This is a genomic window from Opitutia bacterium, from assembly GCA_016217545.1.
Taxonomy (GTDB): domain Bacteria; phylum Verrucomicrobiota; class Verrucomicrobiia; order Opitutales; family Opitutaceae; genus Didemnitutus.
The window spans coordinates 55,353-112,640 of record JACRHT010000011.1 but is presented as its reverse complement, the minus strand read 5'-3'; the positions used below and the strand labels follow the sequence as shown (position 1 = coordinate 112,640).

Annotated in this window: 47 protein-coding genes (1 of these 47 cut by a window edge); 17 read left to right on the top strand and 30 right to left on the bottom strand. The window is 66.8% G+C overall.

The genetic code is table 11. The features are described 5' to 3' along the window. Nucleotides 1-47: 47 nt before the first annotated feature. The 3 genes from HZA32_06220 to HZA32_06210 all read right to left on the bottom strand — a co-directional run bounded on the left by HZA32_06220 (nt 48) and on the right by HZA32_06210 (nt 5,005). A complete protein-coding gene (locus tag HZA32_06220) occupies nt 48-1,034 on the bottom strand; it encodes a redoxin family protein (GenBank protein ID MBI5423665.1) in 987 nt (328 codons plus the stop codon). Between the two features lie 90 nt (nt 1,035-1,124). After that, nucleotides 1,125-1,925, bottom strand: a complete 801-nt coding sequence (locus HZA32_06215; GenBank protein ID MBI5423664.1) for a hypothetical protein — start codon at nt 1,923-1,925, stop codon at nt 1,125-1,127. Nucleotides 1,926-2,191: 266 nt separating this feature from the next. Next, nucleotides 2,192-5,005 carry a pyruvate, phosphate dikinase gene (locus HZA32_06210; protein MBI5423663.1) on the bottom strand — a complete coding sequence of 938 codons (2,814 nt, stop codon included), beginning with the start codon at nt 5,003-5,005 and terminating at the stop codon, nt 2,192-2,194. 288 nt (nt 5,006-5,293) lie between these two features. Here HZA32_06210 and tatC point away from each other — a divergent pair, with 288 nt between their 5' ends. Next, entirely contained in the window at nt 5,294-6,118 is an 825-nt protein-coding gene (gene tatC / locus HZA32_06205) for a twin-arginine translocase subunit TatC (protein MBI5423662.1), read from the top strand. Nucleotides 6,119-6,250: 132 nt separating this feature from the next. Here tatC and mntR read toward each other — a convergent pair whose 3' ends face one another. Further along, nucleotides 6,251-6,685, bottom strand: a complete 435-nt coding sequence (mntR, locus tag HZA32_06200) for a transcriptional regulator MntR (protein ID MBI5423661.1) — start codon at nt 6,683-6,685, stop codon at nt 6,251-6,253. Nucleotides 6,686-6,710: 25 nt separating this feature from the next. After that, on the bottom strand, nt 6,711-7,547 hold the full coding sequence (locus HZA32_06195; protein ID MBI5423660.1) for a GNAT family N-acetyltransferase: 837 nt from the start codon (nt 7,545-7,547) through the stop codon (nt 6,711-6,713). Nucleotides 7,548-7,687: 140 nt separating this feature from the next. Here HZA32_06195 and HZA32_06190 point away from each other — a divergent pair, with 140 nt between their 5' ends. Further along, a complete protein-coding gene (locus HZA32_06190; protein ID MBI5423659.1) occupies nt 7,688-8,395 on the top strand; it encodes an MCP four helix bundle domain-containing protein in 708 nt (235 codons plus the stop codon). A gap of 17 nt (nt 8,396-8,412) precedes the next feature. On the opposite strand, the gene HZA32_06185 is transcribed toward HZA32_06190, so the two are convergent. From HZA32_06185 to HZA32_06160, 6 genes are all read right to left on the bottom strand, one after another. Continuing rightward, the gene (locus tag HZA32_06185; protein MBI5423658.1) at nt 8,413-9,693 is read right to left on the bottom strand and encodes an aminopeptidase P N-terminal domain-containing protein; all 1,281 of its coding nucleotides are present in this window, start codon (nt 9,691-9,693) and stop codon (nt 8,413-8,415) included. A gap of 116 nt (nt 9,694-9,809) precedes the next feature. Next, nucleotides 9,810-10,586: a tetratricopeptide repeat protein gene (locus HZA32_06180; protein MBI5423657.1), complete on the bottom strand. Its 777-nt coding sequence runs from the start codon at nt 10,584-10,586 to the stop codon at nt 9,810-9,812. Nucleotides 10,587-10,665: 79 nt separating this feature from the next. Beyond that, nucleotides 10,666-11,436, bottom strand: coding sequence for a tetratricopeptide repeat protein (locus tag HZA32_06175; protein ID MBI5423656.1), 771 nt, complete (start codon nt 11,434-11,436; stop codon nt 10,666-10,668). Between the two features lie 52 nt (nt 11,437-11,488). Further along, nucleotides 11,489-13,900: an ABC transporter permease gene (locus HZA32_06170; GenBank protein MBI5423655.1), complete on the bottom strand. Its 2,412-nt coding sequence runs from the start codon at nt 13,898-13,900 to the stop codon at nt 11,489-11,491. An 85-nt stretch (nt 13,901-13,985) separates the two neighbouring features. Continuing rightward, nucleotides 13,986-14,642, bottom strand: coding sequence for a response regulator transcription factor (locus tag HZA32_06165; protein MBI5423654.1), 657 nt, complete (start codon nt 14,640-14,642; stop codon nt 13,986-13,988). Then, entirely contained in the window at nt 14,639-15,823 is a 1,185-nt protein-coding gene (locus HZA32_06160; GenBank protein MBI5423653.1) for a sensor histidine kinase, read from the bottom strand. Before HZA32_06160 ends, HZA32_06165 begins: the two co-directional genes overlap by 4 nt. A 415-nt stretch (nt 15,824-16,238) precedes the next feature. Here HZA32_06160 and HZA32_06155 point away from each other — a divergent pair, with 415 nt between their 5' ends. Beyond that, on the top strand, nt 16,239-16,787 hold the full coding sequence (locus HZA32_06155) for an inclusion body family protein (GenBank protein MBI5423652.1): 549 nt from the start codon (nt 16,239-16,241) through the stop codon (nt 16,785-16,787). Nucleotides 16,788-16,868: 81 nt separating this feature from the next. On the opposite strand, the gene HZA32_06150 is transcribed toward HZA32_06155, so the two are convergent. After that, on the bottom strand, nt 16,869-19,829 hold the full coding sequence (locus HZA32_06150; protein MBI5423651.1) for an FAD-binding protein: 2,961 nt from the start codon (nt 19,827-19,829) through the stop codon (nt 16,869-16,871). Nucleotides 19,830-20,134: 305 nt separating this feature from the next. On the opposite strand from HZA32_06150, the gene HZA32_06145 reads away from it, so the two are divergent. Beyond that, a complete protein-coding gene (locus HZA32_06145; protein MBI5423650.1) occupies nt 20,135-21,208 on the top strand; it encodes a saccharopine dehydrogenase NADP-binding domain-containing protein in 1,074 nt (357 codons plus the stop codon). A gap of 129 nt (nt 21,209-21,337) precedes the next feature. Then, nucleotides 21,338-22,897, top strand: coding sequence for an aldehyde dehydrogenase family protein (locus HZA32_06140; protein ID MBI5423649.1), 1,560 nt, complete (start codon nt 21,338-21,340; stop codon nt 22,895-22,897). Between the two features lie 271 nt (nt 22,898-23,168). Here the strand turns inward: HZA32_06140 and HZA32_06135 are convergent, their stop codons facing one another. The 3 genes from HZA32_06135 to HZA32_06125 all read right to left on the bottom strand — a co-directional run bounded on the left by HZA32_06135 (nt 23,169) and on the right by HZA32_06125 (nt 24,971). Beyond that, nucleotides 23,169-23,663 (bottom strand): hypothetical protein, encoded by a 495-nt coding sequence (locus HZA32_06135; protein ID MBI5423648.1) that lies wholly within the window; start codon nt 23,661-23,663, stop codon nt 23,169-23,171. Nucleotides 23,664-23,665: 2 nt separating this feature from the next. After that, entirely contained in the window at nt 23,666-24,397 is a 732-nt protein-coding gene (locus HZA32_06130; GenBank protein ID MBI5423647.1) for an esterase family protein, read from the bottom strand. 136 nt (nt 24,398-24,533) lie between these two features. Next, nucleotides 24,534-24,971: a universal stress protein gene (locus tag HZA32_06125; protein ID MBI5423646.1), complete on the bottom strand. Its 438-nt coding sequence runs from the start codon at nt 24,969-24,971 to the stop codon at nt 24,534-24,536. Between the two features lie 171 nt (nt 24,972-25,142). Between HZA32_06125 and HZA32_06120 the strand changes: the two genes are divergently transcribed. Beyond that, a complete protein-coding gene (locus HZA32_06120) occupies nt 25,143-27,368 on the top strand; it encodes a hypothetical protein (GenBank protein MBI5423645.1) in 2,226 nt (741 codons plus the stop codon). Between the two features lie 36 nt (nt 27,369-27,404). Here HZA32_06120 and HZA32_06115 read toward each other — a convergent pair whose 3' ends face one another. Next, nucleotides 27,405-29,711 carry a fused MFS/spermidine synthase gene (locus HZA32_06115; protein ID MBI5423644.1) on the bottom strand — a complete coding sequence of 769 codons (2,307 nt, stop codon included), beginning with the start codon at nt 29,709-29,711 and terminating at the stop codon, nt 27,405-27,407. 73 nt (nt 29,712-29,784) lie between these two features. After that, entirely contained in the window at nt 29,785-30,519 is a 735-nt protein-coding gene (locus HZA32_06110; GenBank protein ID MBI5423643.1) for an HAD family acid phosphatase, read from the bottom strand. A gap of 121 nt (nt 30,520-30,640) precedes the next feature. Between HZA32_06110 and HZA32_06105 the strand changes: the two genes are divergently transcribed. The 3 genes from HZA32_06105 (at nt 30,641) to HZA32_06095 (ending at nt 33,833) form a co-directional block, all read left to right on the top strand. Further along, complete coding sequence (locus tag HZA32_06105) at nt 30,641-30,961, top strand: hypothetical protein (protein ID MBI5423642.1); 321 nt, start codon at nt 30,641-30,643, stop codon at nt 30,959-30,961. Nucleotides 30,962-31,071: 110 nt separating this feature from the next. Then, nucleotides 31,072-33,102, top strand: coding sequence for a TonB-dependent receptor (locus tag HZA32_06100; protein MBI5423641.1), 2,031 nt, complete (start codon nt 31,072-31,074; stop codon nt 33,100-33,102). A 257-nt stretch (nt 33,103-33,359) separates the two neighbouring features. Continuing rightward, nucleotides 33,360-33,833 carry a hypothetical protein gene (locus HZA32_06095; protein ID MBI5423640.1) on the top strand — a complete coding sequence of 158 codons (474 nt, stop codon included), beginning with the start codon at nt 33,360-33,362 and terminating at the stop codon, nt 33,831-33,833. A gap of 219 nt (nt 33,834-34,052) precedes the next feature. Here HZA32_06095 and HZA32_06090 read toward each other — a convergent pair whose 3' ends face one another. After that, a complete protein-coding gene (locus HZA32_06090; protein ID MBI5423639.1) occupies nt 34,053-35,057 on the bottom strand; it encodes a WYL domain-containing transcriptional regulator in 1,005 nt (334 codons plus the stop codon). A gap of 95 nt (nt 35,058-35,152) precedes the next feature. Here HZA32_06090 and HZA32_06085 point away from each other — a divergent pair, with 95 nt between their 5' ends. Beyond that, nucleotides 35,153-35,755, top strand: a complete 603-nt coding sequence (locus tag HZA32_06085; protein MBI5423638.1) for a class I SAM-dependent methyltransferase — start codon at nt 35,153-35,155, stop codon at nt 35,753-35,755. Nucleotides 35,756-35,914: 159 nt separating this feature from the next. Here the strand turns inward: HZA32_06085 and HZA32_06080 are convergent, their stop codons facing one another. The 3 genes from HZA32_06080 to HZA32_06070 all read right to left on the bottom strand — a co-directional run bounded on the left by HZA32_06080 (nt 35,915) and on the right by HZA32_06070 (nt 38,959). Beyond that, nucleotides 35,915-36,442 carry a hypothetical protein gene (locus HZA32_06080; GenBank protein MBI5423637.1) on the bottom strand — a complete coding sequence of 176 codons (528 nt, stop codon included), beginning with the start codon at nt 36,440-36,442 and terminating at the stop codon, nt 35,915-35,917. A gap of 446 nt (nt 36,443-36,888) precedes the next feature. Next, a complete protein-coding gene (locus HZA32_06075) occupies nt 36,889-37,893 on the bottom strand; it encodes a hypothetical protein (GenBank protein MBI5423636.1) in 1,005 nt (334 codons plus the stop codon). Between the two features lie 13 nt (nt 37,894-37,906). Further along, complete coding sequence (locus tag HZA32_06070; GenBank protein MBI5423635.1) at nt 37,907-38,959, bottom strand: hypothetical protein; 1,053 nt, start codon at nt 38,957-38,959, stop codon at nt 37,907-37,909. A 233-nt stretch (nt 38,960-39,192) separates the two neighbouring features. Here HZA32_06070 and HZA32_06065 point away from each other — a divergent pair, with 233 nt between their 5' ends. Then, the gene (locus tag HZA32_06065) at nt 39,193-39,798 is read left to right on the top strand and encodes an antibiotic biosynthesis monooxygenase (GenBank protein MBI5423634.1); all 606 of its coding nucleotides are present in this window, start codon (nt 39,193-39,195) and stop codon (nt 39,796-39,798) included. 304 nt (nt 39,799-40,102) lie between these two features. On the opposite strand, the gene HZA32_06060 is transcribed toward HZA32_06065, so the two are convergent. After that, nucleotides 40,103-40,330 carry a hypothetical protein gene (locus HZA32_06060; protein ID MBI5423633.1) on the bottom strand — a complete coding sequence of 76 codons (228 nt, stop codon included), beginning with the start codon at nt 40,328-40,330 and terminating at the stop codon, nt 40,103-40,105. A 128-nt stretch (nt 40,331-40,458) separates the two neighbouring features. Between HZA32_06060 and HZA32_06055 the strand changes: the two genes are divergently transcribed. Then, nucleotides 40,459-40,704, top strand: a complete 246-nt coding sequence (locus HZA32_06055) for a helix-turn-helix transcriptional regulator (GenBank protein ID MBI5423632.1) — start codon at nt 40,459-40,461, stop codon at nt 40,702-40,704. A 1-nt stretch (nt 40,705) separates the two neighbouring features. Beyond that, on the top strand, nt 40,706-41,395 hold the full coding sequence (locus HZA32_06050) for an HNH endonuclease (protein ID MBI5423631.1): 690 nt from the start codon (nt 40,706-40,708) through the stop codon (nt 41,393-41,395). 9 nt (nt 41,396-41,404) lie between these two features. On the opposite strand, the gene HZA32_06045 is transcribed toward HZA32_06050, so the two are convergent. The 4 genes from HZA32_06045 to HZA32_06030 form a co-directional block, all read right to left on the bottom strand. After that, nucleotides 41,405-41,620, bottom strand: coding sequence for a hypothetical protein (locus HZA32_06045; protein ID MBI5423630.1), 216 nt, complete (start codon nt 41,618-41,620; stop codon nt 41,405-41,407). 42 nt (nt 41,621-41,662) lie between these two features. After that, nucleotides 41,663-43,882 (bottom strand): DNA gyrase/topoisomerase IV subunit A, encoded by a 2,220-nt coding sequence (locus HZA32_06040; protein ID MBI5423629.1) that lies wholly within the window; start codon nt 43,880-43,882, stop codon nt 41,663-41,665. Between the two features lie 210 nt (nt 43,883-44,092). Continuing rightward, nucleotides 44,093-45,616 (bottom strand): response regulator, encoded by a 1,524-nt coding sequence (locus tag HZA32_06035; protein ID MBI5423628.1) that lies wholly within the window; start codon nt 45,614-45,616, stop codon nt 44,093-44,095. Beyond that, the gene (locus HZA32_06030; GenBank protein MBI5423627.1) at nt 45,613-46,734 is read right to left on the bottom strand and encodes an FIST C-terminal domain-containing protein; all 1,122 of its coding nucleotides are present in this window, start codon (nt 46,732-46,734) and stop codon (nt 45,613-45,615) included. The genes HZA32_06035 and HZA32_06030 overlap by 4 nt, the downstream gene beginning before the upstream one ends. Nucleotides 46,735-46,918: 184 nt before the next feature. On the opposite strand from HZA32_06030, the gene HZA32_06025 reads away from it, so the two are divergent. The 3 genes from HZA32_06025 to HZA32_06015 all read left to right on the top strand — a co-directional run bounded on the left by HZA32_06025 (nt 46,919) and on the right by HZA32_06015 (nt 52,067). After that, nucleotides 46,919-47,947: a hypothetical protein gene (locus HZA32_06025; GenBank protein MBI5423626.1), complete on the top strand. Its 1,029-nt coding sequence runs from the start codon at nt 46,919-46,921 to the stop codon at nt 47,945-47,947. A 77-nt stretch (nt 47,948-48,024) separates the two neighbouring features. Further along, nucleotides 48,025-51,159 (top strand): histidine kinase, encoded by a 3,135-nt coding sequence (locus HZA32_06020; GenBank protein ID MBI5423625.1) that lies wholly within the window; start codon nt 48,025-48,027, stop codon nt 51,157-51,159. Nucleotides 51,160-51,281: 122 nt separating this feature from the next. Beyond that, nucleotides 51,282-52,067: a response regulator transcription factor gene (locus HZA32_06015; protein MBI5423624.1), complete on the top strand. Its 786-nt coding sequence runs from the start codon at nt 51,282-51,284 to the stop codon at nt 52,065-52,067. 131 nt (nt 52,068-52,198) lie between these two features. Here HZA32_06015 and HZA32_06010 read toward each other — a convergent pair whose 3' ends face one another. The 4 genes from HZA32_06010 to HZA32_05995 all read right to left on the bottom strand — a co-directional run bounded on the left by HZA32_06010 (nt 52,199) and on the right by HZA32_05995 (nt 56,681). Further along, the gene (locus tag HZA32_06010) at nt 52,199-54,046 is read right to left on the bottom strand and encodes a type IIA DNA topoisomerase subunit B (protein ID MBI5423623.1); all 1,848 of its coding nucleotides are present in this window, start codon (nt 54,044-54,046) and stop codon (nt 52,199-52,201) included. A 198-nt stretch (nt 54,047-54,244) separates the two neighbouring features. Beyond that, nucleotides 54,245-54,463 carry a hypothetical protein gene (locus HZA32_06005; protein ID MBI5423622.1) on the bottom strand — a complete coding sequence of 73 codons (219 nt, stop codon included), beginning with the start codon at nt 54,461-54,463 and terminating at the stop codon, nt 54,245-54,247. Nucleotides 54,464-54,533: 70 nt separating this feature from the next. After that, nucleotides 54,534-55,604, bottom strand: coding sequence for a hypothetical protein (locus tag HZA32_06000; protein ID MBI5423621.1), 1,071 nt, complete (start codon nt 55,602-55,604; stop codon nt 54,534-54,536). Nucleotides 55,605-56,459: 855 nt separating this feature from the next. Beyond that, nucleotides 56,460-56,681, bottom strand: coding sequence for a hypothetical protein (locus HZA32_05995; protein ID MBI5423620.1), 222 nt, complete (start codon nt 56,679-56,681; stop codon nt 56,460-56,462). Between the two features lie 158 nt (nt 56,682-56,839). On the opposite strand from HZA32_05995, the gene HZA32_05990 reads away from it, so the two are divergent. After that, nucleotides 56,840-57,288, top strand: partial view of a response regulator transcription factor gene (locus HZA32_05990; GenBank protein MBI5423619.1) — the 5' portion only. Its footprint extends 247 nt past the window's final position; only the first 449 of its 696 coding nucleotides appear in the window; the start codon lies at nt 56,840-56,842; its stop codon lies beyond the right edge, outside the window.

Sequence of the window (57,288 nt, the reverse complement as noted above, 5' to 3'; positions counted from 1 at the left end):
AGCCCCGGCGCGATGGCCGGGGCGGTGAGGGGACGGTGCGGAGATCGTTATTCGGATTTTTCCGGTTGGGCGGCGGGCACCGGGAGATTGAATTCCTGGAGGAGCGCCGTGACCTTGCCCTCGATGTCGGCCTCGGGATCGAGCGGGTTAAGCCCGGCGTGGCGGACGACGCCCTTCGGGTCGATGATGGCGACGTAGGGGATGCCGCGGATCGCGTAGTCGGGGTTGAAGACGTTGGCTTCGCTGAAGGCGACGTCCCAAGTCATTTCCTTGAGCTTCATGAACTGGGGCATGAGGTCGTATTCCTTCTGCGGATCGCCCCGCGTGTTGATCGGCTTGGGCTCGATGCCATTGACGCGGCCTTGGAGGCTGGTGACGCCGAGGAACTTCACGGGCGAATCCTTGAAGTGCGCGACTTCCGCGCGAACCTTCGGGAAGGAGCGGATGCACGGACCGCACCACGTCGCCCAGAAGTCGAGGACGACGACCTGACCCTTGAGGTCGGAGAGTTTCTTGAGGTCGCCCTTCGACGACCACGTGAAATTGATCTCGGGCGCGGGTTGGCCGACGAGGGCGGAGATCTTTGCTTCTTCGGCGGCCTCTTCGGCGGCGGCCTGCTTTTTGCCCTCGTCGGACAGCGCGAAGAGCATGCGGTCGGCGGCGGCCGCGGCCTGCGTGCCAGGGAAATCGGACTTCAGGCTGGCGAAGAGTTTCTTGGCGGTTTCCTCGTCGCCGAAGACCTGGGCGAAGAGCGAGGCCTTCATCATCACGATGTTCGCGCTGGCGTCGTCCTTGGCCGGGTATTTGGCGAGGAGCGCGTCGAACTCGGCGATCTCGGCCTTGAGCGCTTCGGGTGTGCGCTGGCCGGCGCGGAGTTTTTCGCCGATCTTGCCGACCAGGGCTTGGAGATCGGCTTGGACGGACGAGGCAGGTGCTACGGCAGGTGCGGCGGCGGGCGCCGCGTCTTGCGCATGGATCGAGGAGAGGAAGAATCCACCGAGCGCGAGCGCGGCGAGGAATGGGCGTAGTTTCATGGGGAAACCCGGAGGGAATCCATGCCCGGCGTTTCGCGCAAAAAGAAAAGCGCTGTCCCGTGACGGCGCACTAATCGACGGACACATCGCTCAAGCGCGGCGGCGTGTGACGCGCCAGCCGACGAACGCGAGGCCGAGCACGAGGCAGGCGCAGGTGGATGGCTCGGGCACGCCCTGCGCGGTCCACGCGACGGAGTTGACGAACAGGCGTGCGTAGTCGGCATTGGCCAATTCGTTCGGACCCGCGGTGGTCGAAAACTGCATGACGCGGCCGGAGCCGTTGGCCCAGCCGACGACGCCGGCGCCACCCGCGCCACCGAGGGTGGTGTAGAAGACGGTCGCGCCGGCTTTGGCGGTGAGCTTCGATTCCACGCCGCTGTAGTTGTCGGTGGAGAACACGAAGTGGTTGCCGAGGCCGGCGTTCAGCGCGCTGTCGGCGGTCGCCTGCACGTAGAAGAGCCCGGAGATGTTTCTGTATTGGCTGGCTGAGGTGGCCGGGAGGATGGGGGAGAGCGTGGCGAAGTCGCCTTGGCTGACTTTCCAGTCGGTCCATTCGCTGGTGACGAGGCCGCCGCCGTTTTGGACGAAGGAGACGAGGGCGGCTTGGGACGCGAGCGGCATGTCGCCGGTGTTCCAGTTGTGGTTCGGCAGCAACAGGACGACGTTGATGCCGATGAGTTCCGCGGGCGCGAGCGAGGTGTAGGCGTTGCCGACGGTCACGGAGTAGCCGGCGCCTTGGAGGACGTTGCGCGTCTGGAGATCGAGCGCCGAATCTCCCGTGGAGAGCAGCAGCACCGTCTGCGCGAAGGCGAGAGGCGGCAGCACGAGAAGACCCGCGAGAAGGAATGCGGCGCGGTGAAGAAGGATGTCGAGTTGGCGAAAGCGGAGCATGGGAGGAAGGCGCGAACGCTCAGCGCAGGCACGAGCGTCACCCCTTTTCTCAACGAGAAAACGCCGCGCGCAGGGCCAGCTCCCGGAGGGCAGATGGCTGACTGTTGTTGGCAAACTGTCGCGCACGACTCGGTCGTGGCCGGCCGCGCAGCGAGCAGCCTTCGCCGAGGCTGCGGTCGGAAGGAGCGCGAAAAGAAAAGCCCCGGCGGTGAGGCCGGGGCTCGAGAGTGAGAGGGCGGTTGAGGGCAACCGCCCCTACCGAAGGCTTACTTCTTCGCGGCCTTGAGGTCCGCGATCGCGGCCTGGGCGGCGGCGAGGCGGGCGACGGGCACGCGATAGGGCGAGCACGAGACGTAGGTGAGGCCGATCTTGTGGCAGAACTTCACCGAGTCCGGATCGCCACCGTGTTCGCCGCAGATGCCGAGCTTGATGCCGGGGCGGGTCTTGGAGCCCTTCTCGATCGCGATCTTCATGAGCTGGCCCGTGCCGTTCTGGTCGACGGACGCGAACGGGTTCTTCTTGAAGATTTCGGCTTCCTGGTAGGCGCCGAGGAACGAGCCGGAGTCGTCGCGCGACATGCCGAGGCAGGTCTGCGTGAGGTCGTTGGTGCCGAAGCTGAAGAACTCGGCGGTCTGCGCGATCTCGTCGGCGGTGAGGGCGCCGCGGGGGACTTCGATCATGGTGCCGACGGAGTAGTCGACCTTCGTCTTCTGCTCGGCGAACACCTTGGCGGCGACCTCGTGGACGATCGCGACCTGCAGATCGAGCTCCTTCTTGAAGCCGACCAGCGGGATCATGATCTCGGGCTTGGTCTTGATGCCTTCCTTCTTGGCCTGCACGGCGGCCTCGATGACGGCACGGGCCTGCATGGCGGTGATCTCGGGATACTTGATGCCGAGGCGGCAGCCGCGGAAGCCGAGCATCGGGTTGAACTCGTGGAGTTCGTGCACGCGGTGCTCGATCTTCTCGACCGCGATGCCGAGCTTCTTCGCGAGGTCGGCCTGCTGCTCCTTCGAGTTCGGGAGGAACTCGTGCAGCGGCGGGTCGAGGAAGCGGATGGTGGCGGGGAAGCCCTTCAGCGCTTTGAAGATGCCGTAGAAGTCGCCGCGCTGATACGGGAGCAGCTTGGCGAGGGCGGCCTCGCGGCCTTCGACGGTGTCGGCGAGGATCATCTCGCGCATGGCGTCGATGCGGTCGCCTTCGAAGAACATGTGCTCGGTGCGGGTGAGGCCGATGCCGACCGCGCCGAACGCGACGGCGATGCGCGCCTGCTCGGGCGTATCGGCGTTGGTGCGGACGGACAGCTTGGTGGCCTGCGCGCACCACTTCATGAGCTGGGTGTAGTTCTTGAACTTCTCCGTGGCCATCGCGGCGGCGTCACCGTTGACGAGGCCGGCGATGATTTCCGACGGGGCGGTCTTGATCTGGCCGGCGTAAACCGTGCCGGAGGTGCCGTCGATGGAGAGGTAATCGCCTTCGGCGAACGTCTGGCCGGCGATCGTGGCGGTCTTGGCGTCGTAGTTGATGTTGACGGCGGAAGCGCCGCAAACGCAGACCTTGCCCATCTGGCGGGCGACGAGCGCGGCGTGCGAGGAGACGCCACCGCGGGCGGTGAGGATGCCTTCGGCGGCGATCATGCCGCGGAGGTCTTCCGGCGAGGTCTCGACGCGGACGAGGAGGACCTTGTCGCCCTTCTCGGCGGCGACGACAGCGCGGTCGGCGTTGAAGTAGATCTTGCCGGTGGCGGCGCCGGGGCCGGCCGGGAGACCGGTGGCGATGACGGCGGCCTTCTTGACCTCGGCGAGGTCGAAGATCGGGGCGAGGAGCTGCTCGAGCTGGTCGGCCGGGTTGCGGAGCACCGCGGTCTGCCAGTCGATGAGCTTTTCCTTCACCATGTCGGCGGCGAACTTCAGCGCGGCGGCGGCGGTGCGCTTGCCGTTGCGCGTCTGGAGCATGAACAGCTTGCCGTCCTGGATGGTGAACTCGACGTCCTGCACGTCCTTGAAGTGCGCCTCGAGGGTCTTGCGGACCTTGAGGAGCTCGGCGTAGGCCTGCGGGAGGTGGTTCTTGAGCTGGGCAACGGGCTCGGGCGTGCGGACGCCGGCGACGACGTCTTCACCCTGCGCGTTGATCAGGAACTCGCCGTAGAATTCGTTGGTGCCGTTGGCCGGGTTGCGGGTGAACGCGACGCCGGAGCCGGAGTTTTCGCCGGTGTTGCCGAACACCATGGCCTGCACGTTGACGGCGGTGCCCCACTCGGTGGGGATGTTGTATTTGCGGCGATAGACGATCGCGCGGTCGTTCATCCAGGAGCCGAACACGGCACCGGCGGCGCCGCGGAGCTGGTCCCAGGCGCTGTTCGGGAAGGACTTGCCCGTGCGCTCGAGGACGAGGGCCTTGAAGCGCTTGACGAGCTCGGCCTGATCTTCGGCGGTGAGCTCGGAGTCGACGATGTCCTTGTGGTATTTCTCGTGCTTGAAGTTGTGGATGACCGTCTCGAACGGCTCGTGGTCTTCGTCGGGGCGCTTCTGCACGCCGAGCACGACGTCGCCATACATCTGGATGAAGCGGCGGTAGCAGTCCCAGGCGAAGCGGGCGTTGTTGGTCGCCTTCTCGAGCGCGATGACCGTCTGGTCGTTGAGGCCGAGGTTGAGGATCGTGTCCATCATGCCCGGCATCGAGTCGCGGGCGCCGGAGCGGACGGCGACGAGGAGCGGCATGCCTTCGGTGGCGCCGAACTTCGTGCCCATGATCTTCTCCATGTTGGCGACGCCGGCTTCCATCTGGGCCTGGAGCGAGGCCGGATAGGTCTTCTTGTTCGCGTAGTAGTAAGTGCAGACCTCGGTGGTGATCGTGAATCCCGGAGGAACCGGCAGGCCGATGCGCGTCATCTCGGCGAGATTGGCGCCCTTGCCGCCGAGGAGGGCCTTCATGGAGCCATCACCGTCGGCTTTGCCGGCACCCCAAGTATACACATACTTCGGGCCCTTCGCGGATTTCGGAGCCGCTTTTTTGGCGGCGGGTTTCTTGGCAGGAGCCGTTTTCTTAACGGCCTTCTTGGCGGGAGTTTTCTTGGCCATGTGAGTTGAAATTTAGGGTGATAACAGACGGCTGAACAGAGGGAGCTATCGCAGTCATAAGCGCGAAATGTGTCAACGGCGCACGCTTGCCAAATACGTGTCATTTCTTGCGCGGACACCGGAGGAGCGCCCCGTCCGGCCGATACGGTAAAACTCCCGGGACGCAGGTCGGGTCGGGGCCGTTCGCAGCCATGTCCCGCCGAAGTCCCGCGCGTGCGCTGCTTTCGGCAAGGCCCACCGCGAAGCCGGGATTGCGCCGCAGCGGAAAACCCCCTCTGTTGAACCGGCTTGAGCGATACGCCGCCCAATTCTCCCTACGATGACGAAGGCCAGCTGACGGCCGGCGCGGAGCCTGCGCCGAGCCCGCGCGAGAAGCCGATGGGATTTCTCGATCACTTGGAGGAGTTGCGCGTCACCTTGATCAAGTGCGCCGTCGTTTTTGCGATCTTCGTCACCGTAATCGCCTACCGGCTCGACGACGCGTCGACCCTGCTCAACTGGCCGCTGGAGCAGATCAAGGCGGAGTTCCCGCGGATGAAGACCGACCTCGTGACGAACAGCCCGATGGGCGTGTTCACGGTCATCATCGATATCTGCCTCATCGGCGGCATCGTGATGTCGCTGCCGTTCTGGATCTACTTTCTTGGTCGTTTCATTTCGCCGGCGCTGAACGACAAGGAGCTGCGCGTGATCGTGCCGACGGGACTTTCGGCGTTCGCGCTCTTTCTCGGCGGTGCGTCGTTTGGGTATTATTTTCTCACGCCGAACACCATCCGCGTGGCCTTCGAGCTGAACGAAATGCTCGGCTACACCGTGATGTGGACGGCGGACAAATACTACTCGCTGCTCATGTGGATGGTGCTGGGCATGGGCGCGGCGTTCGAGTTCCCGCTGCTCGTCGTGCTCGCCGTCTACATGGGGCTCATCGAGGTCGCGACGCTGCGCAAATACCGGCGTCACGCGATCGTGGTGATCTTCATCCTCGCGGCCGTCATCACGCCGACGCCCGATCCGTTCAATCAGGCGCTCTTCGCGCTGCCGCTGATCGTGCTCTACGAGATCGCCATCCTCGTGGCCTCACGCATCACCTCGCGGCGGAAGATTCGCGGGTAACCGACCGATCGCCTGTGGGCGCCGTCGTCCCGGCGGCGCCAATCGAGGAGGGTATCGCGGCTGATGCCGTGCTTCTGTCGCCGCCCGGGACCGCGGCGAATATCCGATTCGTCTGCGTGAATCGCGGCGACGCTATTTCTTCGCTGCCGTCGCCTTCGCCATCACGCTCGGATTCTTCTCGAGGTGACGCGTGAGCGCTTCGATTGCCGCGAAGGTTTCGGGCGAGATGTGATGCTCCATGCCCTCGACGTCGTCGTAGATCACTTGCTCGTCAGCGACGCCGATCGCGCGGAGAAACTCGGTCAGCAGCTGGTGGCGATGGGCGATGCGGCGCGCGACTTCGAGGCCCGTGCTGGTCAGGACCATGCCGCGGTATTTCTCGTATTTGACGAAGCCTTCGCCATCGAGCTTCTGCACCATGGCGGTGACGCTGGCCTGCGAGATCTTCAGTTCTGCGGCGATGTCGACCACGCGCGCGTAACCCTTGCGCGAGATTAGTTGCTCGATTTTTTCGAGGTAATCCTCCGCGGCGACGGAAGTGCGGGGGCGGGAAGCGGAGGTGGCCACAGGCGGCGGGCCGGAACGGTCGGCGTTACTTGCGACTGGCGCGTTGGAAGGCGAACACCGTCTTGAGCATCTGCAACGCCAGCCAGAACACGCCGCTCATGCACGCGGCGGCCATCGTCGACCAGAAGCGGATCATCGTCGGGTCGTTCGACGGCACGTGCGATTGCAGCACGTAGTAGAAGAAGGTGAAAAACGCGGCGACGAGCACGAGGTCGACCACGAGTGCGACGAGCGAAAAACCTTTTTTCTCCGGCGAGGACATCCGGGAAATCGAAGGAGCGGGCGCGGCTTTGTCGAATAGAATCTTCGGCAGCCGCAGGGGGATGTCGATTTCCACCACGTCGCTGTCGGCGGAGAAATGCAGCCGGGCGCCGTTCTGGATGAACGTGTTCAGCATCGCCTTGTTTTCGCGCCGCACCTGGGCGAACAGCCGCGGCAGGCCGCGCCGGCGACCGAGGATGCGGAGATATTTCAACAGCGTCGACGCCATGCCGAGCCGTCGCTGGCTGTCGTGCACGAGGAAGGCGCATTCGGCCGAGGAATTGTCCGGTGCGTGCACGAGCCGCCCCATCGCCCATAGGCGTCCTTCGCGGCCGTCGGGTCCCTGCTCAAAAATTCCCAGCGGCGCCTCGCGTGCCGGGTCCACGCTCACCAGACGCGCGGCACGCTCCGCCGTCATGTCGTGGATCAGATAGCCGTAGCGCGCGCGGATCGTCTCGCTCGAGAGGGTGGCGAACATCTCGACGACGCGCGCGGCATCCGCGGCGCCGAGCATGCGCAGCCGGTAGTCGCGTCCGTCGCGCAGGCGCACGAGGCGCGGCGGCAGGGTCGCAACGAGAGCGGAAGTCGCGGGAGCGTTCACGGGGGGCGGATATTCTCTAGCGCGCGCCGGGCGCTGGGAAAAGACATTTGGCGCGCCGACCTGCACGCGCGCCTCGGGATTTCCCCGGGGCCTTTTTTCGTGCAACTGGAGTCGTTTTCCCCTACGCGTCGGGGCACTCCATGCTAAGTCGCCTCAAGTTCTGGCTGATGATCGGCCTCTTGGTCTCGAATCTCGCCGTCGGTCTCCTGAGCCTCTACGTGCTCCGCAGCGTCAACCAAGGTTATGCGAACCTGCTCGACCGCAGCGTGCCCACGCTCAACGCCCTGCGCACGCTCACACGCGAGCTGAGCGGCGTGCAGCGCCTCGCCCGGCGCATCGTCGATCCCGACAACGAGCGCGCCTGGGCCGAATTGCTGCCGCAGATGCGCGATTCGAGCAACCTCGCCAAGGCGCATGCCCTCGATCTTTCCACCGCCGAATCGCTCGCCGGCTCGCCCTTGCGCGGCACGATCGAGCGACTGAGCAAAGACTACGACCAGCGCGTCGATGCGTTTCTCGCGCTGGCGCAGGAGAAGAAACTGGACGAAGCGAACCGCTACAATAACGACGCGCTGCGCCCCATCTACGACGCTTATCTCAATGCGCTCGATGACGCCGCGGACCTCGTGCAGGAGCAAGGCCGCAACCTGCGCGACCGCTACGCCGAGGACTCGCGTTTCTTCGGCAGCCTGCTGCTCGCCTTTGCCGGCTGGCCGCTGCTCGCCGGTCTCGCCGCGGTTTTCATCATGGCGGTCCTGATCGTGGGCCTGCTGGTCTCGGTCTTCGCGCCGGGCTTGATGTCCCGCCGGCCCGACCAGCCCGCCAACGGCAACAGCAACGGCTCCTGACCGCCGGGCCGCGGCGGTTAAAACGCCTGCGGGATCGCCGCCGTGAGATTCACCGGCGCGCTGTCGGTCACCAGCATGTTGTCCTCGATGCGCACGCCACCGAGATCGAGGTGCTGCTCGGCCAGCGACCAGTTCACGCAGTCGCGGTATTTCTCGCGCCGCGCGGGGTCGTTGAGCAGCGCTGGGATGAAATACAGGCCGGGCTCGACCGTCACGATGTAGCCGGGACGCAGCGGCAGATCGATGCGCAGGCTGCGCAGGCACGGGCGCGGATCCTTGGTGCGACCGGGCTCGAGGCCGCCCGCGTCGCGCACGCCGAGGCCGAGCATGTGGCCGATGCCGTGCGGGAAAAACAGCATGTGCGCCTCCTGCTCCACGAGGGAGGTGGCATTGCCCTTCATCACGCCCATGTCCACGAGGCTGCCGATCATGTCGACGGCTGCGCCGAAGTGGATGTCCTTCCACTCCGCGCCCGGCACGCATTTCGCGCAGGCGCGCGCTTGCGCGTTCTTCACCGCGGCGTAGAGGTCGCGCTGGAACGCGCTCGGCTTGCCGCCGGCGACGTAGGTGCGCGTGACGTCGATCACGTAGCGGTCCAACTCGCCGCCCGCGTCGATCAGGATGAAATCTCCCTCGCGCGCGATGCGGTCCGGCGACGGCGAGCCGTGGAAAACGGCCGCCTGCTTGCCGACGCCGATGATCGTATCGTAGCCCGTGCGCTCGGCGCCTCCGCGAAAAAAGCCCGCCTCCAACTCGATCTGCATGCGGCGCTCGCTCACGCCGGGGCGGAGGAAAGGCTGCACGGCCGCGTAGCCTTCGGCGGTCGCGACGGCGCAGCGCTTCATCAACTCGACCTCGGCCGCGTCCTTGGGACGACGGGCGTGGCGCAGCGCATCGCGCACGCGCGCCGTCAACGCCTCATCGGCGGCAACGCCGTCGACCGGCGCGCCGAGCATTGCGATGCGACGGTTCTGACGCGCGGCCAGCCACGCGCCGAAACGGCTCAGGAATTCTCCGGGCAATTGCACCGTGCCGTCCCACACGCGCTCCATCTCCGTCACCTCGGGCACGAACGACGTCCACGCGTTTGCCTGCGGGTCGTAGGCGACGATGCCGCCCGGCGCGTCCGCGTGGCCCGCGAGGTAATAGTATTCCTGGTGCGCGATGAACGGCAGGTGCTGCTCGCTCAGTTCGGGCTTTGGGATCGGGTGGCCGGCGCCGACGAGCAGGAGCTCGTCCGGTTTCAGGCCGAGGGCGGAGACGATACGGGCACGGCGGGCGGAGTAGTCGACGCTCATGGAGGATGGGGTTGCCGCACAAAGAGACACAATTTGCGCGGCAGGGAAAGCGCGGAGGCGCGTCGGTCCGCCGCAGGTGTCCAGGTCGTGTCGCGGCACAGTGGCCGCGCGGGCGCTCAACGTTTCTTCGCGTCGAGCTCTTCGGCCTTGTCGAGGATCTGCAGCGAGTCGCGCGCCATCTCGGCGGCCGGCGAAAGTTTCAGCGCGGTCTGGAATCGCTCGCGCGCCTCGGCGCGGCGGCCGAGACGGAGCAGCGCGAGTCCGCAGGCCGTCTGCGCCTCGATGCTGTCGGGCTTCGCCGCGACCGCCGCCTCGAAATGCGTGAGCGCGGTGGGCATGTCGTTTCGCCGCACGGCGACCGAGCCGAGCTCGAACTCGCCGGCGTAGGCGTCGATCTTGCGCGCGGCTTCGGCGTAGTCGGTTGCTTTGGCGAGGTCTTCCTTGGTCGTGCCGAAATTCCAGTGGTAGCGCGCGAGTCCGGCGAGCGCGGTCGCGTTCTTCGGGTCGAGCTGCAACGCCTTTTCGAACGCCTTGCGCATTTTGCCCGCGTAGGAGCTGCGGTCGAGCCGGCCGGCGGTGGCCATGTGGACCATGTAGGCGGAGCCGAGTTGCGCGTGGAAGCGCGCCTGCGTCGGGTCGAGCTTGATGGCTTTTTCGGCGAGCTTGATGCCGTCCTCGGTCAACTGCTGGCCGATGCGCACGCGGCTGAGTTCCCAGACAGCGACCGGGTCGGGTCTTTTGGCGAGGGCCAGCGACTCGATGAGCTGCTCGGCGGCGAGAAACTGTCCTTTGTCCAACAGCTCGGCGGCGCGGTCCGTGGGCGATTGGGCGAAGGCAATCGCCGCACCGGCGAGGACGGTGGAGGCGAACAGGCGAAGGAGGAACGAAGTCATGGGGCGTCCGCGAACAGCGACGGGACGCCCCGAGCAAGACCGCGCGCGGGACGGCGGTCAACGCGCGTTGCGGGCGAATTCAGTTCTTTGCGGCGGGCGCGTCGAGGTCGGCGAGGGCCTTTTTAGCGGCGTCGAAGTTTGCGTTGAGCTTCAGCGCGGTGGTGAAGGACGCGCGTGCCTCGTCCTTGCGACCGAGCTTGGCGAGCATGCGACCGCAGTTGAAGTGGGCGCCGGCCGCGTCGGGCTTGAGCTGCGCGGCAGCTTGGAAGTGCGCGAGCGCGTCCGCGGATTTCTCGCTGCGGTCGGCGATGCGGCCGAGCTCGAGTTCGCCGAGGAACGGGTCGATCTCCTTCACGCGCGCGGCGAACTCCGCGGCCTTGGTCAGGCTGCCGCCGGCGATCTCAGGTGCGTTGGTGAAATAGCGGGTGAGGCCGATGAGGGCATTCAGGTTCTTCGGGTCGAGTTCGACGGCTTTCTCGAAGGCCTTGCGCATCTTACCGGCGACCATGGCCTGTTGCATGAAGCCGAGTTCCGGCATGCGCGCGCTGAGCGCGAGGCCGAATTGCGCGTGGTAGTCGGCGTTGGTGGGCGCGAGCTGCGCGGCTTTTTCGGCGAGCGCAGCGGCGTCCTTGGTGTTTTTTTGGCCGAGGCGCACCTGGCTGAGCAGATGAAGCGCGGCGGGTTCGGGTTTCTCGGCGGTGGCCAGAGGCGCGAGCGCGGCGTCGGCCGCGGCGAGGTCGCCGGACTTCAGGGCGGCGGCCGCGGTTTCGAGTGCAGTCTCCGCTGAAGCGGAGAGCGCGATGAACAAGGCCGCGAGGGCGGCGAGGAGGGATCGGAGTTGGGTTTTCATGGTAAAAGAGGACCCGACGGATTTGCCGTATTACGGCAAATTCGCCGGAGCTTCATTCGTGCTGGAGCGCTTGGACCGGGTTGAGGCGCGCGGCGCTGAAGGCCGGGTGCGCGCTGGCGGCGAGGGCGACGAGCGGCACGAACAGCGCGATCGCGCCGAGCACCCACGGGTCGGTGGGTTCGACGCCGTAGAGCAGGCCGCGGAGCAGCTGTGCGAGCGCCACGGCGCCGAGCAGGCCGACGACGAGCCCTCCCGCGACGAGCCGGCCGGCGCGGGCGAGCGTCTCGCCGAGCACGCGCGCCGGGCTGGCGCCGAGCGCCATGCGGACGCCGATTTCGCGCAGGCGCTGGCTGACCGTGAACGCCATGCTCGCGTAGATGCCGAACGCCGACAGCCCGAGCGCCACCGCCCCGAAGAGCGCGAACAACGCCGTGCGCAGGCGCGGCAACGACGCCGTGCGCGCGATGTTTTCCTCGAGCGAGCGGATCGTCATCGACGCCGTCGGGTCGGCGCGGCGCAGCGCGGCTTGGACCGAGGCGGTGAGCGCGGAGCCGCCTTGGGCGCGGACGACGAGCGTGGTGAAGAACCACGGACTTTGCGGCGAAGGCACGTAGATCTGCGCGGGCGGCGGATCGGAGAGATTGTCCTGCTTCACGTCGGCCACGACGCCCACGATCTCGCGATACTCGCGCGCGAGCCACGGCAGCGTCTGGATGCGCTGGCCGAGCGGACTGGCGTCGCCGAAGAGGCGCTTCGCGAGCGTCTGGTTGATGAGGCAAACCTTCGGCGCGCGCGCGTCGTCGCGCTCGTCGAGGCCGCGGCCTTGCACGAGGGGAATGCGGAGCGTGCGCAGGAAGTCGGCGGTGACGCTGTTGAAGACGGCCTCGTCGGCGTCGCCATCGGTCTTGGCGCGGCCCTGCACGGTGAGCGGGTAGCGCAGCGAGATGCCGCAGAGCGGCGCACTGGAGCTGATGCCCGCGGATTGCACGCCCGGCACGCGGCGAACTTCCTCGACGGCGCGATCGTAGTAGGCGGCGAGCTCGGTGAAGGTTTCCCATTTCGTCGACGGCGGCGCGAGACGGACGGTGAGCACGTCGCGCGCATCGAAGCCCGGCGGCGTGCGCTGGAGATTGAGCAGGCTTTTCATCAACAACGCCGCGCCCGAGAGGACGATGAGGGTCAGCGCAACCTGTCCGGCGACGAGTGCGGCCTGGGCGCGGGACGCGAAGCGGCTCGTGCCGCCCTTGGCGCCGCCGGATTTGAGCGTCTCGTTCACGTTCGTGCGCAGCACCTGCCACGCGGGCAGCGCGCCGAAGACGAGGCCGGTGAGCGTCGCCGCGACGAGCGCGAAGAGCAGGGCGCCGCCGTCGACAGCGATCGTGTGCGAGCGCGGCACGAGGCCGCCCGGCAGCTGGCGCGTGAGCAACGGCAGACCGATCCACGCGAGCGCGACGCCGCCCGCGCCGCCGAGCAACGAGAGGAGCAGGCTTTCGGTGAGCACGGCGCGCGCGAGCCGGGAGGGAGTCGCGCCGAGCGCGAGGCGGACGGCGAGTTCCTGTAGGCGCGAGACGCCGCGCGCGAGCATGAGGTTGGCGAGGTTGACGCAGGCGACGAGCAGCACGAGACCGACCGCGCCGACGAGCAGGAGCAACGAGCGGCGCATGTCGCCGACGCGCAGTGTGAGGAGCGGCTGGAGTTGGACGGTCCAGCCTTTTTCCGTGGCGGCGAATTCGCGCGCGAAGCCTTCGGCGATCGCGGCGGCCTCGGCTTGTGCGGCGCCGAGCGAGACGCCGGGCGCGAGACGACCGACGGTGTTCCAGAAACGCGAGTCGCGCACCATATACTCCGGCGCCTCCTGCGGGAACGGGAGCCAGATCTCGACGAACTCGGGTTCGCGGAACGACTCCGGCATGACGCCGAGGATGGTGGTCGGCATGTCGTTCAGCGTGATCGTTTCGCCGATGACGCTCGCGCGTTCGCCGAAATGCCGGCGCCACGCGGCGTGGCTGAGCACGGCGGTGCGGGCGGAGCCGAAGCTGAATTCGTCGGCGTTGAACGCGCGGCCGAGCGCGGGCTTCACGCCGAAGACGGCGAAGAAGTCCTCGTTGACGTGCGTGGCGATGAGTTGGACCGGTTCGCCGCCGGCGGGCGCGTAGGAGGCGAAGTCGGGGCGGAACGCGCCGAGTTTTGCGAAGGACTTGGCGCGGTCACGGAAGTCGCGCGCGGCCGCGGCGGAGAGCGCGGGCATCGTGACGGCCTTGGCGGCGTTGATCGACGTGAAGCCGACGAGACGCTCGGGCTCCGCGTAGGGCAGCGGGTTGAGGACGATGGAGCGGAAGATGGAGAAGATCGCGACGTTGGCGCCGATGCCGAGGGCGAGCATCGCGAGGGCGAGCGCGGAGAAACCGGGTGCGCGGCGGAGCGAGCGGAGGGCGGCGGCGAGATCGGCGAGCGTGGAGGACATGCCCACAGCTTAGCAGAGCGCGCGGCGCGGCGGATGGGCCGGAGGTCAGGGTCGTGGTCATGCCGCGGCATGACCGAGGTCACGGTCAGATCAGGCCGAGCTCGCGCGCGCGGAGAGCCGCCTGCGTGCGGTCGAGGACGCCGAGTTTGCCGAGGACGTTCGTCATGTGGTTCTTCACCGTGCCTTCGGTGATGCCGAGTTCGGAGCCGATTTCCTTGTTGCTGCGGCCGGCGGCGAGCAGGCGGAGCACACCGAGTTCGCGCGACGAGAGCGGCTCGGCGAGGGGCTGGGAAACTCGTTTGCCTTCCCGCGCGCTGAGGCGCGTGAGCTCGGCCATCATCTTGGCGGCGACGCTCGGCTCGAGGACGGAGGCGCCCTTGGCAGCGGCACGGACGGATTCGCAGAGTTTTTCGGCGGAGCAGGCTTTGAGCAGGTAACCGAGTGCGCCGGCGCGCATGGCTTCGAAGATTTCCTCGTCCTCGTCGAAGGTGGTGAGCACGACGACGCGCGATTGCGGCAGGGCCTGCATGATGCGGCGAGTCGCCTCGACGCCGCCCATCACGGGCATGCGGAGATCCATGAGAATGACGTCGGGCTTGTGGACTTTCGCCAGGGCGAGGGCGCGCTCGCCATTCTCGGCTTCGGCGACGATCTCGAAGTCGGGCTGCAACGTGAGCAGCGCGCGCAGCGCTTCGCGGAAGAGCGACTGGTCGTCGACGAGCAGGATGCGAAGTTTTTTCATGCGGGAACCTCCACGCGCAGGGCGAAGCCGCCTTCGAGACGGTTGGCCGCGCTGACGGTGCCGCCGAGCAGCTCGACGCGTTCGCGGATGCCGGTGAGGCCGAAGCCGCCGGTGGACTTCTCTCCGTTTCGGCCGACGCCGTTGTCGGAGAGTTCGAGGTGCACGCGCTGGGAGTCGCGGAAATCGAGACGCACGAGAGCGGAGGTGGCGCGGGCGTGCTTGCGGATGTTGGTGAGGCCTTCCTGCACCGCGCGGAACAGGGCGTGCTCGACGGCAGGCGGCAGGGAGCGCGGTGTGCCTTCGATGGCGAGGGTGGGCACGGGCTCGCCGTGCGCGGCGAGCTGCTTGATCGCTTCGGGCAGCGGCGGGCGCGCGGCGTCGGCGCGGAGTGTGCCGACCGAGCGGCGGACGTCGTCGAGCGCCTCGGCGGTGAGCTTGGCGGCTTTTTCGACGGTGGTCTTGGCTTGCGCGGGATTGGTCGAGCAAACCGCGGCGGCGACGTCGAGCTGGGTCTTCACGACCGTGAGGTAGTGGCCGACGCCGTCGTGGATTTCGCGCGCGAGGCGGTTGCGCTCGCGGGTGGTGGCGAGTTCCTCGGCCTGGGCGGCGTAGGCGCGGAGCTTTTCGTTGGCGGCTTCGAGTTCGCGGCGGAGCTTCTCCTCGCGCTCGCGGGCGGCGAGGGCCTTGCGGGTAATGATCGTGAACACGGCGGTAAACGCGAACGCCGCGGTATAGCTCATGATCGCCTCGGGCACGGCGCGCGGGCCGTAATAGTAGCCGAAGACGGAGACGCTTGCGGCAAAGAGGGCAAGGCTGGCGAACGTCGCGGCTTTCCAGTTGAAATCAAAAATCGCTTGGCTGACGAGCGGCAGCACGATGATGCCGAAGAAGCCGCGGACGGGGCTGACGAAGAGCAACGTCACGACCACGGCGCACATCGCGAGGTAGTTGATGATTTTTCCGTGCCGCCCGATACGGCAGGAAAGTCCGTCGCACAACACGCCGAGAACGGCGTAGATCGCGCCGAGAGCGAACGTGAACGCGATTTGTCCCGGTGTGCCTTCGAGGCGGCGCACGGTCACAAACGAGAGAAAGCAGGTGAGGATCACGCTGCCGAAGGCGAACGCGCCGTAGTATTCGGTGCGGTGTTCGCGGGTGGACTTGGGCAACGCGAGGCTCATGCGAGGTCGAGAATAACAGAGCGGACGCTGACGGGAGAAGTGACGAAAGTCACGCTGCGGTCATGTCGCGCGCAAGCCCGGCGGCGCGATGGAAAGGAAATCGCGGGAACCATGACACAATTGGGGCGCCGATTCCGCATTGATAGATGCGCATCCCAGTGCTGCCGCCACCGGTTCCCCTTCAACAAACCGGCCCAACGGAAACTCCGGGACTGCTGCCGGCGAATTGCGCCGACGGCGCGCTTCCCGCCCGGGAGGCCACGGGTGGGGAGATGCGATGATTTTCCGAGTCCGATCCGATCCGTCCCGTGGAGCTACCACCACCGCCTTGGCAGCAACGGCGTCCCGGCCGGCCGCTACCCCAACTGGCCCACACACGTCAGCCCCAACCAGAAACATACCCGTCATGAAAACCATGCAATCCACCGAAGCCGCCAGCGCGGCCTCCATCGACGTCCTGATCGTCATCGACACGGAATACGTGAAGTCGCACTACCCGCACCCCAGCCAGGATCCGAACAACCCCACCGGCATCGACCACAACAGCCAATTCATGATCTGCACCGATCCGCGCGGGGTCGTCGCCGGCCAGGGCACGGCCGATCTGAACTTCCGCGCCAACGCCGGCGACTTCGTCTCCTTCCGCGGCACGTCGATCTACCAGAACTCGGACGACGCCGTCATCATCTACGGCATCAAGTTTTGGAGCGGCACTCAGGTGTTCAACCAGTTCGTCCCCAACCTCGTGAATCGTCAGCGCGCGGTGATGCCGAACACGAACACCTCGAACGGCCTGCCGGCCGTGCAGGCGAGCATCAACTTCACCTCGCTGGACACGCGCGTGGCGCGCTCCGGCAAGGAGAACTTCTACGTGCTCTTCGCCCTCTACACGTTGGGCCCCGACGGCCAGACGCAGAACCTGTTCGGTTACTACTTCTGGGATCCGTCGGTGACGGTCTCCTGAATTACCGGCTTCGGCCGGCTCGGAAAATCGGCACGGCACCGGGCAACCGGCGCCGTGCTTTCGTGCGCGGCGGGTGCGGGCTCAGGCCAGCGCGTCGCGCAGAATGACGATCGGGTGCAGCGCCTTCCGGCCGGTGCCGTCCTTGATTTGGTGACGGCAACTCGTGCCCGGCGCGGCGATGAGCACGTCCTCGGGCGTTTTGCGCACCGTGGGGAACAGCACGAGTTCGCCGATTTGCTGCGAAACTTCGAAGTGTTCCTCCTCGTAGCCGAACGAGCCCGCCATGCCGCAGCAGCCGCTGGGGATGAGCTGCACTTTGTAGTTCGCGGGCAGCTCGAGCATCTTCACCGATGGGACGAGCGATGAGAGCGCCTTCTGGTGGCAGTGGCCGTGGAGCTTGATCGTCTGCGCGCGCGTGGTGAAAGCGGACTTCTTGATGCGGCCGGCGTCGGCTTCGCGGGCGATGAACTCGTCGATGAGCAGCGCGTGCTTCGCGAGCGTCTTGGCGGCGGGTTTCAACTCGGCGGGGACGAGGTCGGGATACTCGTCGCGGAAGCCCAGGATCGCGGACGGCTCGAGGCCGATGAGCGGCGTCTGCGCGGTGACGACGTCCTTCAGCAACTCGACGTTGCGGACGGCGAACTGCTTCGCCTCGCGGACGAGGCCCTTCGAGAAGTGAGCGCGACCGGAGTCGACGTGTTGCGGAATGACAACTTCGTAGCCGAGGCGGTTGAGCAACTCGACGGCGGCGGCGCCGACATCGGCGTCGTTGTAGTTCGTGAACTCGTCGCAGAAAAGGTAGACGCGGCCGTTGGGGTAGGCGGGTAGGGCTGGATCGCTGGGCCGGCCGTTCGTTTGCGAGTGTCCTTGTGGCGCGCCCAGCGGTCGCGCCCTACCATCGGCGGCGTGCGTCGGGGCGGTTTGATTCGCGTTCTTGCGGTGCCATTTCGCGAGCGTGACCGGTGAGAGCTCGGGCATGCTGCGCTTCGGGTGGAAGCGCGCGAATTTCTTGATGAGGAGCGCGAGGTCGGGCTGCGCGAGCACCCAATTGTAGGCGGCGGGCCAGAGCGAGGCGAGGCGCATGCTCTTCGAGAAGTTCGCGACGAGGCGCGAGCGGAGCTTCACGCCGTGCGCGTCCTGATAGTGCTGCGCCCACTCGGCCTTGAGGCGCGCCATGTCGACGTTCGACGGGCACTCGGCTTTGCAGCCTTTGCACGAGAGGCAGAGGTCCATGACCTCAGCAATCTCGGCGCTGTCCCACGGGTTCGTCAGGTCCTCGGGGTGGGAGAGGGCGTGGCGGAGGGTGTTGGCGCGGCCGCGCGTGGAGCTCTTCTCATCGCGCGTGGCCATGTAGCTCGGACACATCGTCCCGCCGGTGAAGTGCGCTTTGCGGCACTCGCCGACGCCGGTGCATTTTTCGGCGGCGCCGAGCACACCCTGCGAGGAGGCGAAGTCGAAGAACGTCTCGTATTGCGGCTGCGCGTGGCCGGGCGAGTGGCGCAGCGAGGTGTCCATCGGCGGCGTGTCGATGATCTTGCCGGGATTGAAAATGCCCTGCGGGTCGAACGTCTCCTTGATGCGGCGCATCATGGCGTAGCACTCGGCGCCGACCATGAACTCGATGAACTCGCCGCGCAGGCGGCCGTCGCCGTGCTCGCCGGAGAGCGAGCCGCGGTATTTTTTGACGAGCTTCGCGACGTCGGTGGCGATGCCGCGGAACATCTTCAGGCCCTCCGGCGTTTTCAGGTCGAAGAGCGGGCGCGTGTGCAGTTCGCCGGCGCCGGCGTGGGCGTAGTAGACGGTGCTGACGCCGTATTTCGATTTCAGCATCGCGTCGAACTCGGCGATGTAGTCCGGCAAATCCTCGACGGCGACGGCGGTGTCCTCGACGACTTCGCGGGGCTTCGCGTCGCCCTCGACGTTGTTCATGATGCCTTGGCCGGCGCGGCGGAGTTCCCAGACGCGATTGACGTCGGCGCCCCAGACGGTGGGGAACGCGTAGCCGTAGCCGGCGGCGCGGCATTCGGCCTCGATGGCGGCGAACTCGCGCTCGATGAAGCCGCGATCCTCGTGGCGGATCTCGATCACGAGCACGGCGCCCGGATCGCCCTGCACGAAGAAGCGGTTCTTCGTCTGCTCGAGATTGGACTTCGTGCACTCGAGGATGTGGCGGTCGATGAGTTCGCAGCCGAACGGCTTGTGGCGCATCGCGATCAACGTCGCGCGCAGCGAGTCGTCGATCGTCTTGAAATGCGCGCAGAGCAATCCGCCCGCCGGCGGGAGCGGCTCGAGGTTGAGCTCGAACTCGGTGCCGAAGAAGAGCGTGCCCTCGGAGCCGGCGATGAGCTGGCAGAGGTTGAAGGGTTTTTCGGACGACGCGTCGAAAATCTGACACTCCATCAGCCGGTCGAGCGCGTAGCCGGTGTTGCGGCGCGTGACGGTGGGCTTCGGGTAATTGTCGCGGATGAGCTGGCGGTTTTTGCCGTCGCTCAGGATGTCGCGGACGGTGCGGTAGATTTTCGCTTCGAGGGAATCGGCCGGGCCGGCGCACTTCGCGTCGAACTCGGCGCGCGTGAGCGGCCCGAAGGTGACCAGCGAGCCGTCGGCGAGGAAGCCGCGGGTGGAGACGAGGTGTTCGCGGGTGGTGCCGTAGACGATGGAGTTGGCGCCGCAGGAGTTGTTGCCGACCATGCCGCCGATCATCGCGCGGTTGGCGGTGGCGGTCTCGGGCGGGAAGAGGAGTTTGTGCGGCGCGAGGGCGACGTTGAGGTTGTTGCGCACGACGCCCGGTTGCACGCGCACGCGGCGGCGCGTGACGTCGGTGGCGAGGATGGCGTTCATGTGCCGGCCGGAGTCGACGATGATGCCGTGGCCCACGACCTGGCCCGCGAGCGAGGTGCCGGCGGCGCGCGGGATGAGACCGATGCCGTTCTCGTGCGCGAAGCGGACGAGTTCGCCGACGTCGTGCTCGTCGTGCGGGAACGCGACGGCGAGCGGCATCTCCTGGTATTCGGAGGCGTCGGTCGCGTAGAGCGAGCGCATCAAGTGGTCGCGGTGCAGTTCGCCGTGCAGGCGCGATGCGAGGGCAGTGAGATCGATTCGAGGTGCAGAGACTCCGGCGCTCATGAAGGTCGTGACGTGTAGACGAGCGCGCGCGCGTTGGCGAGAACGCGCCGGGACAAATCTGTCTTAACGGGCTCGCACGCGATGTAATGACCGAAAGGCGAAGGCGAAACGGCTTGGATAGCGCGCGCCGCGCGCGTTTACTCGCGCCCAACACGAACCCCGAACTCCGTCCGTCGCGCCCCCCGCGCGCCGCGTGGGAGTTTTTCCCTTAGCACACGCCAATGAAGATCGGAATCGTCGGTGCCGGCAAAGTCGGCGCCACCATCGCCACCCTCCTCGAATCCTGCAAGTTCTGCACGGGCATCGTCCTCGCCGACGCCCGCGAGAACATCGACCTGAGCGGCCTGAAGAAGGCGAAGTTCAAGCACGTCGACGTGAAGGCCGACGGCCAGCTCGCGGGTTTCATCAAGAGCGTCGACGCCGTCGTGAGCGCCGCGCCGTATTTTCTTAACAAAACGATCGCCTCCGCCTGCGCCGCGGCGGGCGTGAGCTATTTCGACCTGACCGAGGACGTCGAGACGACGAACTTCATTCGCGAGCTCGCGAAGAAATCGAAGGCGACCTTCATGCCGCAGTGCGGTCTCGCGCCCGGCGCGATCAACATCGTGGGCGGCTCGCTCGCCTCGTCGCTCGACCAGGTGCGCCTGTGCGAGATGCGCGTCGGCGCGCTGCCGGGCGACGCGAGCAACCAGATGAAGTATTACCTCAGCTGGAGCACCGCGGGCCTCATCAACGAATACTGCCAGGTCGGCGAGGCGCTCTTCGGCGGCAAGCACGTCGCCACGATGCCGCTCGACGGCGTGGAGCGCATCACGATCGACGGCACGGAATACGAGGCGTTCAACACCTCCGGCGGCGTCGCGACGATGTGCGAGACCTTTGCCGGCAAGGTGCAGGAACTGACCTACAAGACGATGCGCTACCCGGGCCATCGCGACCTGATGAAGTTCCTCCTCCACGACTTGAACCTCGCGCCGCGCCAGGAGCTCGTGACCCAGATTTTCGACCAGGAAGTGCCGCTGACGGAGAACGACGTCGTGGTGTTCTACGTCAACGTTGTCGGCCGCGATGCGCACGGCGCGCTGAAGCAGCGCAGCTTCATCAAGAAGCTCTACGGCGACGTCGTCCAAGGCCGTAAGCTCAACGCCATCCAGCTGACGACCGCCGCCGGCATCGTCGGCGTGCTCGAGCTCTTCGCGAAGAAGAAGCTCGGCCCCGGCTTCGTGAAACAGGAGTCGGTTTCGCTGAAGGATTTCCTCGCCACCCAGTGGGGCGGCAAAGTTTACGGCAAATAATCCTGCCGATCCGACACAGAGACGGAAAGAGGAGACACAGAGGTCGCAGAGTTTCCTTTTTCCCGCCTCTGTGCTCTCTGTGTTTCACTGGTTTTCTCTGTGACAAGAAATTGAACTGACGTTTCCCCCATGGCTACCGCATCCACCTCCGTTTCCGCTCTCGCCAATTCCACGTTCCGCCGCCTCGGCCTCAGCCGCAAAATCAACGCCGGCGTCTTCGACGGCGAGTGGGGCGGCTCCGGCAAATTGCTCTCCAGCTACTCGCCGATCGACGGCTCGCTGCTCGCGCAGGTTCGCACCGCGACGCCGGAGGAATACGAGCGCGCGTTGCAGCGCGCCACGGCCGCCTTCGCCAAATGGCGCACTGTCCCCGCGCCGAAACGCGGTGAAATCATCCGCCAGCTCGGCGACGCCCTGCGCGCCGCCAAGACCGACCTCGGTGCGCTCGTCACGCTCGAAGCCGGCAAGATCGTCGCCGAGGGCCAGGGCGAGGTGCAGGAGATGATCGACATCTGCGACTTCGCGACCGGCCTCTCGCGCCAGCTCTACGGCCTCACCATCGCCTCCGAGCGCCCGGACCACCGCATGATGGAGCAGTGGCATCCGCTCGGCGTCGTCGGCGTCGTCACGGCATTCAACTTTCCCGTCGCCGTCTGGGCTTGGAACACCGCGCTCGCCGCCGTCTGCGGCGACGCCACCGTCTGGAAGCCCTCCAGCCTCACGCCGCTTTGCGCCGTCGCGACGATCAAGATCGCGGAAAAAGTCGCCCGCGCGAACGATGTCGATCCCGCGCTCTTCACGCTCCTCATCGGCGAGGGCGCCGTGGTGGGCGAGCGCCTGCTGCACGACAAGCGCGTGCCGCTCATCTCCGCCACCGGTTCTACCAAGATGGGCCGCCACGTCGGCGCCGTCGTGGGTGAGCGCCTCGGCCGCACCATTCTCGAACTCGGTGGCAACAACGCCATCGTCGTCGCGCCGAGCGCGGACCTCGATCTCGCGGTGCGCGCGATCCTGTTCGGCGCCGTCGGCACCGCGGGCCAGCGTTGCACCACGACGCGCCGCATCATCGTGCACGAGTCGATCCGCCAGAAACTCGTGCAGCGACTCATCGCCGCCTACGAGCAGGTCCAGGTCGGCAATCCCGCCGACGCCGGCACGCTCATGGGCCCGCTCATCAACGCGCAGGGCGTGGCCGACATGCAGGCCGCGCTCAAGGCGGTGCAGGCCGAGGGCGGCACGATTCTCTACGGCGGCGAGACGCTGAAGGGCGCGCGCTATCCCGGCGGCTGCTACGTGCAACCGTGCATCGTCGCGGCGCGGCACGACATGAAGATGGTGCACGAGGAGACCTTTGCCCCGATCCTCTACGTGATGGCCTACCGCGATTTCGCCGAGGCGATCGCGTGGCACAACGAGGTGCCGCAGGGCCTGAGCTCGGCGATCTTCACCCGCGACGTGCAGGAGGCGGAGGAATTCGTCTGCGCCCGCGGCAGCGATTGCGGCATCGCCAACGTCAACATCGGCACGAGCGGCGCGGAGATCGGCGGCGCGTTCGGCGGCGAGAAGGAAACCGGCGGCGGCCGCGAGAGCGGCAGCGACAGCTGGAAGCAATACATGCGCCGCCAGACCGCCACGGTGAACTACTCCAACGCCCTCCCGCTCGCGCAGGGCATCAAGTTCGGGCACTGAGGCGCGCGTCGCGTCGCGCGGCCCCGATCAATCGCGGAAGCGCGGAGGAGCGGAATCGCCGAAGCCCAAGGTGGGCGCCACCGTCCCGGTGGCGCCAGGCGCGTCCGCTGGCGGCACAGGCAGTTGCGCAAATGTGCCGGAGCCTGACGCGAGCTTCTGTCGCTCGGCACGCCAAACGTGCAAGCACGGCGCCAGACGACCTTGCTGAACAAGAATCGTGCCCGCTGGCGCAAGCTCTCAGCGCCACCAAGACGGTGGCGGTCGCATGACGTTATTTCTTCGACTCCAACGGTGGAGGCGGAGCCGAAATTGGTTCTTTGTCTTTGGGGTTGTCGCCTAGGAAATGCGCATCCGCTTTCATGCGCTTGACGACTTCGGCGACCGGGACGCGTTCGATCACGCATCCCCATTCGGCAAGAATCACGATAGATTCGTCCTTCAGCAAGACATCGACTTGCTTAGTGAGATCGCCAAAGCGCTCGGAATGAAGAACCAATTTTGCTCCCATGAGCCGCACAGCGGGATTCTTGTCGCATAACATCGCTTGAACGTCTTCGGGCGACGCGCGGTGCTCAAAAAACGGATAAAGTAGAAAGAAAGTTCCTGGTTCACCGGCGTAGCCCACAGCTGCGCCGCCGACAAATGGTAGTTTTCGATCAAGGTCTTCCATCTGCCGCAGCTGTTCGACCACGAATTTGATATGGCGTGAATACTCACCGGCCTGCGCCGCTAGACTAAGAATGAGAAATAGTAGAATCGTGCGCATCGTTAGAACCTCGTCCCGAGATAGTGCGGCAGCATCTTCCGCCACCAGGGCCAGTCGTGGTTCACGTCCGCGCCCCAGAGGTCGATCTCGTGCGGGATGCCTTTGCTGGCGAGGACGCGGCCGATGGCCTCGGCGGACTCCGGTTTTTCGTAGGCGCCGCGACCGCCGACGAAGTGGATGTGCTTCTTCGCGCGCAACTGCGCGAGCACGCCCTCGTCGTTGAGGTTCGGCAGGTAGTCGAGCGGCGAGTTGAAGTAGACGTCGTCGTCCCAGTAGCCGTCGGTGTAGTCCTTCAGGTCGTAGGCGCCGCTCATCGCGATGCAGCCGTCGAAGAGATCGGGGCGACGGAAAAGCATGTTGGCGCCGTGGAGCGCGCCAAACGATGCGCCGGTGGTGATGATCGGCACGCGGCTGCGGCAATGTGCGTGGATGAACGGCACGACTTCCTCCGCCACATACGCGTTGAACTGCTGGTGACGCACCGCTTTCGCGCGCGGCGCCATGTGGCGGTTCAGCCAGCTTTCGCTGTTGATCGAGTTGATCGAGAAAACCTTCACCTTGCCGCCGTCGATCCACGGGGCGATGGCGTCGATGACGTGGAAGCGCTCGTATTCGAGATAGTCCGCGGCGGCGGTGGGGAACATCAGGAGCGCGAAGCCGTAGTGGCCGTAGACGGCCACTTCCATGTTCTTGTCGAGGCGCGGTGAGTGCCAGGTGTGAATTTCGCGATTCATGCGGTGCGGCGACGCGAGGGCGCGTCGTTGACGGGGGTGACGGGAGGTGAGCGTCCGCTGGCCCGGGCAGACGCGTCAAACAAGCCCAGCGGACCGCACCGCGCAAGTCCGCACGTGGAGCAAACCGCGTCGCCGCCTATTCCTTGTGCGGGACGATCACGATGCCGCACTGGGCCTTCTTCATCACGCCGCTCGCGGTGCTGCCGACGAGGAAGTCGTAGAGCTTACCGTGTCCGTGCGAGCCCATGATGATGTAGTCGGCCGACACGCGCTCGGCTTCCTCGCGGATCATCGTGACGGGCGGGCCGTGGTTCACCTTCGCCTCGCAGGCGATGCCGGCGGAGCGGAACATCTCGACGTAGGTGTCGAGTTTGCCCTTTGCCGCGCGCTCGCCGGACGCGACGGCTTCCTGCAGCACCTCCACCGGCAGCGCGAACTCGCTGGTCACGACCGGCGGCTGCACGACGTGGATCAACGCGACCTTGCCCTCGAACGCCCGGGCAAAGCTGACCGCGGTGTCGATCACTTCCTCGGTCACCGCGGAGAAGTCGATTGGGACGAGGAATGTTTTCATGCCCCATTATCCTCCCGCTGCCGCGCTTTCGCACCGCAGATTTTGCGGTGGGATGCGCGGTAAGGAGACGCGGGAAAATCCCCGAGCCGGGCGCGGAGGCGGCGCGCCGCTTCGCGTTTGCCAATGGCGCGGGGCCGCCAAAGCTGCGCCGACACACACACCCGACGCCCCATGGAAAACGCCCCCGCGCTCCACAGCTGGAAATTCTTCCGCACCGGCGGACTCGACCAAGTCGCCCTCGAAACCGCCGCCGATCTCAAGCACCTCGGCTCGCTCGACCCGAAGCTCTGGGTCGCGCTCAGCTGCCCGGTCAAAGGCCTCGAACTCGACGAGAAAACCCTCGCGTTGATCGACACCGACGGCGACGGCCGCATCCGCGTGCCTGAGTTGCTCGCGGCGGTCAATTGGGCCTCGGCCCGCCTGAAGGACCCGGCGGCGCTCCTCAAGGGCGAGGCCGCATTGCCGCTGTCGGCGATCGACGACTCCACGCCGGAGGGCCAGGCGCTCCTCGCGTCCGCGCGCCGCATCCTCGCCAACCTCGGCAAGGGTGGGGCCGCGGCCGTGACTCCCGCCGACACCGGCGACACGGCGAAGATTTTCGCCAGCAGCGCCGTGAACGGCGATGGCGTCATCCCGCCCGATGCGACCGACGACGCCGGCGTGCAGGCGCTGATCAAGGACATCCTCGCCACGGTCGGCGGCGCCGCCGACCGCGCGGGCGCACAGGGCGTCACCGCCGAGAAGGTCGACGAGTTCTTCGCCGCGGTCGCAGCCTACATCGATTGGGTCGGCAAGAGTTCCGCCAAGGACATCGCGGTGCTCGGCGAGCACACCGAGGCCGCCGTCGCCGCGATCCGCGCCGTGCGCGCGAAGATCGAGGACTATTTCGCGCGCTGCCGTCTCGCCGCGTTCGACGCCCGCGCCATCAGCGCACTCAACCGCGCCGAGACCGACTACCTCGCCGTCGCCGCGAAGGACCTCAAGATCGGCGCGGAGGAAGTCGCCGGCTTCCCGCTCGCGCGCATCGCGCCGGCGCAGCCGCTGCCGTTGCTCGAGGGCGTGAATCCCGCCTGGGCCGCCGCGCTCGCGACGCTGCACCGCGCCGCGGTCGCTCCCGTGCACGGCGCCGACAAGAAGGCGCTGACCGAGGACGAATGGCGCGCGCTCGATGCGCAATTCGCTGCCTACGAGACCTGGCTCGGCGCCAAGGGCGGCAGCGTCGTGGAAAAACTCGGCCTCGCGCGCATGAAGGAAATCCTCGCCGGCGACGGCCGCGCAAAACTCGCGGACCTCGTGGCGAAGGACAAGGCGCTCGAGCCGCAGTTCAAGGCGTTGAGCGACGTCGACCGCCTTGCCCGCTACCACCGCGACCTCCGCGCGTTGCTCCACAATTTCGTCAACTTCGCCGACTTCTACTCGCGCGACCGCTGGGCGATTTTCCAGGCCGGCACGCTCTACCTCGACAGCCGCAGCACGGAGCTGTGCGTGCGCGTCGACGGCCCGAGCCCGCTCGCGGCGATGAGCAAAACCTACATCGCCTACTGCACGTGCACGCGACAGGGGAAGACGATGGCCATCGCCGCCTGCTTCACGCAGGGCGACAGCGATTACCTGTTCGTCGGCCGCCACGGCGTGTTTTGGGACCGCGCGGGCAACGATTGGGACGCGGTGGTCACCCACATCGTCGACAGCCCGATCAGCATCAGCCAGGCGTTCTGGTCGCCCTACAAGAAGTTCATCCGGATGATCGAGGAACAGGTGGCGAAGCGCGCCGCGGCCGCCGACGCGGCTTCGAGCGCGAAGCTCGCCACCGCGGCCGAGCACACCGCGAACGTCGACAAGAACGCGCCCGCGCCCGGCGCGCCGCCGAAGAAGATCGATGTCGGCACGGTCGCCGCCTTGGGCGTCGCCGCCGGCGCAATCATGGGCGCCCTCGGCGCGATCGCGACGGGCCTCGCCAAGCTCGCCCCGTGGCAGCTGCCGCTCGTGTTGGTGGGGGTCATGCTCGTGATTTCGCTGCCGTCGATGGCCATCGCGTGGCTGAAGCTCCGCCAGCGCACGCTCGGACCGCTGCTCGAGGCGAACGGCTGGGCGGTGAACGGCCGCGTGAAGATCAACATCCCGTTCGGCTCCGCGCTGACCGAGATGGCGAAGAAGCCCGCCGGCTCGCGCGTGTCGCTCGAGGATCCCTACGAGGACAAGGAGGCGGCGCGCCGCCAGCGGCAGGTGATCTTCTGGCTCGCGTTTGTGCTCGCCGCCGCCGTGGCGATTTGGATCCGCTGGAACGCGATGAAGCACGCCGACGAACACGGCCACGCGCGCTACTTCTGGCAGGATCGTCCCGCCCCCGCGGCACCGGTGCAGCCCGCCGCTCCGGCCGAGGCGCCGAAGAACTGAGTCGGCGCCGGTCCGTCGTGTAGTCTTGGCCGGCTCCTATCGCAGGATGCCGGCGAGGCTCGCGCGGTCGTCGGTCCAGAGGATCGTCTTGGCCGTCTCGTCCGACGGCTCGTCCATCGCGTCCTGGAAATCCTGGTGGGCGAACTTCGTCGCGTCGGCGCTGAGCAGCATCCACGTCGTGCGGTAGAGCCACCAGTCCTCGGACTTCGGGTTGTCGGAAATCGTGGCGAGGTGGAGCTGGTAGCGCTTGGCGAGGCCTTCGACGACGGGGCGCAGGTCGAGGTAGCGGTTCGAGATGTGCACGGCGATGACGCCGCCGGGCTTCAGGTGTTTCAGGTAGACCGCGAACGCCTCCTCGGTGAGCAGGTGAACGGGAATCGCGTCGCTCGAGAATGCGTCGAGCGCGAGCACGTCGAAGTGCTGCGGTGCGGCGTGCGCGAGCTCGTCTTCCAGCGAGAGGCGCGCGTCGCCGAGCACGATCTTCACGTCGGCGGCGGTGTGGGCGAGGAAGGTGAAGCGGTCGCGCGCGAGCCGCAGGACGGCGGGATTGATCTCGTAGATGCGCATCGTGTCGCCGGGCAGGCCGTAGGCGGCGAGCGTGCCCGCGCCGAGGCCGACGAACCCGAACTTGCGACCGCCCTTCGTGGGCTCGGCGTGATCGAGGGCGAGGCCGATGCCGCTGTTGGCGCCGTAGTAGGTCGTGGCCCATTTGTCGTAGGGCGTTCGGACGAACTGCAGGCCGTGCGTGGTGATGCCGTGGCTGAGCAGGTAGCTGTAGGAAATCGAGTCCGGCTCGCCGTAGGGCCGCACCTTCAGCGTGCCGTAGAAGTTGCGCGACGACTCGATCATGCCCGCGTTCGTGCCGGTGATTTGGATGACGAATACCGCGCCGAGGAGGGCGGTGAGCGAGAGCGGCAGGAACGAGAAACGCACGCGCCAATCCTCCGGCAACCGTGCCTGCAGCGCGCCGCGCAGCGACCACAGCAGCATCATCAGCACCGCCACGGCCCACCAGCGATACTCGAGGTAGAACGCGTAGTAAGTGTTCGCGTAGTTCTTCACGTGGCCGAACCAGCCGGGCTCCGTCGCGCGGTTAAGGAAGAACGCGGGCAGCAGCGCAATGCCGATCAACGTGCCAGCGCCCGTGCCGAGCGCGATGGAGCGGCTGCGTTGCACGAGGCAGAGCGCGGCCAGCAGGTAGGCGAGCGCCCAGTAGCCGAGGTGCAGCTCGTAGTAGTCGTTGAACACGACGGGCGCGACGAGGCCGACGAAGATGCCGCCGAGCGCGCCGCCGAACGACAGATGCAGGTAGAAACTCGTGAGGTGCCGCGGCGCCGGGCGGAGGCGGTAGACCTCGCCGTGGCAGATCATGCAGGCGACGAAGAGCGATGCGGTGTAGGCGACGATCTGCAGGAGAATCGGCGCGTGCAGCCCGAGCGACACGAAATAGGCGACCGCCGTGCCCGCGACGACGAAGAGCGCGGCGAACCAGCCGCGCGCATACCAGCGCGGGTGATCGAAGCTCAGGATGAAGCTCACGAGATAGATCGCGAGCGGCAGCACCCAGAGGAACGGAATAACCGCGACGTCGACGCAGAGCTTGCTCGTGGTGCCGACGAGGAGGACCGACGCCGTGGCCGGCAGTGCGACCCAGAAGAATTTCTGTAGGAGCGTGGGCTTGGCGTCGTCCGGCGCGCCGTGGCCGTTGGTCGCGTCCCCGCCCAACTCCGTATTACGGAGTTTCTCGTCGGGCGCGGCGGGGTCGGCGCGGCGGATTTGCCAGGCGCACACGCCGCAGAGCACCACGAAGCCCGCGAGCGCGCCGGACCACGCCCAGGCTTGCGCGGAGCGGGAGAGCAGCGGCTCGATCGCGAAGGGATACCCGATGAGCGCGAGCAGCGAGCCGACGTTCGAGAGCGCGTAGAGGCGGTAGGGGGACTTGTCCGGATGCGTGAGGCTGAACCAGCGTTGCAGGAGCGGGCCGGTGGCGGAGAGCAGCAGGTAGGGCAGGCCGAGCGTGGCGGTGAGCAGCAGGAGAATGCGTTTTGTCGGCTCGTCGCCCGGGCCCGGTTTCCAGGCCGCGTCGGGGATGATCGGCAGCCAGACGAGACAGAGCGCCAGCAGCACGAGATGCGTCAGGGCCTGTGTGCGGGGCTTCAGCCGCGTCGACGTGAAGTGCGCGTAGGCGTAGCCGCCGAGCAGCAGGGTTTGGAAAAACAGCAGGCAGACAGTCCACACGCCCGGGCCGCCGCCGAACCACGGCAGGATGTATTTGCCGATGAGCGGCTGGACGAGGAACAGCAGGAACGCGCCGAGGAAAATGGTGAGGGCGTAGAGCGGCATCAGGAAAATATGGGGAGCCGCGCCGGATCGACGCGGCCCTCGCCAGACATGCGGATTGGCGCGCTGGTTCGGCTCACTTCGCGAGGTAGAAGGGATTCGGGAGCTTGAAGGTGCGCTCGGCGTAGCCGCCCGCGAGGTCGCTGGCTTGGTCGCCGATGTTGGCGATGATGGTGTAGCCTTCCTCTTCCACGAGCTTGCGGCGGGTGGCGGTTTTGAATGCCTCCGTCGTGCCGCGGTCGTTCGTCGCCTTGTAGAAAATGCGCGTGTAGCCGCCGAGTCCGGCGCTGCGGAGATTGTTTTCCGTCCCGGGCTGGTCCGTCGTGCGGCGGCCGGTGATGAAGATCACGGCGACGTTGTGGGCGCGGGCGGCGAGGTAGACTTCGCGCACGGGGGCGATGGCGGTCGCCTGCGCCTCCTCGATCCACTCATCCCATTTCTTCGGCACGTAGCCGTAGTCCATCGCGAGCATGTGCGGCAGGTTGGAGAGCAGCGTCTCGTCGAGGTCGAACACGATGGCGAGTTTCCCGCCACCCTGCGGCGCGCGCGTTTCGACCCATTGCTTGGCTTCGGCGGCGACGGCGCCGAGTCCGGCCTCATAGCGCCCGCTGTCGACGTAGGCTTTGAGCTCCTGTTTGAGGAGGTAGAGATTGTAGGGCTCGGCGGGCGCGGGCGCGACGGCCGGGGAGGTCTGGCTCGCGGCTTGGGGCGGCGCGGTGCGATCGGGAGTGCGCGAGGGCGGGTTGACGCAGCTGGTGAGAACGAGGGACAGGCCGGCCACCAGCGCCGGCGCGACGAGGCGTCTTTGCATCCGGCCACAGTGCGGCGTGCAGGGGAAAATTCAATCGGTTTACCGCCGTGTTCCTCGGGAAGCGGCGACGGCTCGCCAGCGGACGCTTGACGAACGGCGCACGCCAGCAACCTTCGCGGGCATGTCCGATCTCCGTCATGAAGCTCCCACGCCGCGCGCCACGCGCTGGCTGGCGGCGTCGTTGGCGGTCGTGATCTGGGCGCTTGGTGTCTTCGCCGCCAGCCCGGAGCTGCACGCGACGCTGCACCACGACAGCGACGCGCATGCGCATGAGTGCGCCGTCACGCTCTTCGCGCATGGCGTGGAGTCGCTCGGCGGCGCGCCGGTGCTGCAAACCCTTTCCGATGCCCGTGAACTCGGGCGCGTCGCGCTGCCTTCGTCGCACGAATGGAGCGCGCCGGACTACCGTCTGCGGCCGGCCTGCGGGCCCCCGCTTTGCTGAACCAACGATCCTGAAACGCGGGCGCTCAAGCGAGCGCGCCGCTGGCCGTCATTCGTCCGGTTCCTTTCGTTCCGCAGCGCACTGCTGCGGGACGCGTTCGTTCGTTCAGCATGAAATCCTTTTCCCTTTTCCCACTCTTTCTGGGCAGCGTCGCGCTCGCGACCGCCCAAACCGTCCCGCCGGCCGATGCGCCGCAGGACAAAGTCAAACTCAGCGAATTCGTCGTCACTTCCAGCGCGCTCGATCGCGCTGTCGACGAGATCGCCCAGCCGGCCTCCGTGCTCGGCGGCCCGCGGCTCGATGTCGCGCGGCAATCCAGCCTCGGCGAGACGCTCGCGGGCGAGCCCGGCGTGTCGTCGACCTATTTCGGTCCCGGCGCGTCGCGTCCGGTCATTCGCGGCATGGGCAGCGATCGCATCCGCGTGCTCACGAGCGGCGTCGGCACGATGGACGCGTCGGTGGTCAGTCCCGATCACGCGGTGAGCATTGACCCGTTGCTCGTCGACCGCATCGAGCTCGTGCGCGGTCCGGCGACGCTACTCTACGGCGGTTCGGCGATCGGCGGCGTGGTGAACGTGATCGACTCCCGCATCCTCGAGGAAAAGCCCGCGCGCGCGCTCGAAGGACGCGTCGAAACGCGGTTCGGTTCCGCGGCCGACGAGCGCTCGGGCGCCGGCGTGTTCACGGGAGGCGCGGGCGACTGGGCGTGGCGCCTCGACGGCTTCACGCGCAAGACCGACGACGTGAAGATTCCCAGCTTCGGGCCGACCGACGAGCGGCGAGTGGAGATGGCCGCCGCGGGCGAACCGATCTCGCACGGCACGCTGATCAACAGCGCGACCGAGAGCGACGGCGCGGGCTTTGGCCTGACGCGCTTCCTCGGCGAGAACGGCGCGGCGGGGCACGTCGGCGCGTCTTACAGCGGTCTCAACTCCCGCTACGGCACGGTCGCGGAGCCCGATGTCACCATCGAGCTGCGCCAGCGCCGGTGGGACGCACATGCGGAACTGCTGCAACCGACGGCGTGGCTGCGCGCGGCGAAGTTTCAGCTCGGCGTCGCCGACTACCAGCACACCGAATTCGAGGGCGCGGACGTCGGCACCGTCTTCAAGAATCGCGGCTACGAAGGCCGCCTCGAGCTGTTGCATGCACCGGTCGGTCCGCTCACGGGCGCGATCGGGCTGCAGGCTTCGCGCAGCGACTTCGAGGCCATCGGCGAGGAGGCGTTCCTGCCGCAGTCGGTGACGACCAACCGTGCGCTCTTCCTCTACGAGGAATTGCGGCGCGATAGCGTCACGTGGGAGTTCGGCACGCGCTTGGAGCAGCAGAAAATCGCGCCGGACGCCGCCAGCGGCTTCGCGCACCGGGACGACACGCTGGTGGGATTCTCGGGCGGCACCGTCTGGCGCCTGCCCAACGACTACGCGCTCGCGATTTCGGTCACGCGCAGCGAGCGCGCGCCGAACGCGCAGGAGCTGTTCGCCAACGGCCCGCATGTCGGCACGGCGGCGTTCGAAGTGGGCGATCCGACGCTGCGTCCCGAGAAGGTGAACGGCGTGGACCTCAGCCTGCGCAAGCGCGCGGGTTTCCTCACGGGCGCGGTGACGGTGTTCGCGAACCGCTTCGACGGATTCATCTTCGAGCAGGCGACCGGCACCGACGATGCGGCGACGGGGCTGCCGATCTATCGCTTCCAGCAGGGCGCGGCGCGTTTCATCGGCGCGGAACTTGAACTCACGACGCATCTGTTCGAGACGAAGACGTCGCGCGCCGAACTGCGGTTCACGGCCGACACCGTGCGCGCGGATAATCTCGATGCGGATCGCCCGCTGCCGCGCATCCCGCCGTCGCGTTTCGGCGTCGCGGCGGACTGGGTCACCGGGCCGTGGGCGTTCACGGCCGAGGTGCGCACGGCGGGCCGGCAGGATCGCACGGCGGAGAACGAGACGACGACGGCGGGCTACGCGCTTGTGAACGCCTCCATCACGCGGCGCGTGAAGCTGGGCGGCATCCACGCGGAGCTTTTTCTCCGGGGCACCAACCTCAACGACGCCACGGCGCGCGTGCACGCGTCGTTCCTGAAGGACATCGCGCCGCTGCCGGGCCGGGACGTCTCGGCCGGCGTGCGTTTCGCGTTCTGACGCGGTTTATTGTGTCTCGCCCAATGCCCTGACGGCAGCGAGGTAGGGGCCGTTGCCCCAACGGCCCTTGGAATGAGAGCCAGGGCGGTTGAGGGCAACCGCCCCTACCGGGCGACCCCGTGTGTCAGCCTGATAGATGAGCCTCCATAGATTCGTCGCCGCCCGTGCAGACTCGGGCGGCTTTTTTTTCGGCATGTTGCAGGGTAGGACGGCGCGTGTCCGACCCCGGGTGCTAGAGTGGAGCTACAAATCCACCCATGAACACGATCTCCCTCCGCTCTCCTCTCATCGAATGCCGCTCCGCCCTGTCGCTCCTCGGGCTCCGCACCCAGGAGGATTTCGACGAACTCATCCACGTTGGCCAGGACGGCGAATTTCGCCTGTCGCTCAGTGGTCGCCCGCACGGCCAGCAAGTGAAGTGCTTCATCTCGCTCGCCGAGGAGCGCCTGCTCACGAGCGGCATCGAGCTGTTCCACGAGCTGGCAGTCGAGGGTCACCCGGTGGTGAGCTACGGCGCGGGCCATGGCAGCGTGTCGTTCGGTTTCGAGTGGTATCACCCGACCGGCGCGGACTGGAAAATCTCGGCGCAACGCATCGAGCTGCTGATGCAGCGGCTGGTGGTCGCGCTCGGGCCGAAGCCGGCGCCGGTGCGCCGTCGGCTGCCCGCGGGGCGCAAGCCGTCGATGTTCTCGGAACTCGTGCCGGCGATGGTGCGTCCGCTCGCGGCGTAAGCGGGGTGATTCGATTGGGAACTCAGGAAATCGGGAGGACGGCATCGGCGGCCGGCGGTGCACGTGGCCCTGATTTCTGAGTTCCTGAGTCCCAGATGACTCCGTGTCGCGTGGGGCGCGGAAATACGCCACCGCCTACGTTTTCGCGGGGCGGCTCGTCGGGACGACTCGCCCTACCTTGAGGCGGGCGAATGCGGGCCGGTGCCCGGAGGTCGCGGGCTACCTCGGGCCGCGCCGCGCCGTGTAGCGTTGCGCGATCGCGTCGGCTTTCGCGCGCACGAGTTCGCGCAGCTCTTTGGGCGAAACGACTTCGGCGTCGCCGCCCCAGCCGAGCAGCCAGCGCACGATCTCGTCGAGGCCGCCGAGCTGCACGGTGAACTCCACCGCGCCGCCGGGCAGGTCGCGCGTTTCCTGCGATTCGTGCCAGAAGCGCTCGCGAATCTGGTCCGCCACGGCGGCCGTGAAGCGCACGACGACGCGGTAGTCGCCGGTGCCCACGAACGCGCCGAAGGCTTTGCCGAAGAATTTCTCGGCGGAGAAATCAGCCGGGCGTTCGAAGCGCCGCTCGGTGACCGTGAGCGCCTGCATGCGCGCGAGGGAGAACGTCCGCAGCGCATCGCGCTCGAGATCGTGACCGACGAGATACCAGGCGCTCTCGCGGTTGGCGAGGTGGTAGGGCTGGACGCGGCGCTGCTCGACGGCGGCGCTGGCGGGCTTGCGGTAGTCGAACGCGACTTCGTGCGACTCGTTCACGGCGCGCGAGAGGCGCTCGAAGAGTTTCAGGTCGGAGCGGCCGAGGCCGGCTTGGTGGAAGGAGATGTTACCGAGCGTGCCGGTGGGCGAGAAGCTGATGCGGTCGTTGAGGCCGGCGGAGAGCTTGTCGAAGGCGTGGGCGAGTTGCGCGTGGTAGGGTGTGCCCTTGTATTGCTCGAGGGCCTTGCGCGCCACGAGTAGCGCGAGCAGCTCGCCCTCGCTGATCTGCACGGTCGGGAAATTCTTCACCGGGTAGGCGTAGCGCCAGGTGAAGGTCTGCGCGTCGTATTCGCAGGGCAGGTCGAGCTGGTCGCGCATGAACGCGAGGTCGCGCATGATCGTCTTCGTGGAAACCTCGAGCTGCTCGGCGAGCTTGGTGCAGTTGGTCTGCCGGCCGTCCTGCAGGATTTCGTGGATGCGCAGCATCCGCGCGAGCGGCGGGCGGGAGGAGGGCAGGGCACCTTTCGGCATGCGGGGTTCACCAAACACGCGCGGCGCGCGGGCGCACGGCAAATTTCGCGGGAAGACGCTTGGCGTCGGCGCGCGGCGGGGTTTTTGTCGCCGGCATGGAGCCACGCGAAACCGCCGCCGTCTACGATCGCATTGGCGACCATTGGATCGGGCCGGACTTTCACGCGGCGAACGGCATCGCGGCGCACGAGCGGGCGCTGGCGTTCCGCGAGGCGGGCGGCGGCCACGCGCTCGATCTGGGCTGCGGCGCCAACGGCCGGTTGCGCGCGCTCCTGCGGCGCCGCGGATTCGCGGTGGAGGGCGTCGACCTTTCGGCGCGGATGATCGAGCTCGCCCGGCGCGCCGAGCCGGACGCGACGTTTCACCATGCGGACATCTGCGAATGGGTGCCGCCGCGCGCCTACGATTTCATCACGGCGTGGGACAGCATCTGGCATGTGCCGCTCGATCGGCAGCTGGGCGTCGTGGCGAAACTGTGCGCCGCGCTCGCGCCGGAGGGCGTCCTGATCTTCACCAGCGGAGGTCTCGACGAGCCGAACGAGGTGACGAATCCCTGCCACGGTGTGCCGCTGTATCACGCGGCGCCCGGAGTGCCGAATATCCTGCGCACGCTGGGCGAGGCGGGCACGACGCTGCGGCACTTCGAGTTCGACCAATGGCCGCAGGCGCACGTGTTTTTCGTCGCGCAACGGGCGTGAGCACGCGCGGCACGGGGCGGCGGCGCGGCACGGCGTGGCGCGAACTCAGTCGGCCATCGCCGCCGCCAGCGTGCGTTGGGGGAATTCCGGGAGGAAGTTCAGCTGCCGCGCAGCGGCGAAATAAGTCGCGCGGTCCTGCCAAGCCCGGAGGCGCGGCGGTCAGGAGGCGAAGCCGGCGCGGAGCGGGGCGATGGCGCGCTCGTAGGCGTCGTGGAGCTTGAACGTCTGGTGCGCGGCGAATTTCTGGCCGAGTTGCGCGGCGAGGTAGAGCGCGCACGCGACGACGGCCATGGCGCCGGTGACGTAGAAGGCGGCCGGTTCCTGGTCGATGAAGAGCTGTGCGCCACCATAGATCGCGGACAGCGTGCCGAGCATGCCGGTGCCGATGTAGCCGTAGAGGAAAATGGACCAGACCTCGATCTCGGGGCCGAACGTGCCCTCGATCAGCGTGCCGCCCTCGGGCCAGTCGTAGAGGCTGAGCATGAGGCGCGGCGAATAGTAGCGGCGGTCTCCCTCGGCGATGTGGATGCCGACGAATTCATCGAACGGCCGCAGCTCGAACGTCCCGGACGGTTCGCGGGCGAGCGAGGCGAGGATCAGTTTCTTCGTTTCGTCGCGATGGGTGGGGACCGTCTCGGAAAAACGCGGACGAACACGAAACGAGCTCAGGGGCGCGGAGCTGCTCATGGGGTGGTGGGGCGCTGGAGAGCGAAGCACGCCGCCGGAGAAACGCACGCCTGAAGTCGGAGGACGGAGGGCGGAAGACTGAAGACGGAGGACGGAAGGCGGAGCGCGGAGGACGGGGCACCGAGGACGAGGGGCGGATCTATCGCGGTGCGATGGCGCGTGGCTTCAGCGCGGAGAATAAATTGTCCGCCGGACTTTCAGGCGTGATGACCAATTCGGTGGCCAAGCCCTAGCGATCGGCATTCGTCACCGTTAAGCTCCGCGGTGGGAGTGGGACTACTCGAGCGGATCGCAGCGGCATGTATGGGATAGTATGCCTGATGAGTTTCCTGAAAGAACCGGCGGACACGGAGTATATCGGCGCACGCGCCGTGCGGCTTGACGAGAAAAGCGCGACGGCGCGCGGCGGAGCAGACGCGCGGTGATTGGCCGGCGGCGGGCGCGCGTCAGGCGACGTTGGGCGTTTTCAAGCGGAAGCCGATGAGGCCGGCGTTGGCGTCGAAGAAGAAATCGGCGCCGCGAATGACGTTGATGCCGGTGTTGACGAAGGGCGCGGGCGCGGCGGCGACGGATTTGGGCGGCTGGATCGGGAGGAAGGTCTTCGGCTGCATGATCGAAGCGCTGATGACGTTGTAGGGGCCGGTCATGCTGTCGGGCGCGACGGGTGAGCCGACGGTGAGCGCGTAGCTCAGGATCGAGCCGCCGCTGGTGCCCGGCCAGCTGAGCGTGATTTGGGCGCCGGAAACCGTCTGGAAGTCCAGCGGCACGCCGATGCCGAGCATCATCAAGTTGACGCCGGTATCGAGGAGCGCGGTGCCGCTGTAGGTTTGGGCCGGAGCGTGGGCGGGCTGGAAGGTGATCTGCACGGCGGGCGTGATCCATGTGGCGGGCGCGTCGCCGGGCGTGAGCTTCTGGAAGGCGAACTCGGCGGCGTTGGGCAGCGTGTCGGCGGTGTAGCCGAGCCAGATGCCTTCGGTGGTGAGCAGGTAGGACGGGTTGATGCCCGGGGCGTTGAGAAACACGTTGGTGCCGAACTGCGACGGCCGGCCGAAGCCGACGCCCATCATGCCCTCGCCCGGTTGCGCGTTGTCGGCGCCGACGACGGTGACGTTGCGGGCGATGAAGGCGGCCGCGCCGTTGCCTGCGCCGACGGCGAGTTCGGCGATGGTGTAGAGGTAGCCGGTCAGGGAATTTTGCGACGGCTGATAGTGGATCGTGATCGGGTCGCCGCGCGTGACGCCGGGCAGCGGTCCTTTTTCGAGGACGCCGTCGACGTAGAGGACGGATTCGGGAATCACGATGCCGCACGAGCCGGTGTCGACCTGGCAAGGGTGGACGAGGCCCGGTTGCGGCGCGTTGGGCGAGACCTGGAGCGTGACGTTGTAGCTGTTGCCGGCGTCGGTGCCGTTGAAGGGCGAATGCGTGAGGGGAACTTGGACGATGGTGGGCATGAGGGGCGGAGGGTCAGAAGTTGACGGTGGCGGGGAAGCGAACGAGGCCGTTCGCGAGATCGAACATGACCGGCGAGGAATAGAACGGGTTCAGGCCGGTGTTGATGTAGCCGGCGGGGATGTTGAGGGCGCCCTGGGTGGCCCAGCCGGCGACGCTCGGTGGCGAGCTGTTGGTGAAGTTGAGCACCGCGAACGACGGATTCGCGGAGGGCACAAGGGCGATCTGGTCGCCCACGAGCGGCTTGTAGCTCGGCGTAACGACGTTGCCCTTGTGAATCATCGTGTGGGCTGCGCCGGTGTCGAAAACGACGGCGACGGGTTCGGGCACGGTCTGCCCGCCGACACTGAGCTGGGCTTCGATCAGCGTCTCGGCGAACGTGGCGATCGGCGCGGCTGCCGGGCCGGAGATGTAGGGCGGTTGCGCGGTCATCGGGACCGTGTTCGGGAATTGTTGCCGCAACGCGTCGGTGAGGCCGACGATCACGCGCGGTGGCGATTGCACGCCTTGGTCCGCCGTTGGCGGATAGGGGCCGATGTCGACGATGAAGCCGGTATTGTAGGGCGCGGGCAGTTGGGCGAGCACGGTCAGCAGCTGCGGCTGGCCCTGCTGGGTGTAGGCTTGGAGCGACGCGCCGAAGTCGCCGTAAAGCTTTTGGAAGATCGGGAATTGGTCGTATTTGCCGGAGACCTTCCCGACCAGTCCGACGACAGCCGTCGCCGCCAAGGGTGTGTTCGCTTCCGGGAAGCTGAGCGTGAGTGAGACCGGCTGGGCCTGGTATTCGATGCCGCTGGTGTAGGAAATCTGCAGCGTGCAGTCCTCGAGCGCGGGCGTCGGGATCTGGCCGCTCGGCGCCATCCAGAAACCTTGTCCGCCGGTATCGAGTTCGAAGAGGAGATCGTTGGATTGGTTGCCTTGGGCGTCTTGCGCTCGGACGACCAAACCGAGCTTGTAGCCACCGCCGCCGATCGGGACGGCGTGGAGGGGAATGATCGCGGACGAGCCGGCGACGATCAGATCCGCGGGGATCGGGAGCGGAGCGGGGAGGGGAGGCGTGGGTGTGGACATGGGGACGTGGGTTGGCGGACAAAGAAAAACGGGCCGCCGCACCGTGAAGTGCAGTGGCCCGTGGCGCGGCACGAAGACAGCGCGCGAGGGCGAATCAAGCCGCGAGATTACTCCGGCGAGCGAAATTTTCGGCGCCGTGCCGCGCTCAGCGGCGCGGCGGGCGGCGGTTGCGTTCTTCCCTTCGGGCGGAGCGCGGGGTTAGGCTGGCGTTCTTCCTCGGGGAAGAATGAACCATGAACACTGAAGCGACAGCGAGCGACGACAGCGGACCGATCCACGTGGTGATCACGCGCCGGGTGCGGCCCGGGTGCGAGGCGCAGTATCAGGACGCGCTGCGGAGCTTTTTCCAAAGCTCCTTCGCGCATGACGGCGTGCTCGGCGCGAGCATGATCGTGCCGCCGCCGGGGTCGGGCTCGACGGAGTTCGGCATCCTGCGGACGTTCGCGAGCGCGCGCGATCGCGATGCGTTCTATGCGTCGCCGCTGTTTCAGGAGTGGAACAAGACGGTGGCGCCGTTTGCGGAGGACGACTGGACCTCGCGGCAGTTGCACGGGATGGAAGCGTGGTTCCGCTCGCCGCGGAGCGCACCGGCGCGCTGGAAGATGGCGCTGCTGACCTGGGCGGCGGTGTGGCCCGCGACGGTCGCGGTGCGCGCGCTCCTGCAACCGCTGCTCGGCGCGACATTGCCCGCGGTGCTGTTCGCCGGCGCGGTGGCGGCGGGAGTGGTGGTGTTGCTGACGTGGCTGCTGATGCCGTGGCTCGTGCGCGCCGCGCGCGGCTGGCTGCAACCGCCGGAGCACCCGAAGCTCGGCGAGGCGCGGCGATACGGGCGCGGCTGATGGCGGCGACGACGGGTTCCCCGTCGGGGCCGCTTCGGCGCTGGCAACAGATTCAGCGTGCGGGGGCCGGTTTCCCGCGCGGCGGGGCGCGGACGAAGGCCGTGGCGCGCGAGTCGGGCCGGCAGCCGGCGCTCGTTCCGGCGGGTCAGTTCGTGTTCCCAAATCCGGACAACGCGCCAGCCCAACGTGCGCAGTTCGCGGTTCACGCGGCGGTCACGAGCCATGTTGCCCGCGGCCCAAAACGCGGCGTTGTTCAGGGGTTGGGTCGCGTGCTTAGGGCAGCTGTAGACGTATGCCGTAACCCTCAGCTGCGCCTACCAAACGTGCTGCCGTCTTCTGTGGAGATGCTGCCGTCGGGCCAAACATCGACCGGAAGAATGAAGTCGTCGATGGCGATGGCATCGTTGAATTCTCGTTCACCAGCAAGGAACTGTCTCAGTTGTTCCATTAATGTGTCCGCGATTTCACGCTGAGCATCGACTTCAGTGTCGTAGATGATTGGAAGGTCACTCTCGTTATACCACGCTGGCACTAGTCCTTCGCAGATTGTTTGAGTGAATATCGCGTAGGCAGACCGGGTAGGCTGTCGGAATTCTTGCACGTTGATTCAGTGTTCCAAAATGGAACACTATTCAAGTCGAGACCTGGTAACCTGGACGAGTGGGTGTTCCAAAAAAGAACAATAATCTCGTCGGGAGGCGGGTAAAAAAAGCTCGGCTGGCGCTCAAACCGAAGCTCTCGCAGGACGCGCTTTCTGGAAAGCTCGCAGCGAGAGGTGTCGCCATTGATCGAGCCGGAATTGCCAAACTCGAGGCGGGAAGCCGTTACGTTTCGGACTTTGAGGTGAAAGCTCTGGCTGCGGCGCTGGGCGTCTCGGTGGGTTGGTTGTTGGGAACGGAAAGCTGAAATGGCTTACGAGATCATCTCATACCCAGAGATGTGCCTCAAAGAGGGCACGAGCTTGCAGCGAGGAATGAACTTCCGGCTGCACGGGAAGCATTCGGTGATCTTGATGTCTGTGCGACCAAATGCCCCCTACGCCGATCGTGTTGAAGAAGACGGACGCGTGCTTATCTACGAAGGACACAACGAGAACAAGACGGCGGACTGCAAGTATCCGGAGTTGGTGGATCAGCCCGAATTCACGAAGACGGGTCGCCCAACTGAGAATGGCAAATTCAAGAGCGCAGCGTTGGCGTTCAAGGCTGGTTTGCGCGTCCCGGAACGCGTGCGAGTCTATGAAAAAATCAAGGACGGCATCTGGTCCTACAATGGCGTGTTTCACCTAGAAGATGCGTGGGTTGAGCAAGCGGAGAAAAGAAAGGTCTTTAAGTTCAAGCTGACTGCGGTTCTGGGAGAAGAAGATGATACGCAGCCAGTGCCTGCGCAGCCGAACCCGGGCCGAATGATACCTACGGCGGTAAAACGTGAGGTTTGGAAACGCGACGGGGGCAAGTGTGCGCAGTGTGGCACTTCCAAAGACCTGCACTTCGATCACATCATTCCTTGGTCAAAGGGTGGCTCTTCAACTGACCCGCAGAACATCCAGCTCCTCTGTGCTTCGCATAACCTGAGTAAGAGCGACGAAATTGTTTAAGGGTGATCACTAGCCCCTGTTGTTAACCTCCCGCGCGCGTTTCACCACGGCGTGGCCGGCGGTGGGAAAGGCGTTGTTGAGGAAGGTCTCGGTGCCGCCCTCGAGTGTGAGAAATACGGCGGCGAGATAGCGGTCGTATTTGTCGCGCTTCGCGGTGCAGCTGGTGACGCTCTGCACGCGGGCGAGAAACGTGTCGGATTGGGGCGCGCTGAGGGAAGGCGGCACCCGCGCTCGGAGATCGCGGGCTACCGGAAGGTCGCGGGCGGCTTACTTTAGCTCCAGATCGTTCGGCTTCACTTCCTTCACGGCCCACTTGGTGACCGTGAGGCCTTTGGAGGTGCGGGTGCTGACGGGGATGGAGGTGAGATCGAAGTCCAGTTCGCGGACGCGGGCGCCGCTGCGGCCGTCGAGGCTCACGTGGATGTTCTTCGGCATGTCCTTCTCCTTGTCGGCGACGTGCAGCCACACGAGCTTCGAGCCTTCGCTCTTGGCGAGCGGGTAGAGCTTGTCGCGGCTCAGGCCGCCGATCTGGAATTTCTTCGCGAACGTCTTCCCGTCGGGGCCGTCGCGGTAGACCATGGTGTAGAACTTCTGGTCGCCGTCCTTCGGCCAGATGGAGATGTGCCGAATGTCGCGGCCCATGAAAACCTTGTCGGCGACCTTCGTGACCTTGAGCGAGGCGTCGCCCATGATCGTGAGCACGCTATCGAGGATCGTGCACTCGGTGACGAATTCGTGCTGGCGCCAGTTGAGGCCGATGAAGCCGTCGTCGCGGTTGACGTAGAGGCGCTGGTTGGCGGAGACGACGGCGGAGGCGTCGATCTGCTCGATCTCGTCGTAGCTGGTGCGGCGTTTGATGCCCTTGCCGTATTTTTCCTGCAACATTTCGAACCACGCGACGGAGTAGCCGGTGAGGTTCTTGAGATTGGCCTTGGTCTCCTTGATGCCGTCCTCGATTTTCTTGATGGCCTCGTCGGCTTGGAAACGGTTGTAGGCGGAGATGCGTTTGATGCGGATTTCGGTGAGTCGCGTGATGTCCTCGTCTGTCACTTCGCGGCGGAGCGTCTTCACGAAGGGCTTCAAGCCCGTGCGGATTTCCTCGAGCACGCTTTCCCACGTCTTCGATTTCTCGATGCGGTGGTAGATGCGGTTCTCGATGAAGATGCGCTCGAGCGAATCCCAGTGCCACTGCTGCTCGAGTTCGCCGAGCTTGATCTCGAGTTCGCGCTTGAGGAGCTCCTTGGTGGCGTCGACCGAGCGCTTGAGGATTTCGCGGACGCCGAGGAACTGCGGTTTGTCCTCGCCGTTCTCGCCGCGGACGATGACGCAGGCGGCGGGGTTGAGCTGCACCTGGCAGCTGGTGAACACGTAGAGCTGCTGGATGACCTTCTCGGGCTCGGAGCCCTGCGGCAGGTGGATGAGGATTTCGACGGAGTCGGCGGTGTTGTCGTCGACGTGCTTGATCTTGATCTTGCCCTTCGCGTTGGCGGCGAGGATCGACTCGATGAGCGATTCGGTGGTGACGCCGAAGGGCAGTTCGGTGACGGCGAGGAGATACTTGGAGCGCGCTTCGATCTTGGCGCGGACCTTCACCTTGCCGCCGCGCTCGCCGTCGTTGTATTCGGCGAAGTCGGCGGTGCCGCCCGTCGGGAAGTCGGGGAGGATGCGGAAGGTTTTCCCTTGCAGGTGATTGATCGCGGCGCGGCAGAGGTCGTTGAAATTGTGCGGGAGAATCTTCGTCGACAGGCCGACCGCGATGCCGTCGGCGCCCTCGAGGAGCGCGATGGGGAACTTGGCGGGGAGGGTGACGGGCTCCTTGGCGCGGCCGTCGTAGCTGAGCTGCCACGTCGTCGTCTTCGGGTTGAAGAGCACTTCGCGCGCGAACGGCGTCAGGCGCGCTTCGATGTAACGCGGGGCGGCGGCTTCGTCGCCCGTCATGGTGTTGCCGAAGTTGCCTTGCGGCTCGATGAGCCACCCGCGTTGGGCGATGCCGACGAGCGCGGCGCCGATGGAGGCGTCGCCGTGCGGGTGCAGCTTCATCGTGGCGCCGACGACGTTGGCGACCTTGTGGAAGCGGCCGTCGTCCATGTCCCACAGCGTGTGGAGCACGCGGCGTTGGACGGGTTTCAGGCCGTCGTCGAGGTGCGGGACGGCGCGGTCGAGGATGACGTAGCTGGCGTAGTCGAGGAACCAGTTGCGGTAGGCTTTCGCGAGCGGCGCGGTTTCGTCCTGGACCTTTTCGCCCTTGGCGCGGCGCGGGGCGTCTGCGGAAGCTGAGAGCTGAGAGCTGGGAGCTGAGGGCTGGGCGGATGCGGAGGACGGAGGACTGATTGCGGAGGACGGACCGGATGAAGCGGTTTCCGTCTTCGAATCTCCGTCTGCGGCCTTCTGCCCTCTGTCCTCCGGTGCAGCGGCGGCGGCACTGGCGGCGTCGAGCGGAAGCTCGGCTTGGTCGGTGGGTTTCTTGGACGGTTTCTTCTTGGACATCTGCGGGGAGAAAGTGGGAGGTGACAGGCCTCAAGTAACAAGACGGAAGCCGAAATCTCGGGGCTTGTTACTTGGGACTTGGCCCTTGGAACTTGCTGGGGCGGGCGGGGGGCCGTCAAGCGGTCGGTTGACGGGAGGCGGGGGCAGCTGGATCGCCAAGGGCCGCTTCACGGACCTCGCGATGACAAGCCGCCAAACGCAGGTCGCGGGCTACCCGGCGCGCGCGGCGAGCCAGTCGCGGGCGCGGACGAGGGCGGCGCGGATTTCCGAAATGGGCGCGGGCTTCGCGATGAATTCGTGCATGCCGGCGGCGAGCACGCGGTCGCGATCCTCGGGACGCACGCTGGCGGTGAGCGCGATCACGTAGGGCGGGCGAAGGAGCGGCACGGTCTGGCGCAATTCCGCCACGACGCCGAAGCCGTCGACCTCGGGCATTTGCAGGTCCATGAAGACGACGTCGAAGTCGTCGGGCCGGGCGAGGGCGGCGAGGGCGGCGCGGCCGTCGTGCGCGAAGACCGGGGCGTAGCCGGAGGCTTCGAGGCCGAGGCGCATGAGCCGGCGGTTGTTCTCGTTGTCCTCGACGACGAGGATGCGCAACACGCCGGCGGCCGCAGTCACGGCCGCAACGGGAGCGGCGGGCGCCGCGTCCGCCACGCGTCCGACGGGCAGCTCGAGAATGAAGCGCGAGCCGGCGCCGAGCGTGCTCTCGACCTCCAGCGTGCCGCCCATGAGTTCGGCGAGGCGGCGGCTGATGGCAAGGCCGAGACCGGTGCCGCCGTGCTGGCGGACGTTGGAGGAGTCGACCTGGGAAAACGCGCGGAACAAGCGCGGCAAATGTTCGGCGCTGATGCCGATGCCGGTGTCGATGACCTCGCAGCGGAGCAACCAGCCGGCGCCGCGCGGCGTGGTGGCGACGCGCAAGATCACGCGGCCGGCCGCAGTGAATTTGACGGCGTTGCTGAGGAGGTTCGTGAGGACTTGGCGGAGTCGCGCGGCGTCGCTGACGATGCGGGCGGGCAGCACCTCGATGCCGTCGGAGACGAGCGCGAGCTGCTTCGCGGCGGCCGGCTGGCGCACGAAGTCGAGGGCGTCGCGGCAGAGTTGCGGCAGGTCGAACGGCGCGGCGGCGAGTTCGAGGTGGCCGGCTTCGATCTTGGAGAAATCGAGGATGTCGTTGATGAGCGCGAGCAGGTGCTCGCCGCTGCGGCGGATGATGTCGATGTGCTCGCGGTGGTCGGCTTCCGGGGCGTCGGCCATGAGCGAGGCGAAGCCGATGACGGCGTTGAGCGGCGTGCGGATCTCGTGGCTCATCACGGCGAGGAACTCGCTCTTGGCGCGGCTGGAGGACTCGGCGGCCTCCTTGGCGGCTTCGAGGGCGGCCTTGCTGGCGTTGCGCTCGGCGACGAGCTGCTGCATGACGGCGGCGAGTTCGAGGACGTCGTTGCTGCCGTGGGCGGCGGCGAGGTCGGGTGCGCCGAGGGCGCGGATGGAGGAGCGGAGTTTCTCCAGCACGTCGTGCTCGAGGGCGTTTTGGTGGCGGAGCGATTCGACGGCGGCGCTGAGCTCGTCGGAGCTGAGCTTCATCGCGCGGTCGAGCAGCTGGCGGTCGGCGTCGGACTGCTCGTAGGCGCTCTCGACGGCGCGCAGGAACGCCTCCAGCCGCGGGTCGTCCGGCGGAGCGTCGCCGAAATGCTTGCGCATCTGGCGCGCGAGGAGGCGGTGCGAAGGCGTCATGCTTCGGACAGCGACGTGATCGTCATCGTCTGGTTGTGCAGCTGGCAGGCGCCGTCGCCCTGCGGCGCGAGTTCGCCGTAGGAGTAGAAACCGGTGATGACGGAGCGGGTGCCGACGGCGTCGCGGACGAGTTCGGTTTCCTCCTCGGTGCGCTGGCCGAGCACGATGCGGCGGCCGATGCAGCTGACGCAGAGCACGAGTTCCGGTTCGTCGCCGCGGGCGGCGGTGGCGGCGCGGGCGGCGCCGTCGATGATGTCCTCGTAGGAAGCGCGCATGAAGCGCACGCGCGCGCCCATCGGGATGTCGCCGGCGAACGTCATGCTCGGCGCGGCGTCGTCGATCGAGAGAATGGTGCGCACGACCGGCGCGGCGGCGCCGATCGGGTGGACGCTGAGCGGGAAGCGGAACGCGGTGCCCGGCAAACCGCGTGCCTGGTCGCCGAGGTAACTCTTGTAGAGGTCGAGCGCGGAACGGCCGTCGAGTTCGAAGAGTTGGTTGCCGACGGAGCGCGTCACGATGCGCTCGGGACCGAAGGACGACCAGCCGCCCTCGCAGCCGTAGTGCACGCGCAGCTGGGTGCCGTAGAAACCGAGTGCGACGATGCGGCCATCGGTCGGGAGTTCGTCGAGACCGACCAATGTTTTTTCGAAACGATCGCCGTCGCCGGCGAGGCCGCCGGTGACTTTGACGGCGGCGGGCAGGTGCGCGACGAGGCCGGCGACGAATTCGCTGCCGTTGGTGATCGCGCCGTCGCAGAGCACGAAGACATGCGCGAGGTCCGGCCGCGCGAGTTCGCGGCCGAGGTGGGCGCCGCACGCGCGACTGTCGGAGGGTTGCGCGATGGTGGTGGAGAGGCAGCGCACCTCGCTGCGCTCGAAGGCGACGGCGGTGGCGGTGAGCGAGCCGACATGCACTTCCGTGCCGACGATTTCGCCGGCGGTGGAGCAGCAAACGAGGCGCGCGGACGGGAAGCGCGCGCGCAGCCCGGCGAGGTTCGGCGCGGTGAGCAGGGCGCGTTCGCCGAAGACGAGCACGAATTGCGGCGCGACGCCGGCGAGCGAGCCGTGGTGCGGGCACCATTCCTGGGCGGGGGTAAAAAGCAGCTGTTCGACTTTCATCTCCTGAACATCGGCGCGCGGGGTTTGCCGATTGAATCCCGAAACTTGGGAAAATCGGCAGACGGCACGAGGACTAATTTGCTCCCGGCGAGTGGCTTCCTCGCCGCTGGTCAATCCCGCCGGGCCGTTGGTCAATCGCCAGTCGTGAGTCGCGCGTGGCAGCGCAGTTTGCCGGGCAATCCCGATGCCCGCGGTCACCTCCCATCCGCCCTTCGCCTCGACGTCCCCGCGGGAACGTCTGGCCGAGCATCCGGCCGCTTATCGGCTCGAAGACCTCGGCGAACTCGCGCCCGGCGTGCCGCTGCTGCCGGTGGCGCTGAACGACGCGGGGCAGGTCGCGCTTTACGGACACCCGACGGAGCGCGTCGTGAAGCCCGACGCGGTGCGCGGCTTCGTGCGCGACAACGGCGCGCTGGTGGAGCGCACGAGCGTCGCGGGCGGCGTGCCGGTGACGAGCCTCAGCGGCAACGGCCTGCTCGCCGGTCAGCGGCGCGCGGGCGCTGGTCCGCTCCACGCGTGGGCGGCGCATCGCAACGGCTTCGGCGCGGAGTTCTGGCCCGAGGCCGAGAGCTGCGCGGCCGGCGTGAACAACGTCGGCGAAGTGGCGGGCCACGTGACCTTCGTTTCGGACGGTCGCGTGCGCCGGCGCGTTTTTCTCCACGACGGTGGCGAGCCGCGCTTCATGCCGGTGCAGACCGGCGGCAACGCGGTGGCGATGGCGTTGAACGACTCGGGCACCGTGCTGGCGAATTGCGCGTGCGGGCTCTTCGAAACGCAGTCGCAGATCGCGCTGTGGTGGGGCGACGCGGTGACGCTGATCAAGCCCGAGACCGGCGGCGGCCTGTGGGGCACGGCGCTGACGCCGGGCGGTCGTGTGTGCGGGCGGCTGATGACGCCGCAGGGCAACATCCATGCGTTCCTGCACGAGGGCGGTCGCACCTACGATTTGAACTCGAGCGTGAGCCACCAGAGCGAAGCGCTGGCCGCCAACGACGCGCGCGTCGTGGTCGGGCGCTACATGGACGACAACGGACGCCGCGAGGCGTTTCGCTGGACGCCGGCCGACGGCATGCGCGCGCTGGCGGATTACGTGAAGGCCGCGCCCGGCTGGCTCCTGCAAAAAGCGGTCGCCGTGAACGCGGCGGGCTGGATCGCGGGCACCGGTTTGAAGGACGGCGGGCTGCGAGGATTTCTGCTCATGCCGGTCAGCTGAGCACGCGCCGCCGTCCCGTCCGTGGGCGGCGGCGCGAACCGGCTCGCCCTGCGAGATCGTTTCGTTTTTCTGACGCCGTGCGCCCACGTTTCGCTCTTCCGACTTTGCTCGCGTTCGCGCTCGCGCTCGTGAGTGCGGCGGGCGGGCGGGCGGAACCGGATCGCGAGCGGGGATTGCCGCTGGTGCGCAATTTTCCGCCGCGCGTGAACGGCGGTCTCAACCAGATCTGGGATGGCGCGGTCGCGCCCGACGGCACGGTGCTGTTCGGCAACTTCGATCGCGTGCTCGAATTCGATGGGCAAACTTGGCGCCAGATCGCGGTGCCCAGCGGCGCCTACGTGCGCGGACTCGGGGTCGACGCGGCGGGCACGGTGTGGGTCGCGGGCGTGAACGAACTCGGCCGCATCGAGCGCGGGGCGGATGGGCGCCGGACGTTTCACTCGTTGCGCGCGCTCGTGCCGAAGGAGGCCGGCGATCTCGGCACGCTGTGGCAGGTGCACGTCACCGACCAAGGCATCTGGTTCCAGGGCAACACGGCGCTGCTGCGGTGGCGCGATGGGAAATTCGACTACTGGCTGACCGGCGAGCGCGGCATCGTGCTGTCGTTCTGGCTCGGCGACCATCTGCTCGTGGCGTTGACGCGCGGCTGGATGAAACCGGTCGAGGGCGGCAAATGGGAGGAACTCGGCGATCCGGCGGACAAGCTCGGCAACTACTTTCCGCACTTCGCTGTGCCGCATCCGCGCGGCGGCTGGCTCATGGGCCTCGAAGGCGAGCACGGCGTGGTGGCGGGGCTCGGCCGCTGGGACGGCAGGAAGCTCACGCTCGAGCCGCACCCGCTCGACGAGCTGTTCAAGTCCAAGCGCCTCTACAGCGGCGTGCGCCTCGGCGACGGTCGCTATGCGCTGGGCTTGCTGCAGGGCGGCGCGGTGCTGCTCGATGCGCAGCTGAATTTCCAGGCGTGGCTCAACGAGGACACCGGGTTGGAGTCGAGCACCGCGACGAGCCTCACGCCGGACGACCAGCGCGACGTGCTTTGGGTCGGCTCGGAGTGGGGCGTGGCGCGCGCGGAGGTGCATCCCGCCTACACGTGGTTCGGCGCGGCCAACGGCTTGCGGCGGCACGCCTCGTCCGCGGCTTTCCGCTGGCACGGGCGCCTGCTCGCGAGCGGCGCGCAGGGACTCAATCGGCTCGAGCCGGCGGCGGTGCCGGGGGGCATCACGCGTTTCGCCCGCTGGTCGCCGATCGACGACAAGATCTGGGCGTTCAAGCCCGCGGGCGACACGCTGCTCGTGGGCGCGCTCGGCGGGTTGTGGGAGATCGATGCGCAAGGCACCGCGCGCAAGATCAAGTCCGTCACGAACATTTTCGCCATCGCCGTGACGCGCGCTTCGAGCGACATCGCCTACACGGCGACGCTGCGCGGCCTGTATCGTTGGGAGCGGCACGGTGCGGAGTGGCAGCAAATCGGCGGAACGCGGGACGTGCGCGGCAACTCGATCGTCGAGGATCGCGACGGCGCGCTCTGGCTCGGCACGGACAATCAAGGTGTGTGGCGCGTGGAGTTTCCGTCCGGCCCGGGCGGCGGGGAGCCGCGCGCGGTGAATTACGGTCGCGAGGCCGGACTGCCGGTCGGCGAGGGTGGGATCGGCGTGGCGGAGGTCGCCGGCGCGCCGCTGTTCATCACTCCGCGCGGGCTGTATCGCTTCGACGCGGAGACGAAGCGCTTCCGGGCGGAGACGGCTTTCGGCAAAGCCTTCACCGACGGCACGCTGACGGCGCGCGCGATCGCGCAGGACGGGCGCGGGGATTTTTGGGTGCTCGCGATGCCGGGCGGCCCGATCGATCCGGCGGCGGCGCTGCAACTCGGCTGCGTGCGCGACGGAGTGTTCATTCCCGTGCCGTTGCCCGACATGCAGCGACTCGCGGGCAAGGCGTCGCTCTACCTCGATCGCGTCGACGGACGGGAGGTGCTCTGGGTGCTCGGCCAGGCGGAATACCTGCGCATCGATTTGCAGGAATGGCGTCAACGCGCGCCCGCGCCGCTCGGGCCGACGACGTTGCGCGAGATCGGGCTCGGCGACGGACGCAGGGCGCCGCTCGCGAGCGACGGCCCGCTGCAAATCGGTCCCGGGAGCGCGACGGTGCGATTCCGTTTCGCGGCTCCGGGGCTGGCGGGAGAGACGGACGCGCGCTACGAAACGCGGCTCGTCGGCTTCGGCGACGGTGCGACGGAAGTGGAGGCGCGCGGCGAGCGGGTGTTCACGAATTTGCCGCCGGGGCGCTATGTGTTCGAGGCGCGCGGTCGCACGGGCGACGGACGTTGGACGGTGCCCGTGAGCGTGCCGCTCGTGGTGCTCGCGCCGTGGTGGCAGACGCTGTGGGCGGTGGCGGTTTACCTCGTGCTCGGTTCGCTCGCGCTGTTCGCCTACATCCGCTGGCGCATTCGTCGGCTGTTGCGGGAGCGCACGCGGCTGGAGGACGTGATCGCGCAGCGCACGGCGGAGCTGGCGCGCAAGAACGCGGAACTCGAGCGGTTGCACCGGCTCGACCAGGACGAGAAGCTCGCGGCGCGTCTGGCCGAGGAGAAGGCGCAGCTCGAGCTGCTGCGTTACCAGCTCAACCCGCACTTCCTCTACAACTCGCTCAATTCGATCCGCGCGCTCGTCTACGCCAACGCCGAGGCGGCCGGCGAGATGGTGACGCGCTTGTCGGAATTCTGCCGCTGGACGCTCACGCGCGGCGGCGACGGCATGACGACGGTGGCCGAGGAGGTCGAGATGCTCCACGCCTACCTCGATATCGAGCGCGCGCGCTGGCAGGAGGGATTGCTCACGCGCGTCTACGTGGCGCCCGAGGCGCGCACGGTGCCGGTGCCGCAATTCCTGTTTTTGCCGCTGATCGAGAACGCGATCAAATACGGCGGGCGCACGAGCCCGAACGTGCTCGAGGTTGCCGTGACCCTGAAGGTCGAAGGCGAGATTCTGGTCTGCGAGATCGCCAACACCGGCGCGTGGATCGGCGAGAAATTCACCGCGCCCTCGGCGATGAACGGCGATTCGACGCACATCGGACTCGAGAATCTGCGGCGGCGGTTGTCCCGCTACTACGGGCCGGCGTGCCGGCCGCACATCGTGACCGAGGACGGCTGGGTGCGCGTGCGGCTGCGGCTGCCGATGAAGCCGCGCGTGGGATCGAATCCGCCGGTGTGAGCGGGCGCGCGGGGCGACGAAGTTGAACCACGAATGAACACGAATTTACACGAATGAAGAACCGGACGACAAATCGCCCCGCAGAGCGAAGCCTCGCGCGCGCGCAAGCGCGCTGACCCACGATGAGCAACGTGCGACGCGCTTTGTTGATCGATGATGAGCCGCTGGCCCGGCTGGAGCTGCGGCGCCTGCTCGCGGCGCATCCGTTCGTCGAGGCGGTCGGCGAGGCGGGCACGATGAACGACGCGCGCGCGCTGCTCGGGCGCGCCGACTACGACCTGGTGTTTCTCGACATCCAGCTGCGCGGCGGCAGCGGCTTCGACCTGCTCGATAGCGTGAAGCCCGGCGCGCAGATCGTGTTCGTGACGGCCTACGATCGGTTCGCGTTGCGGGCGTTCGAGGTGAACGCGCTGGATTATCTGCTGAAGCCGGTGACGACTGCGCGGCTGAAGGCGACGCTGCAGCGGCTCGGCGAGGCGCGCACACTCGCGGTCGCGCCCGCGCCGACGGCGGTGGCCGCGCCGGCCTCGGCCGGCCAGCGACTCACGATGGAAGATCGGGTTTTTGTGAAGACGGACGGCACGACGCGGTTCGTGCCGGTGACGTCGATCTGCGCCGTGCGTTCGGCGGAGAACTACACGGAGCTGGTGCTCGAAGGTGGGCAGACGCTGCTCGTGCTGCGGACGCTCAAATCGTGGGAGGAGACGTTGCCCGAAGCGCAGTTCGTGCGCATCCACCGGCAGGTGCTGGTGAATCTCGCGCGGGTGAAGAAGATCGAGCGCTGCGGCGACGATGAAGTGGTTTTTCACCTCGATGTGCCGGTGTCGCCGCTCACGGCCAGTCGGCGCGCGCTCGCGGAGTTGCGGAGCAAGTTCGCGGCGGCGGGGCTGGAAGGGTTGTTGCCGTGAGGTAGGGCGGGACCGCTGGGCCCGCCGGGAACGTGTTGCCACCCACGCGCCGGGCCCAGCGGTCCCGCCCTACCTTCTGCGGCCGCGCTTCAGCTTATGCTGAGAGCTGAGGGCTGATAGCTTTGCGTCCGTCAGACCTCGACGAGGTCCTTCTCGACGCGGAGGTTGTCGATGATGAAGTCCTGCCGCTCGGGCGTGTTCTTGCCCATGAAGAACGCGAGCAGTTCCTCGGAGCTGTAGAGGTGGTTGAGATTCACGGGCTCGAGGCGGATGTTTTCGCCGATGAAGTCCTTGAACTCTCCCGAGGAGATTTCGCCGAGGCCTTTGAAGCGCGTGATCTCGTGGCCGGCGCCGAGTTCGGCGATGGCCTTCTGCTTCTCGCGCTCGTCGTAGCAATAGATCGTCTTGCGCTTGTTGCGGACGCGGAAGAGCGGCGTCTCGAGGATGAAGAGGTGGCCGTTGCGGATGAGGTCGGGGAAGAACTGGAGGAAAAACGAGATCAGCAGCAGGCGGATGTGCATGCCGTCGACGTCGGCGTCGGTGGCGATGACGATCCGGTTGTAGCGGAGGCCGTCCATGCCTTCCTCGATGTTCAGCGCGGATTGAAGGAGGTGGAATTCCTCGTTCTCGTAGATGACTTTCTTCGAGAGGCCGTAGGTGTTGAGCGGCTTGCCCTTCAGGGCGAAGACGGCCTGCGTCTGCACGTCGCGGCACGAGGTGAGCGAGCCGGCGGCGGAGTCGCCTTCGACGATGAAGAGCGTGCTTTGCTCGGCGCGCTCGTTGCGGTCGCCGAGGTGGAGGCGGCAGTCCCGGAGCTTGCGGTTGTGCAGCGAAGCTTTTTTCGCGCGTTCGCGGGCGATGTTGCGGATGCCGGCGAGCTCTTTGCGCTCGTGTTCGTTCTCCTCGATCTTGCGTTTGATGGTTTCGGCGACCTCGCGGTTCTTGTGCAGGTAGACGTCGAGCGACTGCTGCATGAACTTGCCGACGAATTCCTTCAGCGACGGACCTTTCGGGCCCATGTCGGTGGAGCCGAGTTTGGTTTTCGTCTGCGATTCGAAGACGGGCTCCTGCACGCGGACGGCGACGGCGGCGTCGATCGACTGGCGGACGTCGGCGGCGTCGAAGTCCTTCTTGAAGTGGTTGCGCACGGTCTCGACCAGCGCCTCGCGGAAGGCGGCGAGGTGCGTGCCGCCCATGGTCGTGTGCTGGCCGTTGACGAAGGACCAATATTCTTCGCCGTAGTGGTTGCCGTGCGTGAATGCGACTTCGATGTCCTCGCCTTCGAGGTGGATGATCGGGTAGAGCGGCTCGCCGGAGAGTTCCTTGGTGAGGAGATCCTTGAGGCCGTTTTCCGAGCGGAACGGTTTGCCGTTGAGCGTGAGCGTGAGCCCGCGGTTGAGGAAGGCGTAGTTCCAGAGCATGTCCTCGATGAACTCGAGGCGGAAGCGGAAGTCGGCGCCGAAGAGCTGCGCGTCGGGCGTGAACTCGATCAGCGTGCCGTTGCGCTCGTCGGATTTCGTGACCTTGGACTGCGACTTGAGTTTGCCCTTCTCGAATTCGACGACCTTGGTCTCGCCGTCGCGGAAGGCCTGGGCGCGGTAGTTCAGCGCGAGGGCGTTGACGGCCTTCTGGCCGACGCCGTTGAGGCCGACGGCTTTTTGGAAGGTCTCGGAATCGTATTTCGCGCCGGTGTTGATGATGGAGACGCAGTCGACGAGCTTGCCCAGCGGGATGCCGCGGCCGTAGTCGCGCACGCGGAGGTGGCGGCGCTCTTCGTCGATCTCGACCTCGATCTTCTTGCCTGCGCCCATCGTGAACTCGTCGATCGAGTTATCGATCGTTTCCTTGAGCAGGACGTAGATGCCGTCTTCGGCGTGCGTGCCGTTGCCGAGGCGCCCGATATACATGCCGGGGCGCAGGCGGATGTGCTCGAGGGAGCTGAGGGTCTTGATGCTGGCTTCGGTGTAATTGGATGCCATTTTTTCGGAGACGGAAAACGGAGGACGGAGGACGGGCGACGGCCAAGGCGAACGCCGAGTGCGCACGCGTGGACGTTGCGCAACCTACAGAGAGCCCGCGCGGCGGCGTGGCAAGCCGTCAGTGTCGGGCAGGGTCTCGCGGGTAGCCGCGGGTGAGCGACGGCGTGACGAGACGGAAAACGGCGCTCGGGCCGGAAATCAGCAGGCCAGGTAGCGGACGCGCGCGAACAGCGGTTTATCGAGGCCGATGCCTTCGACGCTGCCCGGCGAGAAACCCACGGGGCACATGATCGTAATGTAGCGGCCTTTCGGCGCGTGGATGACGATGTGCGAGGCGCTCATGGCGACGACCTCTTCTTCATCGAATGGTGAGGGAGCCGGTGAGGGCGAAGAGGAGGTGGCGGCGGAATCTTGCATGATGGGCCAGTCAGGACATCGGCCGAAAGGCGCGGAAGTTTAAGCGATTCTGCCGATTGGCCCTGGTCGCTCAGACAAAGTGCGTGTCCGGCTTCGGACGCGGCTGATGCGCCGCAGGCGCGCCGGAACGAGGGGCGGAGGGAGGGTTTTTCTGCGGCGCGTGGCGGGTGGCGTCGGTTTCGATATCGCCGCCGATCACGCGGCGGACATCGGAAATGGCGCGATCGAGCGCTTGGGCTTGCGCGTCGAGTTCCGCGGCGGCGGCGGCGGTCTCCTCGGCGTGGGCGGCGTTGCCTTGGGTGACGCGGTCCATGTCCGACACGGCGGAATTTACCTGTTGGATGCCGGTGTTTTGCTCGGTCGAGGCCGTGGCGATCTCGCTGATCAGCGCCTCGAGTTGGCGAACGTGCTTCTGGATCTCGTCGAAACTGCCGGCGACGTCGGTGCTGATCTGCACGCCGTGGTGGCTCTTCTGCACGCAGTCGTCGATCTTGGTGGCGGTTTCCTTGGCGGCGGTGGCGCAGCGTTGGGCCAGGGCGCGGACTTCCTCGGCGACGACAGCGAAACCGGCGCCCGCCTCGCCCGCACGGGCGGCTTCGACGGCGGCGTTCAGCGCGAGAATGTTCGTTTGAAACGCGATCTCATCGATCGTTTTCAGGATTTTCGTGATGTCCTGCGTGGCTTGTTCGATGGACTGCATCGCACCTTGCATCTGTTGCATGCGCTCGTGGCCCGCGTCGGCGGCTTGCCGGGCTGTGCCGGCCGTGGAACGCGCGGAGCTGGCGTGGTCGGCGTTGCGTTTGGTCATCGAGGACATCTCTTCGAGCGACGCGGAAGTTTCCTCGAGCGAGGCGGCCTGCTCGCTGGCGCCGCTGGCGAGGCCGGCGCTGGCGACGGAGATCTGGTGGGCGGCGGAATTGGTTTCTTCGGAGGCGGCGCGGATGCTGGCGATCGAAGCGGAAAGCGGCGCGACGACGAGCCGGCGGTTGAGTGCGTAGAAGCACAAGCCCATGAGCCCGGTGACGGGCAGCACCCACGCGAGGCTGTGGAGCATGCCGGCGCGAACGACTTCGTCGACGTGGGCAAAATTGGTTTTCAGCACGAAGGCGCCGTGCACTTCGCCGGCCTTCCAGTTTTCCATGCGGAAACCGAGGAAGTCCTTGCCGTCGCCGCTGGCGCTCTTCGCCGGGTCGCCGTGGCACGCGAGGCAGTCTTGCGTGAGTTTGATCGGACGGGCGTAGACGATCTCGTTGGCGGCGCGATCGACGCGGATGTATTCGGCGAGGGTGCCGGTCTCGAGCTGGCGGAGAATGTCCGCTTCGTCGGGCGTGGGGTTGTTCTGCGGATTGCGGGCGCTGTTCTTCGGCACGCGGAATTCGAAGCCGGCCTGCTTGGCGGCCTTCGCGACCGCTTCCCACGCGGCGACGACGGGAATGGTGCGATAGAGCGTGGAGCCGCGAAGATCGCCGGAGGCTTTGTATTCGGCGAGGAGCTTGGCGCGATCGAAGGCTCCGCCCTCGCCGAGTTTGGAAATGCTCTCGCGGACGTTCTCCGCTTCGACCACAGCGGCGCGCATGGTCTCAAGCGTCATGTCGACGCCCTGCTTCTGGATGATGCTGCGTTGAACGAAAAGCGCGCTCGCGACGGTGAGAAGGATCGCGACCGTGCTCGCGAGCACGATTTTGGTTCCGAGTTTCATGACAGGTCCGTGGGGTTGGGGTTGAGACGATCTCCCGTGTTTGCGGGCGATTCTCTCTGTTTGATCGGCGCGGTTTCCCGCCCAGTGTAGTGGCGAAGTTGTAACGGGACTAATAGTGTCGTCGCTGTTTCCGAATGCGGGTGGCGGCTAGTGTCGTTCGGCTCTGCTCGGGGCCAGGGCCGTTCTCCGGACGCAGTCCGGATGCGCGCTTTCCGAGCGGTCTTTGCGCGTGAGATTGCCCCCGACAGGAGGGCAGCACCCGGTGTCCCCCGACGACCGGGTGCTGCATTGCCCCTGTCAGGCAAATTGGTCCGATGCCGATGCGGCACCGGAGAGAAAAAGAGAGTCCACCAGCGCGGTGGCGGACGACACCCGCGCCTCGCCGTGCAACATGCCCGCGCGCGGCGCTCCTTCGGCGCGAGTGAAAGTCGAGACCGTTCCGTGTTCGGCGGACCTGACCGCGGTCGGCGTCGCGTCGGAGAGGACGCAGCAAGCGATGGCGAAGAGGCCGGAGTTCATGGCGACGGGAGAGGGAGGGGTGTCGCACGCCAGAGGCGCGCGGTAAAATCTACTCGAAATAGCGGCCCGTTCGCGGACAACCTGTGTCACGAGCTTGTCACAAAGCTCTTAACTCGCGTGGGCCCGCGACGATTTTCACCCTCAACGATCGGGCTGCCTTGAATTCCCTGCTTCTTATCGATGACGACGCGGTGCTCCGCGAGACGACCGCCGAGGCGTTGCGCTGCGCTGGCTACACCGTGACGGAGGCGCCCGACGGCAAGGAAGGTGTCGCGGCAGCGGACCGCATCGCGCCGGACCTTGTGCTGCTCGACATCGACATGCCGCGGCAGAACGGCTGGCGCACGCTCCAGGAGTTGCGCGATCGCGGCTTTCGCGGCGGCATCATCATGCTGACCGGCGCCGACGGCACCGACGATATCGTGCGCGCGCTGAGCAGCGGTGCGGACGATTTTGTGAGCAAGCCGTGCGCGTTGCGCGAGTTGCTGGCGCGGGTGAATGCCGTGCTGCGCCGCGCCCGCGGCACGAAGCAACAGGAGGTGATCCAGCTTGGCTCCGTCCGCATCGACCTGGCCGCCCGCACCGCGGAAAAGGATGGGCAGCCGCT

Excerpts from the sequence above, each read along its gene's own strand:
- HZA32_06220 (MBI5423665.1), bottom strand. The coding sequence starts at position 1,034 with ATGAAACTACGCCCATTCCTCGCCGCGCTCGCGCTCGGTGGATTCTTC.
- HZA32_06215 (MBI5423664.1), bottom strand. The coding sequence starts at position 1,925 with ATGCTCCGCTTTCGCCAACTCGACATCCTTCTTCACCGCGCCGCATTC.
- HZA32_06210 (MBI5423663.1), bottom strand. The coding sequence starts at position 5,005 with ATGGCCAAGAAAACTCCCGCCAAGAAGGCCGTTAAGAAAACGGCTCCT.
- HZA32_06190 (MBI5423659.1), top strand. The coding sequence starts at position 7,688 with ATGCTAAGTCGCCTCAAGTTCTGGCTGATGATCGGCCTCTTGGTCTCG.
- HZA32_06185 (MBI5423658.1), bottom strand. The coding sequence starts at position 9,693 with ATGAGCGTCGACTACTCCGCCCGCCGTGCCCGTATCGTCTCCGCCCTC.
- HZA32_06180 (MBI5423657.1), bottom strand. The coding sequence starts at position 10,586 with ATGACTTCGTTCCTCCTTCGCCTGTTCGCCTCCACCGTCCTCGCCGGT.
- HZA32_06175 (MBI5423656.1), bottom strand. The coding sequence starts at position 11,436 with ATGAAAACCCAACTCCGATCCCTCCTCGCCGCCCTCGCGGCCTTGTTC.
- HZA32_06170 (MBI5423655.1), bottom strand. The coding sequence starts at position 13,900 with ATGTCCTCCACGCTCGCCGATCTCGCCGCCGCCCTCCGCTCGCTCCGC.
- HZA32_06165 (MBI5423654.1), bottom strand. The coding sequence starts at position 14,642 with ATGAAAAAACTTCGCATCCTGCTCGTCGACGACCAGTCGCTCTTCCGC.
- HZA32_06160 (MBI5423653.1), bottom strand. The coding sequence starts at position 15,823 with ATGAGCCTCGCGTTGCCCAAGTCCACCCGCGAACACCGCACCGAATAC.
- HZA32_06155 (MBI5423652.1), top strand. The coding sequence starts at position 16,239 with ATGCAATCCACCGAAGCCGCCAGCGCGGCCTCCATCGACGTCCTGATC.
- HZA32_06150 (MBI5423651.1), bottom strand. The coding sequence starts at position 19,829 with ATGCGCTCGCTCTACGCGACCGACGCCTCCGAATACCAGGAGATGCCG.
- HZA32_06145 (MBI5423650.1), top strand. The coding sequence starts at position 20,135 with ATGAAGATCGGAATCGTCGGTGCCGGCAAAGTCGGCGCCACCATCGCC.
- HZA32_06140 (MBI5423649.1), top strand. The coding sequence starts at position 21,338 with ATGGCTACCGCATCCACCTCCGTTTCCGCTCTCGCCAATTCCACGTTC.
- HZA32_06135 (MBI5423648.1), bottom strand. The coding sequence starts at position 23,663 with ATGCGCACGATTCTACTATTTCTCATTCTTAGTCTAGCGGCGCAGGCC.
- HZA32_06130 (MBI5423647.1), bottom strand. The coding sequence starts at position 24,397 with ATGAATCGCGAAATTCACACCTGGCACTCACCGCGCCTCGACAAGAAC.
- HZA32_06125 (MBI5423646.1), bottom strand. The coding sequence starts at position 24,971 with ATGAAAACATTCCTCGTCCCAATCGACTTCTCCGCGGTGACCGAGGAA.
- HZA32_06120 (MBI5423645.1), top strand. The coding sequence starts at position 25,143 with ATGGAAAACGCCCCCGCGCTCCACAGCTGGAAATTCTTCCGCACCGGC.
- HZA32_06115 (MBI5423644.1), bottom strand. The coding sequence starts at position 29,711 with ATGCCGCTCTACGCCCTCACCATTTTCCTCGGCGCGTTCCTGCTGTTC.
- HZA32_06110 (MBI5423643.1), bottom strand. The coding sequence starts at position 30,519 with ATGCAAAGACGCCTCGTCGCGCCGGCGCTGGTGGCCGGCCTGTCCCTC.
- HZA32_06105 (MBI5423642.1), top strand. The coding sequence starts at position 30,641 with ATGTCCGATCTCCGTCATGAAGCTCCCACGCCGCGCGCCACGCGCTGG.
- HZA32_06100 (MBI5423641.1), top strand. The coding sequence starts at position 31,072 with ATGAAATCCTTTTCCCTTTTCCCACTCTTTCTGGGCAGCGTCGCGCTC.
- HZA32_06095 (MBI5423640.1), top strand. The coding sequence starts at position 33,360 with ATGAACACGATCTCCCTCCGCTCTCCTCTCATCGAATGCCGCTCCGCC.
- HZA32_06090 (MBI5423639.1), bottom strand. The coding sequence starts at position 35,057 with ATGCCGAAAGGTGCCCTGCCCTCCTCCCGCCCGCCGCTCGCGCGGATG.
- HZA32_06085 (MBI5423638.1), top strand. The coding sequence starts at position 35,153 with ATGGAGCCACGCGAAACCGCCGCCGTCTACGATCGCATTGGCGACCAT.
- HZA32_06080 (MBI5423637.1), bottom strand. The coding sequence starts at position 36,442 with ATGAGCAGCTCCGCGCCCCTGAGCTCGTTTCGTGTTCGTCCGCGTTTT.
- HZA32_06075 (MBI5423636.1), bottom strand. The coding sequence starts at position 37,893 with ATGCCCACCATCGTCCAAGTTCCCCTCACGCATTCGCCCTTCAACGGC.
- HZA32_06070 (MBI5423635.1), bottom strand. The coding sequence starts at position 38,959 with ATGTCCACACCCACGCCTCCCCTCCCCGCTCCGCTCCCGATCCCCGCG.
- HZA32_06065 (MBI5423634.1), top strand. The coding sequence starts at position 39,193 with ATGAACACTGAAGCGACAGCGAGCGACGACAGCGGACCGATCCACGTG.
- HZA32_06050 (MBI5423631.1), top strand. The coding sequence starts at position 40,706 with ATGGCTTACGAGATCATCTCATACCCAGAGATGTGCCTCAAAGAGGGC.
- HZA32_06040 (MBI5423629.1), bottom strand. The coding sequence starts at position 43,882 with ATGTCCAAGAAGAAACCGTCCAAGAAACCCACCGACCAAGCCGAGCTT.
- HZA32_06035 (MBI5423628.1), bottom strand. The coding sequence starts at position 45,616 with ATGACGCCTTCGCACCGCCTCCTCGCGCGCCAGATGCGCAAGCATTTC.
- HZA32_06030 (MBI5423627.1), bottom strand. The coding sequence starts at position 46,734 with ATGAAAGTCGAACAGCTGCTTTTTACCCCCGCCCAGGAATGGTGCCCG.
- HZA32_06025 (MBI5423626.1), top strand. The coding sequence starts at position 46,919 with ATGCCCGCGGTCACCTCCCATCCGCCCTTCGCCTCGACGTCCCCGCGG.
- HZA32_06015 (MBI5423624.1), top strand. The coding sequence starts at position 51,282 with ATGAGCAACGTGCGACGCGCTTTGTTGATCGATGATGAGCCGCTGGCC.
- HZA32_06010 (MBI5423623.1), bottom strand. The coding sequence starts at position 54,046 with ATGGCATCCAATTACACCGAAGCCAGCATCAAGACCCTCAGCTCCCTC.
- HZA32_06005 (MBI5423622.1), bottom strand. The coding sequence starts at position 54,463 with ATGCAAGATTCCGCCGCCACCTCCTCTTCGCCCTCACCGGCTCCCTCA.
- HZA32_06000 (MBI5423621.1), bottom strand. The coding sequence starts at position 55,604 with ATGGAAAACTGGAAGGCCGGCGAAGTGCACGGCGCCTTCGTGCTGAAA.
- HZA32_05995 (MBI5423620.1), bottom strand. The coding sequence starts at position 56,681 with ATGAACTCCGGCCTCTTCGCCATCGCTTGCTGCGTCCTCTCCGACGCG.